At 67.1% G+C, this 57,671-nt stretch carries 46 protein-coding genes and 1 riboswitch (1 of these 47 running past the window's edge); of the genes, 31 read left to right on the top strand and 15 right to left on the bottom strand.

Going from position 1 to position 57,671, the window contains the following annotated elements; genetic code table 11:
- On the bottom strand, positions 1-917 hold the 5' portion of the coding sequence (locus CIW53_RS11340; RefSeq protein ID WP_149364837.1) for a TraB/GumN family protein. 94 nt of this gene lie to the left of the window's left edge; the window shows 917 of its 1,011 coding nt (coding positions 1-917); its start codon is at positions 915-917; its stop codon lies off the left edge, out of view.
- A 129-nt stretch (positions 918-1,046) separates the two neighbouring features.
- Positions 1,047-1,128: riboswitch (ZMP/ZTP riboswitch) on the top strand.
- A gap of 20 nt (positions 1,129-1,148) precedes the next feature.
- Between CIW53_RS11340 and CIW53_RS11335 the strand changes: the two genes are divergently transcribed.
- Positions 1,149-1,781 (top strand): LysE family translocator, encoded by a 633-nt coding sequence (locus tag CIW53_RS11335; protein ID WP_149364836.1) that lies wholly within the window; start codon positions 1,149-1,151, stop codon positions 1,779-1,781.
- 75 nt (positions 1,782-1,856) lie between these two features.
- Here the strand turns inward: CIW53_RS11335 and CIW53_RS11330 are convergent, their stop codons facing one another.
- Complete coding sequence (locus tag CIW53_RS11330; RefSeq protein ID WP_149364835.1) at positions 1,857-4,085, bottom strand: NADP-dependent isocitrate dehydrogenase; 2,229 nt, start codon at positions 4,083-4,085, stop codon at positions 1,857-1,859.
- Positions 4,086-4,379: 294 nt separating this feature from the next.
- Here CIW53_RS11330 and CIW53_RS11325 point away from each other — a divergent pair, with 294 nt between their 5' ends.
- The gene (locus CIW53_RS11325) at positions 4,380-4,745 is read left to right on the top strand and encodes a hypothetical protein (RefSeq protein WP_149364834.1); all 366 of its coding nucleotides are present in this window, start codon (positions 4,380-4,382) and stop codon (positions 4,743-4,745) included.
- A gap of 90 nt (positions 4,746-4,835) precedes the next feature.
- On the opposite strand, the gene CIW53_RS11320 is transcribed toward CIW53_RS11325, so the two are convergent.
- The 5 genes from CIW53_RS11320 to CIW53_RS11300 form a co-directional block, all read right to left on the bottom strand.
- Positions 4,836-5,354 carry a hypothetical protein gene (locus CIW53_RS11320; RefSeq protein WP_149364833.1) on the bottom strand — a complete coding sequence of 173 codons (519 nt, stop codon included), beginning with the start codon at positions 5,352-5,354 and terminating at the stop codon, positions 4,836-4,838.
- 16 nt (positions 5,355-5,370) lie between these two features.
- Complete coding sequence (locus CIW53_RS11315; RefSeq protein WP_149365037.1) at positions 5,371-5,673, bottom strand: LysM peptidoglycan-binding domain-containing protein; 303 nt, start codon at positions 5,671-5,673, stop codon at positions 5,371-5,373.
- 232 nt (positions 5,674-5,905) lie between these two features.
- The gene (locus tag CIW53_RS11310; protein ID WP_149364832.1) at positions 5,906-9,052 is read right to left on the bottom strand and encodes an efflux RND transporter permease subunit; all 3,147 of its coding nucleotides are present in this window, start codon (positions 9,050-9,052) and stop codon (positions 5,906-5,908) included.
- A 217-nt stretch (positions 9,053-9,269) separates the two neighbouring features.
- Positions 9,270-12,506 carry an efflux RND transporter permease subunit gene (locus CIW53_RS11305; protein WP_149364831.1) on the bottom strand — a complete coding sequence of 1,079 codons (3,237 nt, stop codon included), beginning with the start codon at positions 12,504-12,506 and terminating at the stop codon, positions 9,270-9,272.
- A gap of 110 nt (positions 12,507-12,616) precedes the next feature.
- Positions 12,617-13,855: an efflux RND transporter periplasmic adaptor subunit gene (locus CIW53_RS11300; protein ID WP_149364830.1), complete on the bottom strand. Its 1,239-nt coding sequence runs from the start codon at positions 13,853-13,855 to the stop codon at positions 12,617-12,619.
- Positions 13,856-14,308: 453 nt separating this feature from the next.
- On the opposite strand from CIW53_RS11300, the gene CIW53_RS11295 reads away from it, so the two are divergent.
- The 22 genes from CIW53_RS11295 (at position 14,309) to ilvA (ending at position 38,973) form a co-directional block, all read left to right on the top strand.
- Positions 14,309-14,830 (top strand): c-type cytochrome, encoded by a 522-nt coding sequence (locus CIW53_RS11295; RefSeq protein ID WP_149365036.1) that lies wholly within the window; start codon positions 14,309-14,311, stop codon positions 14,828-14,830.
- Between the two features lie 293 nt (positions 14,831-15,123).
- On the top strand, positions 15,124-17,124 hold the full coding sequence (locus tag CIW53_RS11290; protein ID WP_149364829.1) for a bifunctional 2',3'-cyclic-nucleotide 2'-phosphodiesterase/3'-nucleotidase: 2,001 nt from the start codon (positions 15,124-15,126) through the stop codon (positions 17,122-17,124).
- A gap of 195 nt (positions 17,125-17,319) precedes the next feature.
- Positions 17,320-17,601: a BrnT family toxin gene (locus CIW53_RS11285; RefSeq protein WP_149364828.1), complete on the top strand. Its 282-nt coding sequence runs from the start codon at positions 17,320-17,322 to the stop codon at positions 17,599-17,601.
- A 5-nt stretch (positions 17,602-17,606) separates the two neighbouring features.
- Positions 17,607-17,834 carry a BrnA antitoxin family protein gene (locus CIW53_RS11280; protein ID WP_149364827.1) on the top strand — a complete coding sequence of 76 codons (228 nt, stop codon included), beginning with the start codon at positions 17,607-17,609 and terminating at the stop codon, positions 17,832-17,834.
- 249 nt (positions 17,835-18,083) lie between these two features.
- Positions 18,084-18,251, top strand: coding sequence for a hypothetical protein (locus tag CIW53_RS17680; RefSeq protein WP_172969646.1), 168 nt, complete (start codon positions 18,084-18,086; stop codon positions 18,249-18,251).
- 635 nt (positions 18,252-18,886) lie between these two features.
- Entirely contained in the window at positions 18,887-19,987 is a 1,101-nt protein-coding gene (locus CIW53_RS11275) for a homoserine dehydrogenase (protein WP_242451886.1), read from the top strand.
- Positions 19,988-20,010: 23 nt separating this feature from the next.
- The gene (locus CIW53_RS11270) at positions 20,011-20,979 is read left to right on the top strand and encodes a homoserine kinase (RefSeq protein WP_242451885.1); all 969 of its coding nucleotides are present in this window, start codon (positions 20,011-20,013) and stop codon (positions 20,977-20,979) included.
- A gap of 95 nt (positions 20,980-21,074) precedes the next feature.
- The gene (gene thrC, locus CIW53_RS11265; RefSeq protein ID WP_277949636.1) at positions 21,075-22,376 is read left to right on the top strand and encodes a threonine synthase; all 1,302 of its coding nucleotides are present in this window, start codon (positions 21,075-21,077) and stop codon (positions 22,374-22,376) included.
- 231 nt (positions 22,377-22,607) lie between these two features.
- Positions 22,608-22,961, top strand: coding sequence for a hypothetical protein (locus CIW53_RS11260; RefSeq protein WP_149364823.1), 354 nt, complete (start codon positions 22,608-22,610; stop codon positions 22,959-22,961).
- On the top strand, positions 22,954-24,846 hold the full coding sequence (locus tag CIW53_RS11255) for a hypothetical protein (protein WP_149364822.1): 1,893 nt from the start codon (positions 22,954-22,956) through the stop codon (positions 24,844-24,846). Before CIW53_RS11260 ends, CIW53_RS11255 begins: the two co-directional genes overlap by 8 nt.
- Before the next feature lie 10 nt (positions 24,847-24,856).
- A complete protein-coding gene (locus CIW53_RS11250; RefSeq protein ID WP_149364821.1) occupies positions 24,857-25,420 on the top strand; it encodes a hypothetical protein in 564 nt (187 codons plus the stop codon).
- Between the two features lie 440 nt (positions 25,421-25,860).
- Complete coding sequence (locus tag CIW53_RS11245; RefSeq protein ID WP_149364820.1) at positions 25,861-27,483, top strand: 2-isopropylmalate synthase; 1,623 nt, start codon at positions 25,861-25,863, stop codon at positions 27,481-27,483.
- Positions 27,480-28,475 (top strand): branched-chain amino acid transaminase, encoded by a 996-nt coding sequence (locus CIW53_RS11240; RefSeq protein ID WP_242451870.1) that lies wholly within the window; start codon positions 27,480-27,482, stop codon positions 28,473-28,475. Before CIW53_RS11245 ends, CIW53_RS11240 begins: the two co-directional genes overlap by 4 nt.
- Positions 28,472-29,881 carry a 3-isopropylmalate dehydratase large subunit gene (gene leuC, locus CIW53_RS11235; RefSeq protein ID WP_149364819.1) on the top strand — a complete coding sequence of 470 codons (1,410 nt, stop codon included), beginning with the start codon at positions 28,472-28,474 and terminating at the stop codon, positions 29,879-29,881. Before CIW53_RS11240 ends, leuC begins: the two co-directional genes overlap by 4 nt.
- Before the next feature lie 160 nt (positions 29,882-30,041).
- A complete protein-coding gene (leuD, locus tag CIW53_RS11230; RefSeq protein WP_149364818.1) occupies positions 30,042-30,623 on the top strand; it encodes a 3-isopropylmalate dehydratase small subunit in 582 nt (193 codons plus the stop codon).
- Positions 30,620-31,717 (top strand): 3-isopropylmalate dehydrogenase, encoded by a 1,098-nt coding sequence (leuB, locus tag CIW53_RS11225; RefSeq protein ID WP_149364817.1) that lies wholly within the window; start codon positions 30,620-30,622, stop codon positions 31,715-31,717. The genes leuD and leuB overlap by 4 nt, the downstream gene beginning before the upstream one ends.
- 265 nt (positions 31,718-31,982) lie before the next feature.
- Positions 31,983-33,704, top strand: a complete 1,722-nt coding sequence (locus tag CIW53_RS11220) for a dihydroxy-acid dehydratase (protein WP_149364816.1) — start codon at positions 31,983-31,985, stop codon at positions 33,702-33,704.
- Positions 33,701-34,711, top strand: coding sequence for a ketol-acid reductoisomerase (gene ilvC / locus CIW53_RS11215; protein WP_149364815.1), 1,011 nt, complete (start codon positions 33,701-33,703; stop codon positions 34,709-34,711). Before CIW53_RS11220 ends, ilvC begins: the two co-directional genes overlap by 4 nt.
- Positions 34,712-34,780: 69 nt before the next feature.
- Positions 34,781-35,122 (top strand): hypothetical protein, encoded by a 342-nt coding sequence (locus CIW53_RS11210; RefSeq protein ID WP_149364814.1) that lies wholly within the window; start codon positions 34,781-34,783, stop codon positions 35,120-35,122.
- 104 nt (positions 35,123-35,226) lie between these two features.
- Positions 35,227-37,020 carry a biosynthetic-type acetolactate synthase large subunit gene (gene ilvB, locus CIW53_RS11205; protein WP_149365035.1) on the top strand — a complete coding sequence of 598 codons (1,794 nt, stop codon included), beginning with the start codon at positions 35,227-35,229 and terminating at the stop codon, positions 37,018-37,020.
- A 154-nt stretch (positions 37,021-37,174) separates the two neighbouring features.
- Positions 37,175-37,423 carry an acetolactate synthase small subunit gene (gene ilvN, locus CIW53_RS11200; protein ID WP_149364813.1) on the top strand — a complete coding sequence of 83 codons (249 nt, stop codon included), beginning with the start codon at positions 37,175-37,177 and terminating at the stop codon, positions 37,421-37,423.
- On the top strand, positions 37,420-38,973 hold the full coding sequence (gene ilvA, locus CIW53_RS11195) for a threonine ammonia-lyase, biosynthetic (protein WP_149364812.1): 1,554 nt from the start codon (positions 37,420-37,422) through the stop codon (positions 38,971-38,973). The genes ilvN and ilvA overlap by 4 nt, the downstream gene beginning before the upstream one ends.
- 21 nt (positions 38,974-38,994) lie before the next feature.
- On the opposite strand, the gene CIW53_RS11190 is transcribed toward ilvA, so the two are convergent.
- A complete protein-coding gene (locus tag CIW53_RS11190) occupies positions 38,995-40,074 on the bottom strand; it encodes a GGDEF domain-containing protein (RefSeq protein ID WP_242451869.1) in 1,080 nt (359 codons plus the stop codon).
- Between the two features lie 314 nt (positions 40,075-40,388).
- Between CIW53_RS11190 and ubiA the strand changes: the two genes are divergently transcribed.
- On the top strand, positions 40,389-41,414 hold the full coding sequence (gene ubiA / locus CIW53_RS11185; RefSeq protein ID WP_242451868.1) for a 4-hydroxybenzoate octaprenyltransferase: 1,026 nt from the start codon (positions 40,389-40,391) through the stop codon (positions 41,412-41,414).
- Between the two features lie 90 nt (positions 41,415-41,504).
- Here ubiA and CIW53_RS11180 read toward each other — a convergent pair whose 3' ends face one another.
- Entirely contained in the window at positions 41,505-42,227 is a 723-nt protein-coding gene (locus CIW53_RS11180; protein WP_149364811.1) for a ComF family protein, read from the bottom strand.
- 4 nt (positions 42,228-42,231) lie between these two features.
- Positions 42,232-42,438 (bottom strand): hypothetical protein, encoded by a 207-nt coding sequence (locus CIW53_RS11175; RefSeq protein ID WP_149364810.1) that lies wholly within the window; start codon positions 42,436-42,438, stop codon positions 42,232-42,234.
- Positions 42,439-42,585: 147 nt separating this feature from the next.
- Between CIW53_RS11175 and bioB the strand changes: the two genes are divergently transcribed.
- The 6 genes from bioB (at position 42,586) to treF (ending at position 49,031) form a co-directional block, all read left to right on the top strand.
- On the top strand, positions 42,586-43,629 hold the full coding sequence (bioB, locus tag CIW53_RS11170; protein WP_149364809.1) for a biotin synthase BioB: 1,044 nt from the start codon (positions 42,586-42,588) through the stop codon (positions 43,627-43,629).
- Complete coding sequence (bioF, locus tag CIW53_RS11165) at positions 43,616-44,800, top strand: 8-amino-7-oxononanoate synthase (protein WP_149364808.1); 1,185 nt, start codon at positions 43,616-43,618, stop codon at positions 44,798-44,800. Before bioB ends, bioF begins: the two co-directional genes overlap by 14 nt.
- A 48-nt stretch (positions 44,801-44,848) precedes the next feature.
- Positions 44,849-45,625: a sulfurtransferase gene (locus tag CIW53_RS11160; RefSeq protein ID WP_149364807.1), complete on the top strand. Its 777-nt coding sequence runs from the start codon at positions 44,849-44,851 to the stop codon at positions 45,623-45,625.
- Complete coding sequence (bioH, locus tag CIW53_RS11155) at positions 45,622-46,401, top strand: pimeloyl-ACP methyl ester esterase BioH (RefSeq protein ID WP_149364806.1); 780 nt, start codon at positions 45,622-45,624, stop codon at positions 46,399-46,401. The genes CIW53_RS11160 and bioH overlap by 4 nt, the downstream gene beginning before the upstream one ends.
- A 3-nt stretch (positions 46,402-46,404) precedes the next feature.
- Entirely contained in the window at positions 46,405-47,292 is an 888-nt protein-coding gene (gene bioC, locus CIW53_RS11150; RefSeq protein WP_149364805.1) for a malonyl-ACP O-methyltransferase BioC, read from the top strand.
- A 173-nt stretch (positions 47,293-47,465) separates the two neighbouring features.
- On the top strand, positions 47,466-49,031 hold the full coding sequence (gene treF, locus CIW53_RS11145; protein ID WP_149364804.1) for an alpha,alpha-trehalase TreF: 1,566 nt from the start codon (positions 47,466-47,468) through the stop codon (positions 49,029-49,031).
- 36 nt (positions 49,032-49,067) lie between these two features.
- On the opposite strand, the gene CIW53_RS11140 is transcribed toward treF, so the two are convergent.
- From CIW53_RS11140 to CIW53_RS17795, 5 genes are all read right to left on the bottom strand, one after another.
- Positions 49,068-51,209 carry an HlyD family efflux transporter periplasmic adaptor subunit gene (locus CIW53_RS11140; protein ID WP_197736648.1) on the bottom strand — a complete coding sequence of 714 codons (2,142 nt, stop codon included), beginning with the start codon at positions 51,207-51,209 and terminating at the stop codon, positions 49,068-49,070.
- A 4-nt stretch (positions 51,210-51,213) separates the two neighbouring features.
- On the bottom strand, positions 51,214-52,545 hold the full coding sequence (locus tag CIW53_RS11135; RefSeq protein WP_149364803.1) for an HlyD family efflux transporter periplasmic adaptor subunit: 1,332 nt from the start codon (positions 52,543-52,545) through the stop codon (positions 51,214-51,216).
- Complete coding sequence (locus tag CIW53_RS11130) at positions 52,542-53,345, bottom strand: efflux RND transporter periplasmic adaptor subunit (protein ID WP_197736647.1); 804 nt, start codon at positions 53,343-53,345, stop codon at positions 52,542-52,544. The genes CIW53_RS11135 and CIW53_RS11130 overlap by 4 nt, the downstream gene beginning before the upstream one ends.
- Before the next feature lie 35 nt (positions 53,346-53,380).
- A complete protein-coding gene (locus CIW53_RS11125; protein ID WP_197736646.1) occupies positions 53,381-54,895 on the bottom strand; it encodes a TolC family protein in 1,515 nt (504 codons plus the stop codon).
- 56 nt (positions 54,896-54,951) lie between these two features.
- Positions 54,952-57,671 (bottom strand): Ig-like domain-containing protein (locus tag CIW53_RS17795; protein WP_197736645.1); only part of this gene is annotated, 2,720 nt, incomplete at its 5' end.

The raw sequence follows: 57,671 nt of genomic DNA, 5'->3' as shown, positions 1-57,671 counted from the left end.
TGCGCGTTCGCGGCCAGCGCCTTGCGCGCGGCGGCCAGCCACACGGCGCGCTGCTTCGCCGGCACGTCGTCGAGGCCCAGCGTCTGTGCGAAACCGGCCCCGGTGAGCGCCGCCACGCAGGCATCGCGGCGGTCGCTGTCGGGCAGCTCGCGCAGTGCCGGCAAGTCTCCGGTGGCCCAGGCGTTCGCGCGCGCGGTCATCGCCGGCAGATCGTGCTCGACGCTGTCCAGCGTGCGGATGAAGCAGGTGATGTCGTGCGGCGCGGCCTGCCTGAAAGCCTTGATCGCCGCTCGCGGATGCTCGATCAGCACGGGATAGTCGGCCGACACCTCCGGCACACCGTAGCGCTTGGCCAGCGCCTCGACCTTCGACCCGACGCCGCCGGAACGACTGAGTCCGTTCGCCTTCAGGGCTTTCCTGTACAGCTCCTGCGCCGCGAACAGCGGCCGCCAGCGCTCGATGCCGCGATCGTCGCCGATGTATTTCTGCTTCAGCACCTGCCAGCGCGCGTATACCGGCGGCGGCAACACCTGCTGCAGGGTTTGGCCGTCCTCGTTCTTGCGCGCACCGTAGGCCGAGGGCAACAGGAACAGCTTGCCGAAGAAGCCGACATCGGCTTTCAGCTTGACCGATGGCGCCAGCAGCACCTGCTGCGATGCGCCGATCACCTGTTCCACCTCCTGCGATCGCCACTGCATGCCGCGCGGCAACGGCGACAGCGTGCCGAGCACCCACATCACGTGTTCGCCCTTCGAGACCTTCCACAACCCAGGCCCTGGCTGCACGCCGCTGACCACCACGGCGGGCAGATCAGCCGCATGCACCGGCGACGGCGCCGTGCCGTCCGCCACCGACTGCGCGGCAACCGGCGCAAGGCCGCACAGTGCAAACAGAACGATCGCGTACGGCAGGCGCATTCGCCTTGCTCCACTTCAAAACGACCATTGTCGCAGAGCTTCCCCGAACCGGAGATTTCCGAACCGACGGCGCCTGAAGACTTCCGCGCCGCGACGGCAGCGACCGGCCAGGCGGCCGTGGCATACTCGCGCCGTTCGCGCTACTGGCGCTTCGGGTGGATCACCATCGGGGAACGCGGACGTCAGCGAGCCGCGCGCCTGGGCACCCTCCGATCCTGCCAGGTCCGTGCCATGCCCGAATCATCCAAGCTGCTTGCGTTCGCCCTCATCGCGTTGGGTCTGGTACTGACCCCGGGGCCGAACATGATCTACCTGATCTCCCGCTCCATCTGCCAGGGCCGCGTGGCGGGACTGATCTCGCTCGGTGGCATCGCACTGGCGTTCATCCTCTACATGTTGTGCGCCGCACTGGGCATCACCGCGTTGCTGCTCACCGTGCCGCTGGCCTACGACGCCCTGCGCTTCGCCGGCATGGCCTACCTGCTCTATCTCGCCTGGCAGGCGGTGCGGCCCGGCGGGCGTTCGCCGTTTCATCTGCGCCAGCTCGACCGCGACAGTCCGCGCAAGTTGTTCGCGATGGGTTTCCTGACCAACCTGCTGAACCCGAAGGCCGCCGTGCTGTACCTGTCGCTGCTGCCTCAGTTCATCGTTCCCGGCCACGGCAGCGTGCTGCTGCAATCGGTAGCTTTGGGCACCACCCAGATGACGATCAGCCTTACCGTGAATGCGCTGATCGTGTTGATGGCCGGCTCCATGGCCCGTTTTCTCGCCGGCCGCCCGTTGTGGCTCGCGGTACAGCGCTGGCTGATGGGTACGGTACTTGCGGGCCTGGCGATGCACATGGCGGTACAGTCGAAACGTTGATTCCCGGAAAGGAAACGGGGTGCCGAGGCACCCCGTTTCGCGCAGCCGTCCGGACGGCCATTCGCAGGCTCGCCGTCAGTGCGCCGCGAGTTCCGCCAGTGCGGCGTTGAGGGTCGCGCTGGGGCGCATCGCCCGGCTGACCTTCGTCAGATCCGGGTGGTAATAGCCGCCGATGTCGACCGGCTTGCCTTGCGCACGGTTGAGTTCGTCGACGATTTTCGCCTCGTTCTGTTCGAGCGCACGGGCCAGCGGGGCGAACCTCGCCTTCAGCGCCGCGTCCTCCTCCTGCGCGGCCAGCGCTTGCGCCCAGTACAGCGCGAGATAGAAATGGCTGCCGCGGTTGTCCAGTTCGCCGACCTTGCGCGAGGGCGACTTGTCGGTGTCCAGGAACTTGCCGTTGGCCTGGTCCAGCGTCTTCGCCAGCACGTCGACCGCGGCGTTGTCGTAGCGGCTGGCGAGATGCTCCAGCGAGGCGGCCAGCGCGAGGAACTCGCCCAGCGAATCCCAGCGCAGATGATCCTCTTCCAGGAACTGCTGCACGTGCTTGGGTGCCGAACCGCCGGCGCCGGTCTCGAACAGGCCGCCGCCGGCCATCAGCGGTACGATCGACAGCATCTTCGCGCTGGTGCCCAGCTCCATGATCGGGAACAGGTCGGTGAGATAGTCGCGCAGCACGTTGCCGGTGACCGAGATGGTATCCAGGCCCTGGCGGATGCGCTCCAGCGAGAACCTGGTGGCAGCCACCGGATCCATGATGCGGATGTCCAGGCCGCTGGTGTCGTGGTCCTTCAGGTAGCGCTCGACCTTCTTGATCACCTGCGCGTCGTGCGCGCGCTGCGGATCCAGCCAGAACACGGCCGGCGTGTGGCGCGCACGGCTCACCGCCAGCTTCACCCAGTCCTGGATCGGCGCATCTTTCGTCTGGCACATGCGCCAGATGTCGCCCTCTTCCACGTCGTGCTGCAACAGCACGGTGCCGGCTTCGTCGAGCACTTTCACCACGCCGTCGCCGGCAATCTGGAAGGTCTTGTCGTGCGAGCCGTATTCCTCGGCCGCCTGCGCCATCAGGCCCACGTTCGGCACGCTGCCCATGGTGGCCGGATCGAACGCGCCGTGCGCCTTGCAGTCCTCGATGGTGGCCTGATACACGCCGGCGTAACTGCGGTCGGGGATCACCGCGACGATGTCCTGCAGCTCGCCCTTCGCATTCCACATCTTGCCGGAGTCGCGGATCATCGCCGGCATCGACGCGTCGATGATCACGTCGCTGGGCACGTGCAGGTTGGTGATGCCCTTGTCCGAATTGACCATCGCCACGCCCGGACGCTGCGCGTACTCGGCGTCGAGGTCGGCCTTGATCGCCGCCTGCTGCGCTTCCGGCAACGCGCCGATGCGCGCGTACAGGTCGCCGATGCCGTTGTTCGGGTTGAAGCCGATCTGCTTCAGCGCATCGGCGTGCTTCGCCAGCACATCTTTGTAGAACTCGCCCACCGCCACGCCGAACATGATCGGGTCGGAGACCTTCATCATGGTGGCCTTCAGGTGCAGCGAGAACAGCACGCCCTGCCGTTTGGCCGCCTCGATCTGCGCGTCGATGAAGGCGGCCAGCGCCTTGCGGCTCATTACCGCGCCGTCGATGATCTCGCCGGCGAGCAGCGCGGTCTTCGGCTTCAGCACGCTGTGGCTGCCGTCCTTGCCGAACCACTCGATGCTGACGTTGCCGGCCTTGTCGATCAGCGCGGACTTCTCGGTCCCGTAAAAGTCACCGCCCTCCATGTGCGCCACGTGGGTTTTCGAGTCCGCGCTCCACGCACCCATCCGGTGCGGATGCTTGCGCGCGTAATGCTTCACCGACACCGGCGCGCGGCGATCGGAGTTGCCCTCGCGCAGCACCGGGTTCACTGCGCTGCCCTTGACCCGGTCGTAGCGCGCCTTGATGTCCTTCTCGCTGTCGCTGGCCGGCGTATCCGGGTAATCCGGCAGCGCGTAACCCTGCCCCTGCAGCTCCTTGATCGCCGCCTTCAGCTGCGGCATCGAGGCGCTGATGTTCGGCAGCTTGATGATGTTCGCCTCGGGCGTGGTCGCCAGCTTGCCCAGCTCGGCCAGGTCGTCGGCGATGCGCTGGTCGTCCTTCAGCATTTCGGGGAACAGCGCGATGATGCGGCCGGCCAGCGAGATGTCGCGCGTTTCCACACGGATGCCGACCGAACTGGTGAACGCGGCGACGATCGGCAGCAGCGACTGCGTGGCCAGGAACGGGGCTTCATCGGTCAGCGTGTAGATGATCTTGGGCGTGGTGGACATTGTCGGTATGGACCTCTCTGCTGGCGCATTTCAGGAATGGGGCACTGCCACCCGGCCGTCGCGCAACGGTAACCGGATCGCTCAAGACCGCCGCGGGCAAGCGGAATTCGGCCTCGACGAAAGCCGTCCATTGTCGCGTTTTCGCCGCAGCGGCGAAAGCAGGCAGCCGCCATGGCGCGGCGCCGTCACTGGCGCCGATCGTCACGACGACATACAGTGCCGCACTGCGCCGGGGCGCAGGCATCCATCCGCGATGCCGGGGGAACACCAATCCAGCAGGACAAGGAAAGAGGAATGAGCCAGCTCAGTCAGTCCATCGTCGATTTCATCGCGCAGCTGCACCCGCTTTACACCACCCAATTCGCCGACGGCCACGAATGCGCGCTGTCGCTGCTCGACGGCACGCTGATCCTGCCGGTGGACGAATCGTCCTGCGAAAAGGAAGAGGGCTGGGTCGCGGTTTTCTGGCAGGGCGACAGCCGCCGCTGCTCCGAAGTGCCCGGTGCACAACTGGCCAGCGTCGCGATCTGGCGTCACCTGCAGTCGACCGGCTACGGCCGCTCCGCCGAGGAGACCCTGATGCAGCGCGAACAGATGATGGAGCAGTTCCATCGCCGCACCGGCTGCCCGCTGCAGCGCGAAGCCATCGCACTGCAGTAATCGCACCAAAATGCGGCGCGCACTTTGCGCGCAGTCCAACGACAAAGGGCGCAGTCGAGCCGCGCCCTTTGTCGTGCGATGGCCGGCCGCCTACTTGACCGAGAAATCCTTGCTGGCGACCTGGCTGCCGTTCAACGAAACCTCGACCTTGTAATTGCCTGCCGGGAAACCACTCGGCTTGCTGATCATGAAGGCCGTCGTCTGCGGACCGGCAGCATCGAGCGTCTTGCTGTCCTCGTGCACGACCTGGCCATCCTGGTAGGTCCACTTCGCCGACAGCGTGGCATTGCCGCTGCCACTGGTATCGACCGACGCGTAGATCGTGTCCTTCGGCGCAAAGCTGGTGGCGCTGGCGACGACCTTGTTGCTGGCGTCGACCGTCGAGCCCAGCTCCATCGAACTGAAAGTCACCATGGCGGACGCGTCGCCGCCGGGCATGCCCGGTCCGGCCGTGCTGGCCGGAGCAGGCGCCATCGTCGGCGCCGTAGCCGCAGGCGGCGGCGTGGCCGGCACTTCAGAGGCCGATTCGTCCTTCTTGCCGCAAGCGCTCAACGCCAGCGCAGCAGCCAGCGAAACCGCGAGGATCATGGGTTTGCGAGTCATTTTCATGGGGGCATCTCCTGCTTCAGGACTTGGCGGGAATCTTCAACATCTGGCCGGGCTTGATCCGGTCCGGGTCCGTGAGCTGGTCGCGATTGGCATCGAAAATCCGGCTCCACGCATTGGCGTCACCGTAGAAGTGCTTCGCGATCTTCGACAAGTTGTCCCCTGCCGCCACGTTGTAGATCGTGTCCGAGTCGGCAATCGAACTGACGTGCGACCGCACGTCGCTGAAATCCGCTTTTGCCGCAGGCGGCATGTCCGCTGCCTGGCTTCGCACCTCGCCACGCACATCGGAAAAATCCGGTTTCTTCGCATCGCTGACCATCGCACGCATCTCCATCTCGGATAGGACGGGTCAGTGATAACCAGCAGCGGGTTAACGGCCTGTGAGTGCCTTGTCCATGCGTTCAGCCAGCGACGATGGCGCACTGCGTGTCGTAGCCATGATTCGGCAAACCGCCCCCGTAACCTCGCCATACCGCCGCCCATCAGGCACCCGTCGACAACGACCGCCCGGACGAACTACTCGCCCTGCCGAGATCCGCAGCGAATACCATTCAAATATTCGCCAACTGCCCCCTGCGCCGCCCCGCCTTGCGCTCACTTCGTCGCGCGCTCCAGCTTTTCCGCCGCGCCGCAAGGCACGAGAAGATCACGTAGAGCGCCGGGGTGCTGAGCAGGGTGAGGCTTTGCGAGATCAGCAGGCCGCCGATCAGGGCGATGCCGAGGGGGCGGCGCAGTTCGCTGCCTTCGCCGAGGCCGATCGCTATCGGCAGGGCGGCGAGAATCGCCACCATCGTCGTCATCATGATCGGGCGGAAGCGGACGATGCAGGCTTCGCGGGCGGCTTCGAGCGGGCTCTTGCCGTGTTCGCGTTCGGCGACGAGGGCGAAGTCGATCATCATGATCGCGTTTTTCTTGACGATGCCTATCAACAGCACGAGCGCGATCTGCGCCACTACCGACAGCTCGGTGCCGGTCAGCCACAGCGCCAGCAGCGCGCCGGCGCCGGCGGCCGGCAGGGTGGACAGGATGGTGATCGGATGGATCAGGTTTTCGTAAAGCATGCCGAGCACGATGTAGACCGTCAGCACCGCCGCCAGCACCAGCCACAGCATGCCGCTCTGCGACTGCTGGAAGCGGCGGAAGTCGCTGCCCATCCGCACCTTGATGTCACCGGGCATGCGCATGCCCTGCACGGTGGCCTGGATGATCGCCATCGCCTCGCCCATGCTCACGCCGGGCGCGAGGTTGAAGCTGAGGTCCATCGTGGTGTACTGGTTTTCGTGGGTGATCTGCGACGGCGCCAGTCCCGGCACTTGCCGGGTGAACGCGGTGATCGGCACCATCGCACCGTTGCTGGAGCGCACGTAGATGCGGTTGAGCGCATCGGGCGTGGCGGTCTGCTCGGGCAAGGCGTTGACCACCACCTTGTACTGGTTGATGTCCGAGTAGATGGTGGAGACCTGGCGCTGGCCGAAGGCGTCGTACAGCGCACCGTCGATGGCGCCGATCGAGACACCCAGGCGCGCGGCCTTGTCGCGGTCGATCACGATGTTCTGGCGCAGGCCGGCTTCGTCGACGTCGGTGCCGACGTCCCTCAGTTTGGGATTTTTCTTCAATTGGGCCTGCAGTTTCGGCAGCCATTCCTGCAGGCTCGCCAGGTCATTGCCCTGCAGCGAAACCTCGTATTGCGCTCCCTGGCTGGTGCCGCCACCGCCGCCGCTGGGCAGGTCCTGCACCGGGCGCAGGCGCAGATTGAGGTCGGGATAATTGGCGGCTTTCGCGCTCAGTCGCGCCAGCACGGTGAAGGTGTCGTCCTTGCGTCCCTCGGCGCGTGTTTTCAGGTCGATGTTGAACGAACCGCTGGTGCCGTGCCGGCTGCTGCCCAGGCGCGAGCCGATGGTGGCCACGTCGGGATCGGCCATCAGCATCGCGGTCATCCGTTGCAGGCGCTGCTTGCTTTCGGCAAACGACACGGTCGCGCTGGAGCTGGCGCGGCCCCAGATCAGGCCGGTGTCCTGCTGTGGGAACAGGCCGGTCTTGACCGCGCCGAGCAGGAAGAAGGTGGCGACGATCAACGCCAGCGGCGTCAGCGAAAAAAGCAGCGCGTGGCGCAGCGAGAAGTTCAGCGCGCGTGTGTAGACGCGCAACATGCCGGCATGGAAGCGGTCCAGCGCCATGCCGAGTCTGGATGGCGGCTTCGCGCTGGCGGCCGGCTCGCGATGGCCGCTGAGGAAATGTCCGCACAGCGCCGGCGTGAGCGTCAGCGAAACCGTTGCCGAGACCACGATGGCCGCCACCAGGGTCACCGCAAACTCATGCATGAACATGCCGGTGACGCCGCCGGCAAACAGCAACGGAATGAACACGGCGACCAGCGAGGCGGTGATCGAGACGATGGTGAAACCGATCTCGCGGGCGCCGGCCAGGGTGGCCTGCATCCGCGTCATGCCGCCGTCGATGTGGCGGATGATGTTTTCGATCACCACGATTGCATCGTCGACCACGAACCCGATCGCGATCACCAGCGCCAGCAGGGTGAGGTTGTTGAGCGTGTAGCCGAGGATGTACATCATCGTGAATGCGCCGGCCAGCGACAGCGGCACGGCCACGGCGGCGATCAGGGTCGGTGCCAGCCGGCGCAGGAACAGCGCCATCGTCAGGATCACCATCGCCAGCGAAATCAGCAAGGTGGCCTGCACCTCGTGCAGCGAGGCGCGGATGGTCGGTGTGCCGTCGAAGAACGGCGTCAGCGCGGTGCCCGGTTGCAGGTATTCGCGCAGCAGCGGGAGCTGATCCTTGACCAGGTCGACGGTGGCGATGACGTTGGCGTCGGCCTTCTTGTAGACGTACATCAACACGGCCGGTTTGCCGTGGAACCAGGCCGCCTGGTACGCATCCTGCTGACCGGCGTAGACATGGGCCACGTCGGACAGCCGCACCGGCGTGCCGTCGTGGCTGGCGATCACCAGCCTGGCGAAATCGTCCGCGCTGTGCAGCTGGGTGGTGGCGCTGATCGCCATGGTGGTCTTGCCGTCGGACAGGAAGCCCTCAGGCGAGGTCACGTTGGCGGCACTCAGGGCATTGCGCAACTGGTCCGGCGACAGGCCCATCGCGTTCAATGCGCGCAGGTTCACGTCGACCCGGATCGCCGGCGTGGCGGCACCGGCGATCTCCACCGACGACACCCCCGGCAACTGGCGCAGGCGCTGCGCCAGCAAGGTGTCGGAGACGTTGTACAGATCGGCCGCGGACTGGGTGTCCGAGGTCAGCGCCAGCGCGATGATCGGGTCGTCGTTCGGGTTGGCCTTCTCATAACTCGGCGCGCCGTTGAGTCCGCTGGGCAGGTCCGGCGCCGCGGCGTTGATCGCCGCCTGCACGTCGCGCGCGGCGGCATCCAGGTCGGTGCCGCTCTGGAACATCATGAAGACGAAGGCGCTGCCTTCGGAACTGGACGAGCGCATGGTCTCGATGCCGGGTACCTGGCCCAGGTGCCGCTCCAGTGGCGAGGCTACGGTCGAAGCCATCGTGCTGGCGTCCGCGCCGGCCTGGCTGGCCTGCACGAAGATCGCCGGAAACTGCATGTTCGGCAATGCCGCCACGCCGAGCAGCAGGTAGCTGATCATGCCGACCACGAACAACCCGATCGCGAGCAACGACGTGCCGATCGGACGGCGGATGAAGGTCCCGGAGATATTCATGGAAGCAGCGTGGCCGGAGATGGAGGGCGGTGACAGACGGCGCGTGAAGACTTCATCCCGACATCAACGCACGAACTGCGGAAAGGTTGATCCGCTGCATATCCCTGTGGGAGCGGCTTCAGCCTCGATGCTTTTGCATTGCGTGGCGAACGGCATCGCGACTGAAGTCGCTCCCACCATCAACCCGGCACGCGCAGTGCAGTCAGACCGGCATGCATTACGCGAGGCCCTGGCTCGCAAGCTTCAACGCGCGCTGCTCGCGGCGCACCGCGAGCCAGTCGGAGAAGCGCTCCATGTACAGGTAGATCACCGGCGTGGTGTACAGCGTGACCAGCTGCGACAGCAGCAGGCCGCCGACGATCGACACGCCCAGCGGCCGGCGCAGCTCGGCGCCGATGCCGTTGCCCAGCGCCAGCGGCAGCGCGCCGAGCATGGCCGCGGCGGTGGTCATCATGATCGGGCGGAAACGCAGCAGGCAGGCGCGGCGGATCGCGTCGCGCGCATTCATGCCGGTGCGCCGGGCCTCGATCGCGAAGTCGATCATCATGATCGCGTTTTTCTTGACGATGCCTATCAACAGCACGATGCCGACGATGCCGTCCACCGACAGGCTCATGCCGCACAGGATCAGCGCCAGCAGCGCACCGACGCCCGCCGGCGGCAGCGTGGAGATGATCGTCAGCGGATGGATGTAGCTCTCGTACAGCACGCCCAGCACGATGTAGATCACCACGATCGCGGCCAGCAGCAGAAGCACTTCGTCGCCCAGCGAAGAGGCGAACTCGGCGGCCTTGCCGACGAACTCGCCGCGTACCTGCGGCGGGAATTTCAGCTGCGCTTCCACCTCGTGGATCGCCGCCACCGCATCGGACAGCGAGTAGCCCGGCGCCACGTTGAACGCCAGCGTTACCGCCGGCAACTGCTGCTGGTGGCTGACCACCAGCGGCGCGCTGGTAACCTTCGCGGTGACCAGCGAGGACAACGGGATGGTGCCGCCACCCCCGATCTGGAAGCCGACGTTGCCGGCATTGCCGATGCCCGACGGGGTCGCCGAATTGCTCGACTTCAACTGGCCGAAGCTGGTCGCGTTGCTGCCGGTGAGCGCACCGTTGCCGTTGCCGCGCACGGTCAGCTTGTTCATCAGGTCGTCGCTGTTGCGGAACTCGGGCGCCACTTCCAGCACCACGCGATACTGGTTGAGCTGGGTGAAGATGGTCGAGATCTGGCGCTGGCCGAACGCGTCGTACAGGGTGTCGTCGATGCTCTGCACGGGCACGCCGAGGCGGCTGGCCTTTTCGCGATCGATGTCGAGTTTCAGCGCGTTGCCGTTGTTGGCCAGGTTGTTGCCGACATCGGCCAGCTCCGGCCGCTGGCGCAGCGCCTGGGTCATCTGGTTCGCGTAGCCGGCCAGCTCGGCCGAGTTCACGTCGGACAGCGAATACTGGTATTCGGTGGCGGCGACGCGGCTGTCCAGGGTCACGTCCTGCACCGGCTTCAGGTACAGCGCGACGCCGGGAATGTTCGCCACCGCATGCTGCAGCCGCGGCAGCAATGCGTCGAGGCTGTCGCGGTCGCCGCGTTCCTTCAGGACGATGCTGAGCTGGCCCTGGTTGAGCGTGGGGTTGATCGTGCCGGCGCCGATGAAGGCCGCCACGCCGGCCACGGCGGGGTCCTTGCGCAGAGCCTCGGCGACCGCCTTGGTGCGCAGTTCCATCTGCGGGAACGCGACATTGTCGTCGGCCTGCACCACGCCGGTGATCAGGCCGGTGTCCTGCTCGGGCAACAGGCCCTTGGGGATCACGACGTACAGGAACACGGTCAGCACTACCGCCGCGGCCGCCACCATCATGGTGAGCCGGCGGTGATCGAGCACCCAGTCCAGCGTGTTGGCGTAGAGGTCGACCGTGCGTGTCCACAGGTCGCGCTTGCCGGCGGCGGCCTGTCGCTCGTGGGTGTCGTCGCCCGGCGGCAGCGCGTCGGGCTTGAGCAGGTAGGCGCACATCATCGGGGTCAGCGTCAGCGAGACCAGCATCGAGATGGTCACCGCGATGGTCAGCACCCAGGCGAACTCGTGGAACAACCGGCCAGTGACGCCGGGCATCAGCAGCAGGGGCAGGAACACCGCGACCAGCGAGACGGTCAGCGACAGCACGGTGAAGCCGATCTCCTTCGCGCCGATCTCGGCCGCCTCCTTGCCGCTCTTGCCCTGCTCGATGTAGCGCACGATGTTCTCGATCATCACGATCGCATCGTCGACCACGAAACCGGTGGCCACGGTGAGCGCCATCAGCGACAGGTTGTCCAGCGACATGCCGGTGAACGACATCACCCCGAACGTGCCCAGCAGCGACAGCGGCACCGCGACCGACGGGATCACCGTCGCCCACAGCCGGCGCAGGAACACGAAGATCACGCCTACCACCAGGAAGATGGTCAGCAGCAGGGTGAACTCCACATCGTGCACCGACGCGCGGATGGTCACCGTGCGGTCGGCGAATACGTCCAGGTGCACGTCGGCCGGCAGCGCGCTGCGCAGTTCCGGCAGCACCTGGCGGATCTGCTCGACCGTCTGCACGATGTTCGCGCCAGGCTGGCGGCGCACGTCCAGCAGCACCGCCGGCTTGCCGTTCGCCCACGCGGCGAGCTGGTCGTTCTCGACGCCGTCGACCACCTTGGCCACGTCGGAAAGACGCACCGGCGCGGTGTCCTTGTAGCTGATGATGCTGTCCTTGTATTCCGCCGCGGTGGACAGTTGGTCGTTGGTGCCGATCGAGTAGCTCTGCGTCTTGCCGTTGAGCGTGCCCTTGGGCGCATTGACGTTGGCTTGGGTCAGCGCGCTGCGCACGTCCTCCATGGTCAGGCCGAGGTTGGACAGCTGCGCCGGATTGACCTGCACGCGCACGGCCGGGCGCACGTTGCCGGCGATCGAGACCAGCCCGACGCCCTGCACCTGCGACAGTTTCTGCGCCAGGATCGAATCGGCCAGGTCGTTCACCTCGCGCAGCTGGCGGCTGTCGGAGGTGAGCATCAGGGTGAGGATCGGCGCATCGGCCGGATTGACCCGGTTGTACACCGGCGGATACGGCAGGTTGCCCGGCAGCGTGCCCTTGGCCTGGTTGATCGCGGCCTGCACGTCCTGCGCGGCGATGTCGATATCGCGGTCCATCGAGAACTGCAGGATGATCGTGGACAGCCCGGCGGAGGAGTCCGAGCTCATCATGGTGAGCCCGGAGATCTGCCCCAGGTTGCGCTCCAGCGGCGTGGTGATCAGCGACGCCATGGTGCTGGCGCTGGCCCCGGGATACTGCGTGCTGACCACCAGGCTGGGCGCCTCGATCTCCGGCAGGGCCGACACCGGCAGTGCGCGGTAACCGAGGATGCCGAGCAGCAGCACCGCCACCATCAGCAGCGAGGTGGCGATCGGTCGGCGAATGAAGAGGGTCGAGAATCCCATGGCTATCCGTAACGTGCAGGTGCGGTTTCAGTCGCGGTCATGGCCGGATCGCACGGCCGGTTGCATCGCGATCACGATGCCGCGGCGCCAGTCGGCGCCACGGCGCGTCATCAATGACGGCGACCGCCACCCTTGGTGTTCTTCTTGGCCTTGTCCAGTTCGGCCGCGGTCGGTGCCGCCGGCACTTCGCCCGGCTTGAGCGCATTGACCTTGCTGCCCGGCTTCAGCCGGAACTGGCCTTCGGTGACCACGCGGTCGCCGACCTTGAGACCGCTGCCGATCATCACCTGGCTGTCGCCCACCTCGCCGGCGACCATCACCGGCTGCATCTTGACCGTGCTGTCGGCCTGCACCTGATAGACGTAGTCGCCGTCCGGCCCGCGCTGCACCGCCTGCGCCGGAATCACCAGCCCACCGGACACCGTGTTCACCAGCAGCCGCACGTTGACGAACTGGCCGGGCCACAATTCGTTCTTGGTATTCGGAAATTCGGACTTCAGCCGGAACGTGCCGGTGCTGGCGTCGATCTGGTTGTCGATCACCTTGAGCACGCCGCCGGCCGCGATCGGATGCGCATCGGTCTTGTCCAGCGCGGCCACTTCCAGTCCGGCGCCACCCTGCGCGGCGGCGCGCACGAGGTCGAGGTTCTGCTCCGGCAGGGTGAACATCACGTTGATCGGATGCAGCTGGGTCAGCGTGACGATCGCGGTGGAGGTGGTGATCACGTTGCCCGGATCGACCCCGCGGATGCCGGCCAGCCCGTCGATCGGGGAGATGACCCTGGTGTAGTTCAGCTGCACCTGGCTGTCGCGAATGCTGGCCGCGTCGGCGGCCACCGCGGCCTGGTACTGGGCGGCGGTATTGCGCAGCGTGTCCAGATCCTGCTTGGAGATGTAGCCCTTGGCCGCCAGATCCTGGCTGCGCGTCAGGTTGCTCTTCGCGGTGGCCAGCAGCGCCTGATCCTGGCGCTGTTTCGCCACGGCCTGGTCGTATGCGGCCTGGTAGGTGCGCGGATCGATCTGCGCCAGCACCTGGCCCTTCTTGACCGGCTGGCCTTCGATGAAGTCCAGGCTGAGCAACTGGCCCGGCACCTGCGGGTTCACGGTCACCGTGTTGAGCGCCTGCACCGTGCCCAGCGCGGTCAGATAGACCGGCACATTCTGCTTGGCCACCGGAACCACGGTCACCGGCACCGGCGGCGTGGCATCCTTGCCGTCCTTGCCGTCCTTGCCCTTCGCAGCTGCCTGCGTCGAGGCGGCGCCTGCCGGCTTGTGGAGCAGGCGAAAGCCAACCCCGGCCACCACGATCACGGCAACGACGATCAACGCGATCTTCCAAAAACGCGACATGTAAAACTCCTGGAATGAACAGTGCAGCTACCCAATGCGACAATGCCGCGCGCGACCGTGAATTGTAGCCGGCCCCCGGCTTTGATCCGCCCGCGCGGCAAAACCGGCCGGCCTCGAACGAAAGCATAGGGGCAGTTGAACGAAGTTGGACAATGCCGGTTGACATGGATCGGCCATGACCGATGGCAGGGCTGCAGGCCCCATGCAGGCTGCCGGACGGCAGCGACGGTTGTCAGAATGCCTGAAACTTGCCGCGCGCTTCGTTTATAATCCGCGACTGACCGCCCGCCCGGCCACAATCCGGGCGGGCGGCGACATCACGCCGTGGTTCCGTCTGCGGCAAACATGCCGGTAGCGCCAGCCCGGTGAACCAGTAGAGCATTCAGGCAGGCCGGCGCAGCCATCGTGGCGTTCCGACTGCCCATTGACAGGAGTACGTGCGTGAGCGGTCCCATGAGCAAATCCGATCGGAGCGTCCTGCGCCAGTTTTCCATCATGATCGGCGGCCTGGCCGTGCTGACGGTGGTGCTGATCTTCACCGCGCTGGCGATCCACGATCACGAGCCGCAGGAAACCAACCCGAACCAGCCGGCCCAGGTCGCCGAGCGGATCGCGCCGGCCGGTGCCGTCTACGCCGGCAACACCGGACGCGCCGCGATGCAGGCCGCCGCCGATGCCGCCGCCAAGGCTGCCGCCTCGCAAGTCGCCTACGGCGGCACCACCGACGGCAAGGCGATCTACGACCACCTGTGCACCAGTTGCCACACCGCCGGTGTGGCCGGCGCGCCGAAACTGGGCAACAAGAGCATGTGGGGTCCGCGCATCGCCCAGGGCATCGACGTGCTGGTCAAGCACGCCACCGAGGGCTACCACGGCCCCGACGGCAACTTCATGCCGCCCAAGGGCGGCAACCCGGCCCTCACCGACGAACAGGTGAAGAACGCCGTGCAATGGATCGTCGACCAGGCGAAGTAGTTCGTCCGATCCGACAAGCTTTCGCCAGACGCCGCCCGCAGGGGCGGCGTTTTCGTTTGCCTCTTCACCCTGCCCGCAGGGACCGACCGGCAGGACTGCCGATCTGCACGGCGTCAGCCGCCCGGAGGGCGAAGGCCACGGGTAGGCCGAGTGCAGGTTTGGATCGGGTAAGTCACTCAGGCGAAAAGCCTCACCTGTGGTTATTCCCGCGAGGCCTGGGCAGCGTCATTCCGCATCCCCACAATCTGCTAGCGTTCACCCTCGTCAACACCGCGCGACTCCGGATCTTCCCCATGTCCCCACGCCCACTCATCCTCGCCCTCCTCGCCACCACCCTGCTCGGCGGCTGCACCAGCCTGTTGCATCGCCCCGCCCAGTTGCAGGATGGCGCCCGCGCAAAAGTGGCGATCCTGGAAACCACCGACGTGCACTCCAACGTGTTGAGCTACGACTACTACAAGCTCAAGCCCGATGACTCGCTCGGCTACGAACGCACGGCCACGCTGATCCGCCGTGCCCGCGCGGAATTCCCCAACAGCTTCCTGTTCGACAGCGGCGACACCATCCAGGGCAGCGTGCTGGCCGACTACCAGGCACTGGTGAAGCCGGTCGGGTGCGACCAGGAGCTGGCGATCTACAAGGCGATGGACGCGATGGGCTACGACGGCGGCACCGCCGGCAACCACGAGTTCAACTATGGCCTGGGCTTCCTGTCGCAGGTCACCGGCACGCCGATGAACGTCGACGGCGGCCACAGCAACCGCTGCGCCGGCCCGCACTTCCCGCTGGTGCTGGCCAACGTCTACAGCGCGCGCGACGGCCAGCCGATCTTCAAGCCGTGGACCGTGGTGACCAGACAGATCGAGGCATACACCGCCGACGGCAGCAAGGTCAGCGTGCCGCTGAAGGTCGGCATCATCGGCTTCACCCCGCCGCCGATCATGCAATGGGACAAGCAGAACCTGGCCGGCAAGGTCACCGTCAGCGGCGTCGTGGAAGCGGCGAAGAAGTACCTGCCCGAACTGCAGGCGCAGCATCCGGACCTTGTCGTCGCGATCCTGCACGGCGGCCTCGACACCGCGCCGTACACCCCGCAGATGGAAAACGCCGGCTGGTACCTGGCCGGCGTGCCCGGCATCAATGTGTTGCTGCTCGGTCACTCGCACACCGAATTCCCCGGCCCGCACTACGCCGGCATGAAGGACGTCGACGCGCGACTTGGTTTCGTCCGTAACGTGCCGGCGGTGATGGGCGGCTTCTTCGGCAAGGACCTGGGCGTGATCCAGCTGGTGCTGAACCGGAAGGACGACCGCTGGGTGGTCGACCTCGACAACACGCATAGTGAAGTGCGGCCGATCTGCCCGATCACCGTGGGCACGAAGAAGGGCCCGTGCGTGCCGGCCGATCCCGCCATCGCACCGCTGGTGCAACAGGCACACGAGGCCGCGATTGCCTACGTCAACACGCCGATCGGCGAAAGCACGCTGCGCCTGAGCAGCTACTTCGCCGACGAAGGCAACATGACCGCACTGGCCCCGGTCAATGCCGCCCAGGCCGACTATGTGCGCAGCGAACTGCCGCGCGTGCATCCCGAGCTGGCCAGCGTGCCCGTATTGTCCGCCGCTGCAGCGTTCCGCACCGGTTTCGGCGGCCCGGACGACTACACCGACGTCGCCGCCGGCCCACTCACCCTGCGCAGCGCCGCCGACCTGTATTTCTATCCGAACACGCTGGCGGCGGTGAAAACCGACGGAGCCGGCCTCAAGGCCTGGCTGGAAAAATCCGCCCAGCGCTTCAACCGCATCGACCCCGCAAGGATCGGCGAGCAGGCGCTGATCAATTCGCATTACGTCGGCTACAACTTCGACCAGATCCAGGGCGGCATCCATTACGTCATCGACGTGTCGAAGCCGGTCGGCCAGCGCATCACCCGACTGACCTTCCACGGCAAGCCGGTCGCGCCGGACCAGCCCTTCGTCATCGCCACCAACAACTACCGCGCCAGCGGCGGCGGCCACTTCCCCGGCCTCGACGGCAACAACGTCGTGCTCGCCGCCCCCGACGGCAACCGCGAAATCCTGGCCAAATGGCTGCAACGGCAGAAACAGATCAGCGCAAAAAACCTCGAAGCCTCCTCATGGAGATTCGCCCCACTCAAGACCCATGGCCTGGTCACCTTCACCGCCGCCGCCAACAAGCTCGGTGTCGCGAAGGCCGCCGGATTGGACAACATCCGTCAGCTGAAGGATCACGGCGACGGCACCGCGACTTACGCGATCGACCTGTCGCCTTGATGGATGGAGCCTTCGGATAGCGGTGAGCGCTCACCGCCGGTCGACGGACGCAACGCCGTAGCGCAGCAGCACTCGATGACGGGATTGGGCCGCAGCAGCATGATCAGTTGGTCGATTTCCGCGGGGTCGGCCGCCTCCAGAAATCCACGTGGCGTCGGGCCTTGCAAAGGCGCCGATCATCCATACAATGTATAGATGATCAAGTTTGACTGGGATCCGGTCAAGGCCGCCTCAAACCTCAGGAAACATGGCGTTTCCTTCGAGGAGGGCCAGTCTGTCTTCTACGACGAGTTTGCGGTCCAGTTCTTCGATGAACCTCACTCCTCTGGTGAAGAAGAACGCTTTCTCATGCTGGGCATGAGTAGCGGCGCTCATCTTCTCCTCGTTTGCCACTGTGAGCGCGATAGTGGCGACGTCATTCGCATCATTTCAGCGCGCAAAGCCACGAAACAAGAAAGCTCCTTCTACAAGCAGTGATCGCCATGAAAGCCGAATACGATCTCTCCAAAATGAAGTCCCGCAGGAATCCTTATGCGGCCAAGCTCAAGAAGCCTGTTTCCATGCGCCTCTCCGAGGACGTCGTGGATTACTTCAAGAGCATGGCCAGTGAGGCGGGCGTTCCCTATCAGAGCTTGATCAATTTGTATCTGCGAGACTGCGTCATGAAGCATCGCAAAGTGCAGATCGCCTGGCCCAGCAGCAAGGCCTGACCACTCCGCAAGAGACTTTCCGTCAATACCGCCCGTTTGATGTTCTTGACGTGAGCTTCCAGGCTTTCATTGGGCAGGGTCTTGTCCTCTTTCCACTTGCATGATCAACCTGTCGCATTGGTGAGTGGATCAATCAAACGATGATCGCTCTCACCACTCGGCAACGGACGGACAGTCGCTACGCTGAAGAAGAAAGGTATCCCTTGGCAGAGCCAGCGTCGGGCTTCACTTCAACATCAGGGACGTCGCGTGAAACATCTGAAAACCGTCACGTCGCTGCAACTTGTCATCGCTGCAAGCGGCGCGTTGCTCGTCGGCAGCGCCATGCTTTCGCATGGCAACAACCTTGGCCTCTTGCCTCTCGCACTGGCTGCTGCCTGTGGCGTTGGTGCTTTCGCAAAGTCCAGAAATCGTTGAACCACTGAATGTCTGTTGCATCAGCTCGTTCTGGTTCCGCACGACGGCAGGTATCCGGTCGACCATGTGATGATTTTTATAGTTCGTACCATCCCGATGATGTTGGCCGGAGTGTTGTTTCGTTCATGGTTTTTCGCGGCCCGACAGTCCGTTCAAGGGTGAGGGTTCTCGCCGCCCCTCCACTACGTGTCAACACCCGGGGGGAGGCCACGGCAGATGGAAGCCGGCGTCGGTGATCTTCGCCCCGCAGGCGGCCGCCTGAACCGCACACCTCGCGCATATAGCGAAAAGTTGCAAATGATCCTGTTGACGGCGGCAAGAGCTTGCTTCTAAGGTCGATGCCATGTCGCCGCATTCCACGCCAGCACGCATGTTCGACGCACCGGTTCGCACCGGGCGTGGCTCGGCGCGCGTTGGTGCCATTGCTGCGACGACCACCACCACGATTACCACCGGTACCACGGGTTCCGGGCGGAGTGTCGTGCGTAGGTAGGTTCCACACGCAACGGCCCGCCCTCGACGAGGCGGGCCGGCCCATACCGACACGCCAGCGAGAACGGGCCTCCACCGGAGAGGCCGTCGTGATCACCTGTGCACCCGAGCAAGTCCAGCATGTTCCCTCGCCGCCGCTGTCGATGGGCCGGATCGGCGCGACTACCCTGCGACGCGTGCTGGCGGTCGGCGTGATCGGCCCCGGCCGTGTCGGCAGCGCCTTGCTGGAACAACTGCGCGCCGCGCAACCGCGACTGGCCCACGACATCGGACTGGATCTGAAACTCTGCGGCGTGGTGGCCAGCAAGCGCATGTGGCTGGACTGCGACGACGCCGAACTCAACGGCCGCCATGGCGGCGCGCAGATCTGGCGGCCGAACGACCTGGACGCCTTCGCCGAACACGTGCGCGGCAGCGACGGCCGACATGCGCTGCTGATCGACTGCAGCGCGAACGACGAGGTGGCCGCGCACTATCCGCGCTGGCTCGCCGCCGGCCTGCACGTGGTGACGCCGAACAAGCTCGCCGGCAGCGGGCCGCTGCCGCGCTGGCAGGCGATCCGCGCAGCCTGCGCCAGCGGCGCGCGCTTCCGCTACGAGGCCACCGTGTGCGCCGGCCTGCCGGTGGTGCAGACGCTGCGCGATCTGCTCGACACTGGCGACGAACTGCTCACGGTCGACGGCATGTTCTCCGGCACGCTGGCCTGGCTGTGCAACCGCCACGACGGCCAGCAGCCGTTCTCCGCACTGGTGCGCGAGGCGCATGCGCTGGGCTATACCGAACCGGACCCGCGCGACGACCTGTCCGGCCTCGACGTGGCGCGCAAGCTGGTGATCCTGGCGCGCGAGGCTGGCTGGCCGCTGTCGCTGGAAGATGTCGACCTGCAAGGCCTGGTGCCGCCGGCGCTGGCCGCGCTGCCGCTGGAAACTTTCATGCAGCGGCTGGATGAACTGGATGCGCCGATGGCCGCGAAGCTGGCCGAGGCGCATGCCGCAGGCGGCGTGCTGCGCCACGTGGCGCAACTGGACCGGCATGGCCGCGCCAGCGTGCGGCTGATGGTGCTGCCGGCCAGCCACGCATTCGCGCATACCCGACTCACCGACAACATCGTGCAGTTCACCACCCGCCGCTACTGCGATAATCCGCTGTCGGTGCAAGGCCCCGGCGCCGGCCCCGAAGTGACCGCCGCCGGCGTGTTCGCCGACCTGCTGCGCATCGCCGAGTCGCTGGAGGCGCGCGCATGAACACGCCACTACTGGAACCCGTCATGGCTTCATCGCGTCGTCCTCTAGCACCGCAAGTCGCCCGCGCCTTCGCGCCCGCCAGCGTCGGCAACGTCGGCGTCGGCTTCGACCTGCTCGGCCACAGCGTGGCCGGTGCCGGCGACCGCGCCGAGGTGCGGCGCATCGACGAGCCGTTGGTGCGCATCGCGGCAATCCATGGCTGCGTTACCGGCCTGCCCACCGATCCGCGCCAGAACACCGCCGGCACTGCGCTGCTCTCGCTGCGCAAGGCGCTGGGCCTTTCGCACGGCTTCGAACTGGTGCTGCACAAGGGCATCGCGCTCGGCTCGGGCATGGGCGGCTCGGCCGCCTCATGCGTGGCCGCCCTGGTCGCCGCCAACGCGTTGCTGGCACAACCGCTGCCACGCGAAGCGTTGTACGACTTCGCGCTGGACGGCGAGGCCGTGGCCAGCGGCAGCCGCCACGGCGACAACCTCGGCTCGATGCTGCTCGGCGGCCTGGTGCTGGCCACCCACGACCGGCTGTTGCGCATCGACGTGCCGGCCGCCTGGCACTGCGCGCTGGTGCATCCGCACGTGGTGCTGGAGACGCGCAAGGCTCGCGCCGCGCTGGCCGGTCACTACGCACTCGGTGAATTCGTGGCGCAAAGTTCGAACCTCGCGCTGGTGCTGGCCGGCTGCTATCGCAGCGATGCTGCACTGGTGCGCGAAGGCCTGAAGGACGTACTGGTGGAGCCCCGCCGTGCCCCGCTGATCCCGAATTTCGCGAAAGTGAAGCAGGCCGCGCTCGACCACAATGCGCTGGGCGCCAGCATCTCCGGCGCCGGCCCCAGCGTGTTCGGCTGGTACGACAACCGAGCCGATGCCGAGGCGGCCAGCCTGGCAATGCAGACCGCCTTCGCCGAGGCCGGACTGGACAGCGATGCGTGGGTCTCGCCGATCGCCGGCCCGGCCGCCGCGTTGATCGATTCGATCGACGGGACGCAATCATGAACCCGCCAAACCCACGTAGGAGCCCGCTCGCGGGCGATGCCGTTGCCCCGACGCCCAGTAAAGATCAAGAGCATCGCCCGCCAGCGGGCTCCTACATCAGCACGCGCGCGAGCAGTCCCGCCGTGTCGATCAGCCAGGCGATCGCCGCCGGACTGGCCCCGGACGGTGGACTGTACGTACCTGAAAAACTGCCCACGCTCGACCCGGCCGCATTCGACCCGCACGGCTCGCTGGCCCACACCGCCGCCACCTTGCTGGCACCGTTCTTCGCCGGCGATGCGCTGGCCTACGAACTGCCCGCGATCTGCGCCGAGGCCTTCACCTTCGACGCACCGTTGCGCCCGCTTCCCGCCCACCCGGGCACGCTGATGCTGGAGTTGTTTCACGGCCCCACCTCGGCGTTCAAGGATTTCGGCGCACGCTTCCTCGCCGCCTGCCTGCGCCGACTGCCGCGCGCCGACGCGCGACCGCTGACGATCCTGGTCGCCACCTCGGGCGATACCGGTGCCGCGGTGGCGGCGGCGTTCCACCGTCAGCCGAATGTGCGAGTGGTGATCCTGTATCCGGACGGACTGGTTTCTCCGCGCCAGGCACACCAACTCGGCTGTTTCGGCGACAACATCACCGCGCTGCGAGTGGCCGGTCGCTTCGACGATTGCCAGCGCATGGTCAAGGTCGCGCTCAACGACGCGGCACTGCAGGCAGAAGTACCGATGTCCTCGGCCAACAGCATCAGCCTCGGCCGCCTGCTGCCGCAAATGAGCTATTACGCACACGCTGCGCTGGGTTGGTGGCGCGAACACGGCACGCTGCTGAACTTCATCGTGCCCACCGGCAACCTCGGCAACGCCATGGCCTGCCTGTGGGCACGCGAAATGGGCCTGCCGATCGGAGAAGTGCGCCTGGCCTGCAACGCCAACGCCACCTTGCCCGACTACTTTTCCGGCCACGACTACCAGCCACGCGAAGCCGTCGCCACCCTCGCCAACGCGATGGACGTGGGTGCGCCCAGCAACTTCGAGCGGCTGCGCTGGACCTTCCCTGACGAGACAAAACTCCGTCACCTGCTGCACGCGCACTGCGTCGACGACGACAGCATCCGGCAGACCATCACCAGCCACGCCCACGAACATGGCGAGGTGTTCTGCCCGCATACCGCCACCGCGATGCACGAACTGGATCGGCTGCGTGCGGCTGGCGACGCGTCTGCATGGGCGGTCGTGGCCACCGCGCACGCCGCGAAATTCGAAAGCGTGGTCGAACCCTTGACCGGTCGCCCGGTTGCGATCCCCACCGCGCTCTCCGCCATGCTCGGACGCCCGGCCGAAGCCGAGTCCATCGCGGCAAGCGACAAGGCATTGCGGGCAAGACTGCTACTCGATCGGGTCGAACGCTGATTGACGCTGCGAGACGCTGCGTGATCAGCTTGCCAGACGTTCTATCCGCCGACCTGAAGCAATCATCACGGATCCGCCGTCGATACGAAATTCGCGACGCCGAACCGGGCGATCCCCTTTCAACTGCGATCAAATGGATTTGACCGCGCGTCGAGAACCGAAGGCCGCCATAGTCAATCGCGCCGGTCCTGGAGCTTCAAACCCCAACCTCATCACGCAGGAAGCCAACGCATGACCCAGACCATCGACCCCATCAAGCTCAAGGCCGCCGCCGAACATCTGGAGTGGGTACTGAAGCAGTATCCGGACAGCGAGGATGTGCAGAGTCTGCTGCGTGCACTGACTCCGCTGATCGAAGATGCCAAAGCGAACCAAGTGTTGGAGCCAATAGAGAGACGTGACATTCCCGGAGCGTGGAATTTTGGGGATGGACGATATATCTCCTACGCGAATCCTAGCGTTGACAATGCCTACGCTGAATTTTCTATTGAACTCAGAGGGGGACTAACTGAGCAAGACAGGCAGCGCATTGCCCGTATGGATGCCATGCGTAAAGCCATGATGGGGGCTTCCGGCCATGAATGATGATGGCCTAACTCCCGACGCTCTAAAGCAGGAATATGCTGATGCCGTTCCAGGGAGCGGAACATTCAGACCTCAAGGCATAGACGAACAGGCGGCACGGAATTTCCTAAATACGGACGAAGGCGCTTTGTATTGGTGGAGAGTCGCTGAAGCTGCCGCTCCCAATACGTCATCGTCAGCGATCGATGACCGTGCCATCAACCAGCTCATGTCCGGCCGCGAACTTCCACGTATGGAGGCCATGGGGACCGATGAGTCCCTCATCAAGCTCGTCGCCGAAGGCTCGACCCCAACAAGTTACTCATCCTTCTGGATGCGTGAATCTCAGGCCAAGGCGGCGATCGCAGAAGGCCGGAACCTTTCCGATTACTTCGCCCTGCCGATCGGAAGCGAAGCACCCCGATACGGCATGTATCGGATTACGCCGAGGATTCCGACTCAGGTTTTCATCAACACGGTAGCGCCCACCTCAGAACTGGGCGGCCTGGTCACCAAGAGCGGCGGTGCGGAACAGGTCCTGGTGCCCAACCGCAAGTTGTTCCACGATCCGGTATACGTCAAAAGCGTCGACAACATCCCCAGCATTGCTGTCGAAATCGAACGTAGCGTCCTTTCGCCCGCCATGGTTCGTGGCGCTGCCACGCTCGGCGTCGCCGCTGTTGCCCATGACGCCACCACCACCGTCGCGCACGCGTCCGACTTGCTTCAGCAGAACAACATCGCCGGGGCTCAATCCACATTGCTGCACTTCGGCGGGCGCAATCTCGGTGCGCTGGGTGGCGCGGCGCTGGGTGCGGAGGTGTTTGGCGCAGCGGGTGCCGAGACCGGGCCGTTCGATCTGCTGATCGGTGGTGCGGGTGCCATCGGCGGTGCCATCGCTGGCGACAAGTTGGCCGACACCTACGATAGCCATCGCATCTACAACCAGCCCGACGCACAGGGGCAGACATGGCATTACGACCCCGGCCAGCCGCAGCAAGGGTGGACACGCGACGTGCCGCCATTACCCGAAACGCCCCACGGCCAGCACTTCACCGCACACCCCGCGCTGGCCGACCAACTCAATTATCAGGCCTCCAGCGTGGCGGTGGAGCTGTCGCTGGCGCACGCGCCCCGTCCGGAGGATGCGTACTCGCTTCCGGCCGGCAGCGACGATACGCCCAGCATCCGTGATAGCCCATGGACTCGCGACGCGCAAGCTCATGAATGGTCGCGCATGGTGGTGACGCGAGTGATGGAACACGGGGTGGTCGACGCGTACGAAGAGCGCGCCGATCCGCAGCGTAAGGCCGAGCTCGACAAGGAATCCGAGGCCGTGCTGGTGCACAACGCGACACGGACACCGCACGCCATCGCGACGCGTTACCAATCGGCCTACGAACAATTCGGCTGGGATCGATTCGGGCCTTTGCCTGGTCCTGTTGCACGCGCCCTGTGCGATTCTCCCGCCAGACAACAGGCACCGAATGGCGATACCTACACCCGCGATGCGCAAGGCCAGTGGTCCACACCGAAGTGGTTCGGACTCGAAGACCAACCTGCCCAGGGCAATCTCAGGGACGAACTGAACGATGCCTGGCGACGCCAGTCCGGTCACGAGCCAACCATCCCGCCGGCGCAGGCCAGCGATCCGTACCAATGCGTCGCTGCACACGTCACCCGTCACAGCTCCACTCGCGACATGTTCGACGCACTGAGCCATGCCGCCATGAACAAGGATGTCGACGCGATGCGCGTGGCGGGCCAGGCCTACCTGCTATCGGATCGGGGACAAGCCTGGCTCGAGCAAGGGCACCAGCTCAACCGGCAGCAAGCTCAACAAGCAGCGCTAAACGCACAACAACAGCAGGCGCCAATGCAGCAAGGCCCGGTCATGCAACGATGAGGAAGGAACCTTGAATCCGGAACAGAACAACCTTCAGCCCGATGACCTTCGCGCACTGGCGCTGCAACTGGCCGCCTTCACCGATCTGCTTGAGCAGCGCGGCGACCACGTGATTCAACAAACCCGTGAAGCGGCACTGCACATCGGCCAGACGGCAAAGAGTGCTGCCGCTTCATCGGAGCGCATGACTGCCGGAGCCATCGAGCAATTCAGGCAGGCGGCCGCAAGTGTCGTGAGCGACGGCATGCGTCAGCCGATGGAAGATGCGGCCCGCACGATGCAGGGCAGCACGCAGAACATCCTGAAGGCGACGAACGAACTGGAGACGCGCGTGCGCACTGCCGGCAGGGGTTTGACGGCAACGGCCTGGAAGGCCTTCGTGGCCAGTGCGCTGGCTTCGGTGACGGTGATCGGCGTGGCGGTCTACATGGGCATGCACACCCGTCAGGACATCGCACGAGCCGAGTGGACGGGGCTGATCAATGCAGCCATCGCCAACGGCAAGCTGACGCAGTGCAGTGACGGCGGCCTGTGCGCCCGCGCCGGCAGGAAATGGGTGCGCATCGATCAATAGACTTCCTCTGAGATCAGGCAGGGGATGGTCCGCGGAGCGTCGCGTGACTGCCACTTCGCGGCCACCGCCCGATCGAAGCTCGATCGTATGGACGGCTGGCCGTCCATACCCTGTCGATCTGCTGCCGACAAATGATTTCAAATAAAACTGTTGACGCGGGGTTTTGAACTCGCGTATGGTCGATCGCATGTCGCAGCGCAACAGCCACCGCAGCATCGCCGAGGGAAACCGTCTCATGACGGTTGCCGGCCTGCTGCAGGCTCGCGGCACGCTCCTTATTACCCTCGTACTCGTACTCCTTATTACCAACGGAGGTGCGGGCTGAGGGCATGTGTCCAGGTAAATAAGAAAACCTGAAAATACACCCAAAGAACCCCGCACCCGGTAACGGATGCGGGGTTTTTTTGTGCCTTCGGCGACGCCCACACAGCGGAGCCATGATGAAAAATCCCGACCAGCACAACGACCCGATCAGCGGCGACGACATAGTCGCCGAACGTGTGCGCATCTTCGACACCACCCTGCGCGACGGCGAGCAGACACCCGGCTTCTCGATGAACCGGCGCGCCAAGCTGCGCATGGCGCAGATGCTCGAGACGCTGGGCGTGGACGTGCTCGAAGCGGGCTTTCCGCAGGCTTCGCCGGACGATTTCGCGGCGGTGGCGGAGATCGCCGGCACGCTGAAGAACACCACCGTGTGCGCGCTGGCACGTTGCCAGAGCGGCGATATCGACAGCGCCGGCCGTGCGCTGGAACAGGCACAGCGCTCGCGCATCCACGTGTTCATCTCCACCAGTCCGCTGCATCGCGAGCACAAGCTGGGCATGAGCATGGCGCAGGTGCTGGACGCCGCGGTGGCCGCGGTGGAGCGCGCAGGCGCGCTGTGCCACGAGGTGGAGTTCTCGGCCGAGGACGCGATGCGGACCGAGCCGGACTTTCTCGCCGAAGTGTTCAGCGCCGCCGTGGCCGCCGGCGCCACCACGCTGAACGCGCCGGACACGGTGGGCTACATGACGCCGACCGAGATCGCCGAACGCTTCGCCTTCCTGCGCGCGAACGTGCAGGGCGCCGAACGCGTGGTGTTCTCCAGCCACTGCCACAACGACCTGGGGCTGGCGGTGGCCAACAGCCTGGCCGCGGTGGGTGCGGGCGCGCGCCAGGTGGAGTGCACCATCAACGGCATCGGGGAGCGCGCCGGCAACGCCGCGCTGGAGGAGATCGTGATGGCGCTGAAGGTCCGCCCCGCGTACTTCGGCGTCGACACCCGCATCGACACCCGCAAGCTGCACCCGGCCTCGCGGCTGCTGAGCCAACTCACCGGCCAACGCGTGCAGCGCAACAAGGCGATCGTGGGCGAGAACGCGTTCGCGCACGAGTCGGGCATCCACCAGCACGGCATGCTCAAGCATCGCGGCACCTACGAAATCATGCGTCCGCAGGACGTGGGCCTGGCCGAGACCAAGCTGGTGCTGGGCAAGCACTCCGGCCGCGCCGCGTTACGCCAGCGCCTGCAGGTGTTGGGTCACTCACCGGACGAGGCAGCGCTGGATGCCATCTTCGTGTGCTTCAAGACGCTGGCCGACAAGAAGCGCGAGGTGCACGACGAGGATCTGGAAGCGCTCGCGTTGGGCCAGGATCCCGACGCGCTGGGCCCGTGGCGATTGCTGCGACTGGACACCAATACCCACCTGGGCGCCGGCGCCTCGGCCGCGGTGAAGTTGCGCCACGACGACGGCCGCGAAGCCGCCGAAGCAGCCATCGGCGACGGCCCGGTCGACGCGGTGCTGCGCGCCATCGAACGCGCCACCGACAGCGACCTGCGGCTGACGGATTTCCAGGTGCGTGCGGTCAGCGAGGGCGGCGATGCCCAGGGCCAGGCTCGGCTGGTCGCCCGCCACGCCGGCCGCGACTGGAACGGCGACGGCGTCAGCACCGACATCGTCGAAGCCACCGCGCAGGCCGCGCTGGCCATCGTCAATCGCATCGAACGACACGCGCCGGTCACGCCAGCGAACGTGTCCCCATCCGCACGCAACACCAAAGCCCTGGGAGCCACCGCATGAGTACGCCCTTCGCCTGGCACAACGGCCGGATCAAGCCGTGGGCCGACGCCAACGTCCACGTCAGCACGCACGCGCTGCATTACGGCTCGTCGGTGTTCGAGGGCGAGCGCGTGTACGCCACGCCACGCGGCCCGGCCTACTTCCGCCTGGCCGAGCACACCCGCCGGCTGTTCGAGTCGGCGCGCGTGTACGAGATCGAGGTCGGCTACAGCGAGGACGAGATCAACGCCGCCTGCCTCGAGCTGATCCGCGCAAACCGGATGCCTTCGGCCTACGTGCGGCCGATCGTGTTCCGCGGCGCCGGCGGGTTGGGTGTGCTGGCAAGGGATGGCGCGCCGGTGGAGGTGGCGATCATCGCGCTGAACTGGGGCGCGTACCTGGGCGAGGCGGCCGAGCGCGGTGCCGACGTGTGCGTGTCGTCGTGGAACCGTCCCGCGCCGAACACCCTGCCGAGCTGGGCCAAGGCCGGCGGCAACTACCTGTCCAGCCAGCTGATCGGGCTGGAGGCACGCCGCAACGGCTACGACGAGGGCATCGCGCTGGGCCACAACGGCCTGCTCAGCGAAGGCGCCGGCGAGAATCTGTTCCTGGTGAAGCGCGGCAAGCTGCTCACCCCGCCGTCCAGCGCCGGCATCCTGGCCGGCATCACGCGCGATGCAGTGATCACGCTGGCCACCGATCTCGGCATCGCGGTGGAAGAGCGCGAGCTGCCGCGCGAGGCGTTGTATTCGGCCGACGAAGTGTTCATGACCGGCACCGCCGCCGAGATCACCCCGGTGCGCTCGGTCGACCGCAAGGCCATCGGCGCGGGCGCGCCGGGGCCGATCACGAAGGCGTTGCAGCAGGCGTTCTTCGGCCTGTTCGACGGCCGCACCGAGGATCGCTACGGCTGGTTGAGTGTGGTCAATGCAGTCGTCCCTGATTGTGGCTCAGCACCAGCTGGTGATCGCGCTCAGGGACGAGCGCACGAAGTGACGGAGGTCGCGGCATGACCTCACGGACCCTGTTCGAAAAAGTCTGGGACGCCCACGTCGTCGTCGCCGAAACTGCCGACACGCCCGCGGTGATCTACGTCGACCTGCACCTGGTGCACGAGGTCACCTCGCCGCAGGCGTTCAGCGAACTGCGCGAGCGTGGGCTGAAACTGCGCCGGCCCGACCGCATGCTGGCCACGCTGGATCATTCCACCCCGACCCTGCCGACGAATGCTGACGGCAGCCGCCCGTATGCGAACGCCGAGGCGCAGGCGCAGGTCGCGCAGCTGGAAGCGAACTGCCGCGAGTTCGGCGTCGAACTGCACGGCTGGGACAGCGCCGACCGCGGCATCGTGCACGTGATCGGCCCCGAGCTGGGCGCGACCCAGCCGGGCATGACCATCGTCTGCGGCGACAGCCACACCTCGACCCACGGCGCGTTCGGCGCGCTGGCGTTCGGCATCGGCACCACCGAGGTCGGCCACGTGATGGCCACGCAGTGCCTGCTGCAACGCAGGCCGAAGACCATGGCTATCCACGTGGACGGCCAGTTGCCGCCGGGCGTGGGCGCGAAGGATCTGATCCTGCACATCATCGGCACGATCGGTGTCGATGGCGGCACCGGTTACGTGCTGGAGTATCGCGGCGCGGCGATCGAGGCGCTGTCGATGGACGAGCGCATGACCGTCTGCAACATGTCGATCGAGGCCGGCGCGCGCGCCGGGCTGATCGCGCCGGACGAGACCACGTTCGCCTGGCTGAAGGGTCGCCCGCGCGTGCCCCAGGGCGCAGCGTGGGACGCGGCGGTGACGAGGTGGCGCGCATTGCGCAGCGACGACGGCGCGCGCTACGACCGCGAGGTGCGCATCGACGCCGGCGCGGTGAAACCCACCGTCACCTACGGCACCCATCCGGGCATGGCGATCGCGATGGACGCGCCGGTACCGGCGGCGACGAATGCGCAGGAACGCCGCGCGCTCGACTACATGCAGAGCACGCCCGGCCAGCCGATGCAGGGCACGCCGGTCGACGTCGTGTTCGTCGGCAGCTGCACCAACTCGCGCCTGTCCGACCTGCGCGAAGCGGCGCGCGTGCTGCACGGCCGACGCATCGCGCAAGGTGTACGCATGCTGGTGGTGCCGGGCTCCGAGGCGGTGCGCCGCGACGCCGAGCGCGAAGGCCTGCACCACGTGTTCACCGCCGCCGGTGCCGAGTGGCGCGTGCCCGGCTGTTCGATGTGCATCGCGATGAACGGCGACCTGGCGCAGCCGGGCCAGCTGGTGGTGAGTACCTCCAACCGCAACTTCGAAGGCCGCCAGGGCAAGGGCGCACGCACCGTGCTGGCCAGCCCGGCCACCGCCGCCGCATCGGCGATCGCCGGGCGCATCGCCGATCCGCGCGAGTACTTGGTGGAAGCGGCATGAAAAGCAGAAGTGAGTGGAGAGGAGTGAGGAGTGAGAGAGATCAACCGCCGTACGTCGGCCGTTCTTCTCCGCGTGCTTCTGCCCTTCGCTCCTCTCTCACTCCTCGCTCCTCTCCCCTCACTCCTCGCTCGTCCCCTCTCATTTCTGCCAAGAGGCAATCATGAAGCCTGTAATCCGCCTCCACTCCCGCACCGCCGTGCTGGCCGACGAGAACATCGACACCGACCGCATCATCCCGGCGCGCTTCCTCACCACCACCACGCGCGAGGGGCTGGGCCAGCTGTGCTTCCACGACTGGCGCTACCAAACCGACGGCAGCGACAACCCGGCGTTCCCGCTGAACCGGCCGGAAGCGCGCGGCTGCTCGATCCTCATCGCCGGACGCAACTTCGGCTGCGGCTCCTCGCGCGAGCATGCGCCGTGGGCCTTGCTGGATTACGGCATCCGCGCGGTGCTGTGCAGCGAGATCGCGGACATCTTCCGCGGCAACGCGCTGAAGAACGGCCTGCTCGCCATCGTCATCGATGAGCTGGAGCACCGCTGGCTGCTCAGGCACCCCGGCATCGAGCTGGCGATCGACGTGCGCGAGCAGTACATCGCGCTGCCCGACGGCGGCCGCATCCCGTTCCGTCTGGAACCGTTCGCGCGGCACTGCCTGCTCAACGGCGTCGACCAGCTCGGCTACCTGCTGCAACACGCCGACGCGATCACTCATTACGAACACCAGGAGCAAGCGGCATGAAGGCACGCATCGTTACCCTGCCCGGCGATGGCGTCGGCCCCGAAGTCACGGCCGCCGCGGTGGCCGTGTTGAAGACCGTGGCCGCACGCTACGAACACGTGTTCGCGTTCGAGGAACAGCTGATCGGCGGCATCGCGATCGATGCCACCGGCGAACCGCTGCCGGCCGCTTCGCTGGCGGCGTGCCGGTCCGCCGATGCGGTGCTGCTGGGTGCCGTCGGCGGCCCGAAGTGGTCCGATCCAAACGCTAGGGTGCGGCCCGAGCAGGGCCTGCTGGCGCTGCGCGCCGCGCTCGGCGTGTACGCGAACCTGCGCCCGCTGCAGGTGCATCCGGCGCTGGCAAATCTGTCGCCGCTGAAGAACGAGAAGCTGGAAAACGTCGACGTGCTGTTCGTGCGCGAGCTCACCGGCGGCGCCTATTTCGGCGTGAAGACGCGCACGGCCGACACCGCCACCGACGAATGCAAATACACCGTGGCCGAAATCGAGCGCGTGGTGCGCCGCGCGTTCGAGCTGGCGCGCGGCCGCCGCCGCCATGTCACCTCGGTCGACAAGGCGAACGTGCTGGAGACCTCGCGGCTGTGGCGCAGCACGGTGCAGCGCATCGCCGCCGACTACCCCGACGTGAAGCTCGAGCACCAGCTGGTCGACTCGATGGCGATGCTGCTGCTGACCCAGCCGAACCGCTACGACGTGGTGGTCACCGAGAACCTGTTCGGCGACATCCTCACCGACGAGGCCGCCGCGCTGGCCGGATCGCTCGGCCTGCTGCCGTCGGCGTCGCTGGGCGATGGCAAGGCTGGCCTGTACGAACCGATCCACGGTTCGGCGCCGGACATCGCAGGACAAGGCGTGGCCAATCCGGTCGGCGCGATCCTTTCCGCCGCGCTGCTGCTGCGCCACTCGCTGGGCCTGGAAGCCGAAGCGGCGGCGATCGAATCGGCGGTCGAGCAGGTGCTGCGCCACGGCCCGCACAGTCGCGACATCGGCGGCAGCGCCGGCACCAATGAGGTGCGCGATGCCGTGCTCGCGGCGATCGAGGACCACGCCGACCACGCCGGTGCGTTCTTCGGCGGAGCGCGCGCATGCGGCTGATCCAGCCAGGTTTTCCCAGCGGGTACATGGACGTGTCCGCGCCTTTTGTCGCCCCCTACGTGCTTCCGGCACCGGACGGTTCGTGCACGCCGCGATGGCGTCGACCCCCGTTCCGTCCTGCCACCTCCCTCGCACGCAGGGGGTGCTTTTCTTTCATTCGGGCCATCCATGGCCCTCGCCCTTCGGGCGGCTGGCGCCGTGCAAATCGGCATTCCTGCCGATTTGTCTCCCCCCAAGAGGGATTCTGTCCTTCGGAGCTTTCTTCATGCGCAGTGACCTGATCAAGAGCGGCCCCGACCGCGCTCCCGCCCGCGCCATGCTGCGCGCCACCGGCCTCGACGACGAGGCGATCGCACGGCCGCTGGTCGCGGTGGTGCACACCTGGTCGAACGTGAGCCCGTGCAACCTCAACCTGCGCGAGCTCGCGGTCGAGGCCGCGGCCGGCATCCGCGCCGCCGGCGGCACGCCGGTGGAGTTCAACACCATCGCGGTCACCGACGGCATCGCGATGGGCACGCCGGGCATGCGCTCGTCGCTGATCAGCCGCGAGGTGATCACCGATTCGATCGAGCTGGCGGTGGACGGCCACTGCCTCGACGCGATGGTGGTGCTGTGCGGCTGCGACAAGACCATCCCCGCCGCGGCGATGGCGCTGGCGCGGCTGGACATCCCCGGCGTGGCGCTGTACGGCGGCAGCATCGCGCACGGCACCCACGACAACCATCCGATCACCATCCAGCAGGTGTTCGAGGCGGTCGGCGCGCACGGCGCGGGCAGGATCAGCGACGAGGAACTGACTGCGGTCGAACGCGACGCCTGCCCCGGCGCCGGCGCCTGCGGCGGCCAGTTCACCGCCAACACGATGGCGATGGTGCTCTCCACGCTGGGGTTGTCGCCGCTGGGCTACAACGACATTCCCGCCACCCATCCGGCCAAGGGTGCGGCCGCGTTCCGCTGCGGCGAGCTGGTGATGGAATGCCTGCGCGAGAACCGCACGCCGCGTGCGCTGATCACGCGCACGTCGATGCGCAACGCCGCGCGCATGGTCGCCGCCACCGCCGGCTCCACCAATGCGGTGCTGCACCTGCTGGCGATCGCGCGCGAAGCCGGCGTCGAATGGTCGCTGGAGGATTTCGAGCCAGCCTCGGCGCACACCCCGGTGATCGCCGACCTGCTGCCCGGCGGCCGCTACACCGCGATGGAATTGTTCGGCGCCGGCGGCAGCGCGCGGGTGGCGCAGGAGCTGATCGCCGCCGGCATGCTGGAGGACACGCCCACCGTCACCGGCCGCTCGCTGTTCGCCGAAGCCGACGCCGCACCACGTGCCGAAACGCAGGACGTGGTGCATCCGGTCAGCGCACCACTGAAGCCGCGCGGCGGCTACTCGATCCTGTACGGCAACCTCGCGCCGGAAGGCTGCATTTTGAAACTCGCCGGCAAGGGCGCCAGCCACTTCGAAGGCCGCGCCCGCGTGTACGAGGGCGAGGAGCAGGCGTTCGCCGCGGTGCAGGCCGGCGACATCGCCAGGGGCGACGTCATCGTGATTCGCAACGAAGGCCCCGCCGGCGGCCCCGGCATGCGCGAGATGCTCGGCGTCACCGCCGCGCTGATCGGCCGCGGCCTCGGCGACGACGTGGCACTGATCACCGATGGCCGCTTCAGCGGCGCCACCCACGGCTTCATGGTCGGCCACATCGCGCCGGAAGCCGCGCGCGGCGGGCCGATCGCGCTGCTGCACGAGGGCGACCGCATCGTGATCGACGCCGCCCGCCGCGAGATCGCCACCGACGCCGACCTCGCCGCACGCCGCGCCGGCTGGCAACCGCCCGCACCGAAGGTCAGCCGCGGCGCGCTGGCCAAGTACGCGCTGCTGGTCGGCTCCGCTTCCGACGGCGCCACCACCCATCCCGGCTCCAATCAGATTCATTCAGCCGTCTCCACACCCAAGCACCTCCATACCGAATCCAACCAGGGAGTCACCGCATGAGCAGCAACAACACCCTCGCCAAATCCCGCATCGCCGTGCTCGGCTACGGCAGCCAGGGCCGCGCGCACGCGCTGAACCTGCGCGACTCCGGCCTCGACGTGGTGGTCGGCCTGCGCCCGAACGGGCCGACCTGGCACAAGGCGAAAGCCGATGGCTTCGAGGTCGCCGAGCCGGCCGAGGCGGTGAAGGGCGCCGACCTGGTCGCCGTGCTGACACCGGACATGGTGCAGCCAACGCTGTACCGGGAGTCGATCGAGCCGAACATCAAGCCCGGCGCGGCGCTGCTGTTCGCGCACGGCTTCAACGTGCACTTCAAGCAGATCGAGCCGCGCGCCGACATCGACGTGATCCTGGTCGCACCGAAGGGCCCCGGCGCGCTGGTGCGCAGCGAGTACGAGCGCGGCCGCGGCGTGCCGTGCATCTGGGCGGTGCACCAGGACGTCAGCGGCCAGGCCGAGGCGAAGACGAAAGGCTACGCCGACGGCATCGGTGGCGGCCGCGCCATGATCATCCAGACCGACTTCAAGGAAGAGACCGAGACCGACCTGTTCGGCGAGCAGGCAGTGCTGTGCGGCGGCGCCAGCGAGCTGGTGCTCAAGGGTTTCGAGACCCTGGTGGAAGCCGGCTACCAGCCGGAGATCGCCTACTACGAGGTGATGCACGAACTGAAGCTGATCGTCGACCTGTTCTACGAGGGCGGCCTGGCCAAGATGCTGCAGTTCGTCTCCGAGACCGCGCAATACGGCGACTACGTCAGCGGCCCGCGCATCGTCGACGCCGGCACCAAGGCGCGCATGAAGGAGGTGCTCACCGATATCCAGGACGGCACCTTCGCGCGCAACTGGATCGCCGAGTACAAGGCCGGCCTGCCGAACTACAAGCGCCTGAAGCAGGCGGACCTCGAGCATCCGATCGAGGTGGTCGGCGCGAAGTTGCGCGCGCGGATGCCGTGGCTGCAGCCGAGCGCCGCCAAGCCCGTCGTCGAACCGCTGAAGAAAGTCGGCTGACCGATGCCCGACTGCCTGCCGACCGCGGGCGGTCCTTCCCATCATCCACAGAAGAACACGAGGTTTGCCATGAAACGCTTTCATATCGCCCTGGCCGTTGCCGACCTGGACGCCTCCATCGCCGATTACAGCGCCCGCCTGGGCCAGCCGCCGCAGGCGGTCGTCACCGGCGCCTACGCGATGTGGCGCACCGACCAGCTCAACTTCTCGATCAACCAGCAGCCCGACCGCGCCGGCCAGTTGCGCCACGTGGGCTTCGAGGATGACGACACCCATGGCTTCAGCTGCGACGCCGACGTCAACGGCATCCCGTGGGAGCGCTTCTCCGCCGTGGCGCAGGACTTGCGGATCATCTCGACCTACGGCGTCCCCGCCCGCGAGCCTGTCGCGGACGAGCTGATCCGCAACTAGACCGCCGCCGGCATGCCCAGGAACCCCACGTGACGACATCATCGACGGCAGCCAGCGCTGCCCACTCCTTCGCCGCCGACCCGCGAGCGCTCGCCGGCCGGCCGATGAGCGGCGCCGAGGTGATCGTGCAGGTCATCGCCCACGAAGGTGTCGAGGTGATGTTCGGCTATTCCGGTGGCGCGATCCTGCCGGTGTACGACGCAGTGTTTCGTTACAACGCCGAACACGCACGCGCCGACGGCAGCGAACCGATACCGCTGGTGGTGCCGGCCAACGAACAGGGCGCCGGCTTCATGGCCGCCGGCTACGCGCGCGCGTCGGGCAAGGTCGGCGTAGCCATCGTCACCTCCGGCCCCGGCGCCACCAACATGGTCACGCCGGTGCGCGACTCGATGGCCGACTCGATTCCGCTGGTGGTGATCTGCGGCCAGGTCGGCACCGCCGCGATCGGCAGCGACGCGTTCCAGGAAGCGCCGATCAGCAACATCATGGGCGCCTGCGCCAAGCACGTGTTCCTGGTTACCGACGCGACGCAGCTGGAGGCGACCGTGCGCACTGCGTTCACCCTCGCCCGCAGTGGCCGGCCCGGGCCGGTGGTGGTGGACGTGCCGAAGGACGTGCAGAACGCTGCGCTGTCGTTTCGCGGTGCCGGCGAGCTGGCACTGAACGGGTATCGCGCCAGGCTGCGCGCGGTGGAACAGGCGACGCTGAGCGACGCCGACTGTGTTGCACTGTTCGCCGCGCTGATGCAGGCCGAGCGTCCGCTGATCTATGCCGGCGGTGGCGTGATCGCGGCGGACGCGGCACAAGCGCTGCGCGCATTCGTCGACGCGTTCGGACTGCCGGTGACCACCACCCTGATGGGCCTGGGCGGTTTCGACAGTACCGACCCGCTGGCCCTGCACCTGCTCGGCATGCACGGCACCGCGTACGCGAACTACGCGGTGGAGGATTGCGACTTCGTGCTGGCGCTGGGCGCGCGTTTCGACGATCGCGTGGCCGGCGTGCCGGGCAAATTCGCGCCGCGGGCGAAGTTCATCGCCCAGGTCGACATCGACCCGGCCGAGATCGGCAAGGTGAAGTCGGTCGACTGGCACCACGTCGGTCCGCTGAAACGCGCGCTGGAGCGGCTCACCGCGTATGGCCGCGCGCACGAACTGCGACCGCAGCTCGGCGCCTGGCACGCACATGTCGCCGAACTCAAACGCGTGCATGCGATGAACTACGACCGCGCCAGTGCGCTGATCCAGCCGTACGCGGTGATCGAGGCGATCAACCGCCATGCGCAGGGCCGCGCCATCGTGAGCACCGGCGTCGGCCAGCACCAGATGTGGGCGGCGCAGTATTTCGACTTCCGCGCGCCGCGGCATTGGCTCACTTCCGGCTCGATGGGCACGATGGGCTTCGGCCTGCCGGCAGCGATCGGCGCACAATTCGCGCAGCGCGACAAGCTGGTGATCGACATCGACGGCGACGCCAGCATCCGCATGAACATCGGCGAGCTGGAAACCGTCACCACCTACGGCCTGCCGTTGAAGATCGTGGTGCTCAACAACGTCGGCGACGGCATGGTGCGGCAATGGCAAAAGCTGTATTTCAAGGGCCGCTTCGCCGCCTCCGACAAGAGCCTGCACAAAAAGGATTTCGTGCTTGCCGCGCGGGCCGACGGCTTTGACTGGGCGCGGCGACTGGAGCGCAACGACGCGCTGGAATCCACCATCGCCGACTTCCTCGCCTTCGACGGCCCGGCGTTCCTGGAAGTGATGATCGATCCGGACGCCGGCGTGTATCCGATGGTCGGCCCCGGTGCCAGCTACGCGCAGATGATCACCGGCGATTTCATCGCTTCGCGCGCCATGCCAGTCGCGCCCGAAGCCACCACGACTCACATGTTTTGAGCTTTTGACCTTTTCCTTCTCCCCTTGGGAGAAGGTGGCCCGAAGGGTCGGATGAGGGTACGGGCGAGCCTCAGCGCCCCGCTCCGCCCGCACCCTCACCCGCCTGTCGGCACCCTCTCCCAAAGGGAGAGGGACTCATCATCGGAGTTCCGCCATGAACCACACCTTGTCCATCCTGTTGCAGAACGAAGCCGGCGCGCTGGTTCGCGTGGCCGGGCTGTTCGCCGCCCGCGGCTACAACATCGACACGCTGACCGTGGCGGCCACGCACGATCCGGCGGTGTCGCGGCTGACGCTGAGCCTGCAGTGCGACGATGACGCGCTCGGGCAGATCCTGCAGCAGACGCGCAAGCTGGTCGACGTGCTGCAGGTGGCGCATCCGGCCAACGCGCTCGCCGCATGAATGTCGTCGCGCCGCTGGCCGTCGATGCCGATGGCGACCTGCTGGCGCGGATTCGCGCCGCGCGTGTCTACGACGTGGCGCACGAGTCCGCGCTCGAACCGGCGCCGTTGCTCACCACGCGGCTCGGGCAACCGGTACTGCTGAAACGCGAGGACCGGCAACCGGTGTTCTCGTTCAAGCTGCGCGGCGCGTACAACCGCATGGTGCAACTCGATGCCGCCCAGCGCGCGCGCGGTGTGGTCGCCGCCTCCGCCGGCAACCATGCGCAAGGCGTGGCGCTGGCCGCGGCGAAGCTGGGCATCCGCGCCACCATCGTGATGCCGGTGACCGCGCCGCAGGTGAAGATCGACGCGGTGCGCCGCTTCGGCGGCGCGCTGGTGGGAGTGCGGCTGTGCGGCGATTCGTACAGCGAGGCGCAGGCCGCCGCCGCGCAATTGCAGGCCGAACGCGGCGCGGTGTTCGTGCATCCGTTCGACGACCCGGCGGTGATCGCCGGCCAGGGCACCATCGCGCTGGAAATCCTGCGCCAGCATCCCGGTCCGATCGAGGCAGTGTTCGTGCCGGTCGGCGGCGGCGGCCTGCTCGCCGGCGTGGCCGCCGGCATCAAGGCACTGCGGCCCGGGGTGAAGGTGATCGGCGTGCAGGCGGCGGATTCGGATGCGATGGCGCGTTCGCTGGAAGCGGGCGCGCGCGTTGTCTTGAATGAAGTCGGCCTGTTCGCCGACGGTACCGCGGTGAAGCAGGTCGGCGCACTGACTTTCGCGTTATGCCGCCAGCACGTGGATGCGATGCTGCGGGTCGATGCCGACGCGATCTGCGCGGCGATCGGCGACATCCACCAGGAAACCCGCAGCGTGGCCGAGCCGTCCGGCGCGCTGGCGCTGGCTGGGCTGAAGCAGTACGTGGCCGCGCACGGCGCCGGCGATGGTGCGCTGGTGGCGATCGTCTCCGGCGCGAACATGAACTTCGACCGCCTGCGCTTCGTCGCCGAACGCGCCGAGGTGGGCGAGCAGCGCGAAGCCGTGTTCGCGGTGACCATTCCGGAGGAACGCGGCAGCTTCCGCCGCTTCTGCGCCGCCCTGGGCCGGCATGACATCACCGAATTCAACTACCGCATCGGCGACACGCACGCCGCGCACATCTTCGTCGGCATTCGCATCGCCAGCCGCGACGAACGCGAAGCGCTGGTGCAGGCGTTCCACGGCGAAGGTTTCGATGTGCTCGACCTCACCGACGACGAACTGGCCAAGCTGCACCTGCGCCACATGATCGGCGGCCGCTCGCCGTTGGCGCGCGACGAGCGGCTGTACCGCTTCGAGTTTCCGGAGCGCCCCGGCGCACTCACCCATTTCCTCGACCAACTGCATCCGGACTGGAACGTCAGCCTGTTCCACTACCGTAACCACGGCGCCGACCACGGCCGCATCCTGGTCGGCATCCAGGTGCCCGCGACCGAGCTGCCGCTGTTGCAATGCTTCCTTGCCACGCTCGGCTACCCGCATGTCGACGAAAGCGCGCACGCCGCCTATCGCCTGCTGTTGCGCCAGTGATCGATGCGACGGCGGTGGGCGTCAGAACAGGTCGATGCTGCCTGGCGTCGTCGCCCGTCCCAGCAGCCCCTGGGCTGCCAGGCTCTCGTAGCCATGGGTGCGGTTGCGGCCGTTTTCCTTGGCGAAATAAAGCGCCTTGTCGGCGCGGTCCAGGATCGTTGCCGGATAGTCGTGGTCGCCGATGCGCGCATAGCCGATGCTGACGGTGACGTGGCCGACCTGCGGAAGAACCTGTTTTTCGAGCCGCTGGCGGAATCGCTCCAGTGCGGCGTACACGGTCGACTCTTCGTTGGCGCCGAGCAGGATGACGAACTCCTCGCCGCCAAAGCGGAACAACACATCGTCCTGTCGAAAGCTGGCCCGCATCTGTTGCGCGAGCAGCAGGATCACTTCGTCGCCGTAGAGATGCCCGTAGTTGTCGTTGATGCGCTTGAAGTGGTCGATGTCGAGGATCGCCAGCCAGACTTGCGACGCCGGCGACCGCGGAGCACCGTCCGGCGACGTCCGGGCGTGGGCGGTCAGCCCGCCCGGTTGCAGCAGTCGCTGCAGGTGCCGCTCGAAGGTGCGGCGGTTGTACAGGCCGGTCAGCTTGTCGCGTTCGCTCTCGTGGAGCAGTGCGGTGTAGTTGGCGTAGATCCGGGTGAAGCCGTCGAGCAGCGGACGACTCGCGCTGGATGGCACGGCGCTCTCCAGTTGCAACGCGCCGATCGCCCGTCCCTCGCACAGGATCGGCACGACCAGCCGATGGGCATCGCCGTCGCCGAGCTCCGTCTGCACCTCCAGCCGCTCGATGCAGCGACGCAGCGCGAGCCACGCCGTATCGTCGGCTGCCGGAACGAGTACCTGCAGCTGGTAGCTGCCGTGCTCGTCGGGCACGCAATGAACGATGCTCTCCAGCTGGTGGCTGCTGTCTGCGGCACGCTTGCCGAGCGAGACGCTGCGCGCCGACGCCAGCTCGGCCAGTGACAGCACGAGGCTGTGGTCGAGTGCGTCGATGTCGCGGTGATGGGTGAAAGCGGCCACCGAATCGAGCAGGCGCGAATGCGCCAGCATGCCGGCAGCACTCGCCGGCGTCGGCGCGCCCGTCGCAGGTTCGGCCACGGCAGTCACCGGGACGTCAGCGGCTCCCGGCATGATGTCGGGTCGCTGCCGGGGTGTTTCGGGTTCCACCATCAATGCTCCGGCGTACGACGAAAACCCGCCGATGCGCAATATGTGGCGCAATCCGGACGCGCCTGTCGGGCTATCGGCCGGCCGGCGCCATTCTTTAGTCGTCGGACGAACTGCGGCGGCTCCCGGCCGAGCATGGCACGGCAGGCGTGGCTGGCCGGTTCAGCCCGGACCGCTGCCTGCGCATGCCGTAACGCGATCCGGCCCGCACTGGCTGCGTGTCGGCTCGGGCTAAACTGCGCCTCATGGCTCCTCCTCGCAAACGCCAGCAATCCCGCCCCGCTGCCACGCCGGCGCCCCGCGCGCGCCCTGGCGCAGCGCGCCCCGTCGGCAAGAAGCCGCCGCAACCGGCCGACAGTTCGACCCGTGCCACTCGGGTGCTGAACTGGCTGTTGCAGAAGCTGTCGACGCGTCATCGCGAAAAGGCACTGGACTACCTGGTGCTGACCCGCATGGATCGCCCGATCGGCGCTCTGCTGCTGCTGTGGCCGACCTGGTGGGCGCTGTGGCTGGCGGCAGGCGATTTTCCGCCGTGGAAGCCGCTGATCATCTTTACCCTGGGCGTGTTCGCCATGCGCGCGGCGGGTTGCGCCATCAACGACTACGCCGACCGCAAGCTCGACCCGCAAGTGGCGCGCACCGCCGGGCGGCCGATCGCCAGCGGACGGGTGACGCCGCGCGAGGCGCTGATCGTGTTCGCCGCGTTGCTGGCGTTCGCGTTCGTGCTGGTGCTGTTCACCAACCGGTTGACGATCGAACTGTCGTTCGCCGGCGCCGCGCTGGCGGCGATCTATCCGTTCACGAAGCGCTACACGTACATGCCGCAGGTGGTGCTCGGCGCCGCGTTCGGCTGGTCGATCCCGATGGCGTTCGCAGCCGTGACAAACACTGTACCGCCGGTGGGTTGGCTGCTGTTCATCGGCAACATCCTGTGGTCGGTGATCTACGACACCGAGTACGCCATGGTCGATCGCGAGGACGACATCAAGGCCGGCGCAAAATCCACTGCGGTACTGTTCGGCGATGCCGACCTGCCGATCCTCGGCGTGCTGATGGGTACGTTCCTGCTGGCGATGGTGTTTGTCGGCCAGCGCGCCGCCCTGGGCTGGCCGTACTGGTTGGGCCTGCTGGTCGCTGCCGGTCTGTTCGGCTACCAGCACTGGCTGATCCGCGACCGTTTGCGCGACGCCTGCCTCGCCGCGTTCCGCCACAACAACTGGCTGGGGCTGAGCGTGTGGATCGGCATCGTGCTGGCGCTGGCGGTGCGCTAGAGCAGAGGAGTGAGTGAAGAGGGGTGAGAAGTGAAAAAACCGCAGTGCGGCACGCCTTGGTTTTTTCTCTCACTTCTCACTCCTCTCCACTCACTTCTGCTTCAAAGGTGCGCGCGCCAGCGCCCACACGTCCACCTGTTGCACGCCGGCACGCCTGAGCACCCGCGCGCACTCGGCCAGGGTGGCGCCGGTGGTCATCACGTCATCCAGGATCGCCACGTGCGGCGGCAGCGCGATGCCCGCACGCAGCGCGAATGCGCCGCGCACGTTGCGACGGCGACCGATGGCATCGAGTTCGGTCTGCGCCTCGGTGTGGCGCACGCGTTGCAACACGTCATGACGCAGCGGTACGCCAAGCCCGTGCGCCAGCGGGCGGGCCAGCTCCAGCGCCTGGTTGTAGCCGCGCCGACGCAGCCGGCCTCGATGCAACGGCACCGCCAGCAGCAACTGCGGCAACGTGACCGGGCACGGTTCGCGTCGCCACAGCGTCGCCAGCACGCGGCCGGCGGCCAGGTCCGCGCCGAACTTGTAGCACGATTCCAGCCGATCCAGCGGCCAGCCATAACGGAACGGTGCCCACGCCGCATCCCACGGCGGCGCGCGACGCTGGCACTGCCCGCACAGTTCCGCCAGCGTGGCCAGCGGCAACGCGCAGCGGCTGCAACAGCTGCGGTTGCGCGGCAGTTCGGCGGCGCAGTCGACGCACAGGTCAATGCCGGCGGCACCGGCGGCGCCGCACAGCAGGCAGCGCAGCGGCAGCACGAAGCGCCGCAGTCGCCGCCATGTCGTCAGCGCTTCCGTGCGCTCATCCATCGGTTCAGCGTCCCGGCTTGTACAGCGCCGCGTCGAGAATCGACCACAGGTGGATCAACCAGCCGAGCAGCACGATCCACAGCACGGCGGCCAACACGAACATCACGATCGCCATCAGCAATCGTCCCTGTACCAACTGGCCGAGCCCGGGAATGAAGAAACTGCAGATGGCTGCAAGCACGTTGCCGCTGCTGCCTTGCCCTTCGCTCATGCCGATCCACTCCACGCCTGGTTGCGCACGATGGTAGCGGGAGCGGGGGCGCTCCGTCTCGTCAACCATTCGCGTCTTTATCGAGTTGACAGGCTCCGGAGCGGCTCCCACACTCTCGCGATTTGCAAGTAAGGGAGTTGCCGTTCCATGACCGACATCGCCACCCGCCACGACTGGACCCGCGCCGAGGTATCCGCGCTGTTCGCGCTGCCGTTCAATGAATTGCTGTATCGCGCGCACACGGTGCACCGCGAACATCACGATCCGAACGCGGTGCAGGTGTCGACCCTGCTGTCGATCAAGACCGGTGGTTGCCCCGAGGACTGCGCCTATTGCCCGCAGGCGGCGCGCTACGACACCGGCGTGCAGGCGCAGAAGTTGATGACCGTGGCGGCCGTGCTGGAACGCGCGCAGGCGGCGAAGGATGCCGGCGCCAGCCGCTTTTGCATGGGCGCGGCTTGGCGCGGGCCGAAGGATCGCGACATCCCCAAGGTCGCGGAAATCGTCCGCGCGGTGAAAGGGCTCGGCCTGGAAACCTGCGCCACGCTGGGCCTGCTCGGCGACGGCCACGCGCAGGCGCTGAAGGATGCCGGACTCGACTACTACAACCACAACATCGACACCGCGCCGGAGTTCTACGGCGAGATCATCCACACCCGCGAATACCAGGACCGGCTCGGCACCTTGAACCAGGTGCGCGATGCCGGCCTGAAAACCTGCTGCGGCGGCATCGTCGGCATGGGCGAAACGCGCGAGCAGCGCGCCGGCCTGCTGCAGGCATTGGCGAATCTGCCGGAACATCCGCAGTCGGTACCGATCAACCAGCTGGTGCCGGTGGCGGGCACGCCGCTGGGCGATACCGAGCCGCTCGACCCGTTCGAGTTCGTGCGCGCGATCGCGGTGGCGCGCATCCTGATGCCGCAGTCGATCGTGCGCTTGTCTGCCGGCCGCCAGCAGATGGACGACGCGGTGCAGGCGCTGTGCTTCTTTGCCGGCGCCGGCTCGATCTTCCACGGCGAAAAATTGCTGACCACCGGCAACCCGGACGTGGAAGCCGACCGCGCGCTGTTCCGCCGGCTCGACCTGCATCCGATGGAGATGGATGCGCACCCCGGCACCGTCCACGCCGACATCATCCAGCCTGAGGCCGGCGGCTGCGGACAAGGCTGTGGCTGCAGTGTCGCGGCCTGACCTGATCGGAAGACTGGCCGTCCAGACGGCCGAACGCGCGCAAGGAAAGCTCCTGCGAAGCGTGCGCACGATCGAGCACGCCGACGGTCCGTGGCTGGAAAGCGGCGGCCGGCGCCTGTTGTCGTTCTGCAGCAACGACTATCTCGGTCTCGCGCAGCACCCGCAGCTGATCGCCGCCTTCAAGCGCGTGGCCGACGACGAAGGAGTCGGCAGCACTTCGGCGCATCTGATCTGCGGCCATCGCGCCGAACATGCCGCGCTGGAGCAGGCGCTGGCCGAGTGGACCGGGCGTGAGCGGGCGCTGTTGTTCTCGACCGGCTACATGGCCAACCTCGGCGCACTGCAGGGGCTGCTGACGCGCGACGACGTGTGCGTGCAGGACAAGCTCAACCACGCCTGCCTGCTGGATGGCGCGAAGTTGAGCGGCGCCGAGCTGAAGCGTTACCCGCACGGCGACGTGGCGGCCGCGGCGCGGCAACTGGCGACGCACCCGCATGCGGCCGCCCTGCTGGCCACCGATGGCGTGTTCAGCATGGATGGCGATGTCGCGCCGCTGCGCGAACTGGCGGCACTGTGCCGGCGCGAAAGTGCGACCCTGATGGTCGACGACGCGCACGGCCTGGGCGTGTTCGGCGCCGATGGTGCCGGCAGCGTCAACGCCGCCGGGCTGGGCCAGCGCGAGGTGCCGCTGCTGATGGCCACGCTGGGCAAGGCGCTGGGTTGCGCCGGCGCGTTCGTGGCCGGCCCGGCCGCGCTGATCGAGGGCCTGATCCAGACCGCGCGCCCGTACATCTACACCACCGCGATGCCGCCGGCACTGGCTGCCGCCGCGCTGGCCGCGGTGCGGCTGGCGCAAACCGAATCCTGGCGGCGCGAAAAACTCGCGGCCCTGGTCGAACGTTTCCGCGCCGGCGCGAAACAACTTGGCCTGCCGCTGCTGCCCTCGTCCAGCGCCATCCAGCCGCTGCTGCTCGGCTCCGCCGAGATGGCGCTGACGGCGGCGCAGGCGCTCGAACAGCATGGCCTGCTGATCAGCGCGATCCGCCCGCCCACCGTGCCCATCGGCAAGGCGCGACTGCGCATCACCTTGTCGGCAGCGCATGACGAGAGCCAGGTCGACCAGTTGCTGGCGGCGCTGGAATCGCTGCATCTGCCGGCCGTCCGCGGCTGAAAACCGGCGCCACGTATAATTGCCCGCCTGCTCCATCGATTCCCCTGCATGTCGATCGTCAACATCTCCGCCTACAAATTCATCAGCCTGGACGACCTGCCCGCGCTGCGCGAGCGGCTGTTCGCGCGCTGCGAAGCGCTGGCGCTGAAAGGCACGATCCTGCTGGCGCCGGAGGGCATCAATCTGTTCCTGGCCGGCAGCCGTACGTCGATCGACGGCTTCGTGGCCACGCTGCACGACGATCCACGCTTCGCCGACATCGCCCCGAAGGAGTCGTTGTCCACCGAGGTGCCGTTCGGCCGCCTGCGCGTGCGGCTGAAGCGCGAGATCATCACCATGCGGCTGCCGACGATCCGCCCCGAAGGCGGCCGTGCGCCGGCGGTGGATGCGCCGACGCTGCAACGCTGGCTGGACCAGGGACACGATGACGACGGCCGCGAGGTGGTGCTGCTGGATACCCGCAACGACTACGAAACCGACGTCGGCAAATTTCCACGGGCGGTCGATTACCGCATCGCCAGCTTCACCGATTTCCCTGCCGCAATCGCCGCCGACCGCGCACGCTACGACGGCAAGACCGTGGTGTCGTACTGCACCGGCGGCATCCGCTGCGAAAAGGCGGCGCTGCACATGCGCGATCTGGGCATGGACAACGTCTACCAGCTCGACGGCGGCATCCTGAAATACCTGGAACAGACCGACGGCACGCATTGGCGGGGCGCTTGTTTCGTGTTCGACGGACGCGTTGCGGTCGACAACGCCCTGGCTCCAGCCGGCATCCCGATGCCTGCACCGCGCAGTGGCGACAAGGATCAGGACGCATGAGCCTGTACATCGACAAACGCGGCCATGGCCCGGTCCCGCTGGTGCTGCTGCACGGCTGGGCGATGCATGGCGGCGTGCTGGCACCGCTGGTCGAGGCGTTGGAAGAACAGTGCACGATGTACGTGGTCGACCTGCCCGGCCATGGCCATTCGCGTGACTGCGGACTGCCGCTGGAACCGCACGCTTGCGCCGCCGCGATCGCCGCCGTGACCCCATCGGCGATCTGGCTCGGCTGGTCGCTGGGTGGGACCATCGCACTGACCGCCGCGCTGGAACACCCGCAACAGGTGCGCGGCCTGGCGATGCTGTGCACCACCCCGAAATTCGTGCGCGATGCGGGCTGGCCATACGGCGCCGACGGCCAACTGGTACACCAGTTGGCCAGTGACCTGGAAACCGATTACCACGCCACCATCGAGCGCTTCCTGACGCTGGAGGCGATGGGCAGCGCCGACCCGCGTGCCGAACTCCGCCACCTGCGCAGCCTGGTGTTCGCGCGTGGCGAACCCGACCTGCGTGTATTGCAGGAGGGCATCCGCATCCTGGAAACCAGCGATCGCCGCGCCGCCCTGCCGGACTTGCGCGTACCCAGCGCCTGGGTCAGCGGTCGCCGCGACCGGCTGGTGCCGCCGCAGGCGATGGCATGGTCGGCCAGCCATTGCGCCGGCAGCTACGACGACATCCCGCAGGCCGGGCACGCGCCGTTCTTCGGCCATGTCGACGCCGTGGCGCAGGCGCTGCAACCACTGCTGTCATCCACCGCACAACGAGCCTGACTGATGACTACGTTCGAACTCGACCAACAGCTGGTGCGTCGCCACTTCGGCCACGCGGCCGGCAGCTACGAGCGGCACGATGTGCTGCAACGCGAAGTGCAGGCCGCCCTGCTCGAGCGCCTGGACTTCTATACGGCCATGCCGCAACGCGTGGTCGATGTCGGTGCCGGCACCGGCCGCGGTACCGCGCTGCTCAAGCAGCGTTATCCAAAGGCCGAGGTGATCGCGCTGGATCTGGCCGTGCCGATGCTGCGCGCCGCGAAACAGCACAGCAGCTGGCGCAAGCCATTCATGCGGGTATGCGGCGAAGCGGCGGCGCTGCCGCTGGCCGATCGCAGCGTCGACGTGCTGCATTCCAACCTGTGTTTCCAGTGGATCGACGACCTGACGGCGCTGTTCGGCGAATGCGTGCGGGTGTTGAAACCGGGCGGCCTGCTGGTGTTCTCCAGCTTCGGCCCGGACACCTTGAAGGAGCTGCGTGCCGCCTGGGCCGAAGCCGACCAGTCGCCGCACGTCAGCCGCTTCCTCGACATGCATGACGTCGGCGATGCGATGCTCAACGCCGGCCTGCGCGACCCGGTGCTGGACGTGTTCCGCTACACGCTCACCTACAGCGAACCACGCAAGCTGCTGGAAGAGCTGCAAGGCCTCGGTGCCACCAACGCCGACCGCAGCCGCGAGCGCGGGCTCACCGGCAAGTCGCGTTATCGGCGGATGCTGGCCGCCTACGAAGCGATGCGCACGGAGGGCCGTATCCCCGCTACCTGGGAAGTGGTCGGCGCACACGCCTGGGGTCCGCCCGTCGGCCAGCCGCGCCGTGGCGCCGGCGGCGAAATCGCCAGCTTCTCGATCGACCAGTTGCGCGGGTCGCGGGCGCGCCAAGGGCAGTAGCCCGCTAAAGAGGACTGAACAACAAGCGATGCCTCATCGGAAAAATGGGCTCGCCGGGGTATCTGGCGTAATCCGCGGGTCCGTCTTTGGTTGAAGGCATCGCAGCGCATCTGCAGGCAGTGATCTGACGACGCTACACTGTGCCATCCACTCGCCGACCCAAGGGATCGCGGATGCGCTTGCAGGACGAGATGGCGACAGCCGATGTGCTCACGCCAGCGGATCGCTACCAGGAATTGTTCGTGGCGGTGCAGACGACCGGCGTGTTCGACGACAGCAAGACCTTCGTCGACTGCGCACCGCGCGGCGATCCCGCGCAGATCCTTGCCGCCTATCGCGCGCAGCGGGACGACGCCGGGTTCGACCTGGCCGACTTCGTGCACCGGCATTTCCTGCCGCCGGAAATCCACGCCAGCCACTATGTCTCGGTGCCGGGCCAGTCGCTGAAGGATCACATCGACGGCCTGTGGGATGTGCTGACCAGGCATCCGCACCAGCACCCGCCGAACGCCTCGCTGTTGCCATTGCCGCACCCATACGTGGTGCCGGGAGGACGCTTCGGCGAGCTGTACTACTGGGATTCCTGGTTCAGCATGCTCGGCCTGGCCGAGAGCGGTCGCCACGACCTGCTGCGCGCGATGGCGGCCAACTTCGCCTTCCTCATCGACCACTGGGGGCACGTGCCCAACGGCAATCGCACCTACTACCTGAGCCGCTCGCAGCCACCCGTGTTCGCCTTGATGGTCGAGCTGTTCGAACAGCACGGGGTAGCGCAGGCGCTGACGTTCCTGCCGCAACTGCGGCGTGAGCATGCATGGTGGATGGATGGCGCCGACACGCTTGAGCCGGGCCATGCACGCCGGCGCTGCGTGCGCCTGGCCGACGGCAGCCTGCTCAACCGTTACTGGGACGATCGCGACACCCCGCGCGAAGAATCCTACGTGGAGGATGTGACCACCGCGAAGCAATCGACCCGACCGCCGTGCGAGGTCTATCGGGAGCTCCGCGCCGGAGCCGAATCGGGCTGGGATTTCAGCTCGCGCTGGTGCGACGACGGCGAGTTGTCGAGCATCCGCACCAGCGCGATCCTGCCGGTCGACCTGAACAGTCTGCTGTACAAGCTGGAGCGGCAGATCAGCCTGCTCAGCCAGGCCAGCGGCGAAGCGGAACAGGCCGAAGCATTCCGCCTGCGCGCCGAAGCAAGGCAGGCCGCGATCGATCGCATGCTGTGGAACGGCGATGCCGGTGCCTACCTCGACTACGACTGGAAGCGCAACGCGCCACGCGACGCACTCAACGCGGCTACCGTCACCCCGCTGTACGTCGGCCTGGCCAGCCGCGAGCAGGCCCGGCAGGTGAGCCAGGCACTGCGTCTGCGCCTGCTGCGGGACGGCGGCATCGGCACCAGCGAGGTCGCCAGCGGCGAGCAATGGGATCAACCGAACGGATGGGCACCGCTGCAATGGCTGGCGATCGGCGGCCTGCGCAACTACGACGACCCACTGGCCAGGGAGATCGCACGGCGTTGGCTGCACACCGTCGGCAGCCTGTACGAGCGCGAGGGCAAGCTGGTGGAGAAATACACGCTGGTGCGCAAAGACGGCGGCGCGGTGGGCGGCGGTGGCGGCGAATACCCGCTGCAGGACGGTTTCGGCTGGACCAACGGGGTCACCCGCCAGCTGCTGCACGAGGACCCCGCCCATCCTGCGAACCGGACGCGAGCCGCGAAACGCGGCTGAACCCAGGCGCCCGCAAAGCGCACGATGGCGGCGCGGTCAGAAGCTGACGTCGCGTCGCAGCAACGCGGCCAGCCAGCGCGCGAAACGACCAAGCAGGCTGCGCGATTCACCGGCGATCGCCGCGCTGCCGGGCGCCTCGCGCGACAATGCCTCGTGCCGGTCGCAGTCGCCGAAGCGCACCCGGAAGGTGGATTCCAGCGGCGTCAGGGTGCCGTCGGGACGGTGCACGCTGGCCACCTGGCCGCCATAGACGCTGGCCACGTAGGGTTCGTCGAGTACGCCGAGATTGAGTCGGTCGATCCCGCTGACACGACAGTGCACGATCGGCAACTCCGGCAGCTCCGCAAGGAAACTGACCGGCTGTCCCGTCGCCAGTCGCGACAAGGCCGCCTCGTCGACAAACGCGTCGCCCTTGACGCCGCCGTCGCTGCCGACCACGCCCAGCAAGGCCTCGCCGCCCTTGATCCATTCGCCCGCGCGCAAGGTCGGATTGAGGTCGACCACGCGGCCGGCAAAGGGTGCGCGCAAGGTCAGCCGCGCCTGTTCCGCTTCATAGCCGGCCACCGTCTGGCGCGCCGTGTCCCAGCGCTTGCGCAGGGCCGGGCCGAGCGCGCGCAGTTCGTCGTCGAACGGCTGCTGCTCGACCTGCCACTGGTATTGCGCGGCCTGCTGGCGTGCGCTGGCCAGCTGGTAGTCGAGATCCGGCGAGGCGAGCTGCGCCAGCACGGCGCCAGCCTGTATCGCCTGGCCTTCGCGCACCGCCAGCGTGACCACCTGCGCCGCGCGCGGCGCATACACGACCTGCGCCTGTGTCTGGCCGAGCACCGCCGGCGCATGCACCTCGCGTTGCCACGGCAGCAGCAGCACCAGCGCAAGCAAGCCGGCCACGATCGTCGTGCGCACGGTATGCCGGTTCCAGCGCAGTTCGGCGCGACGCCGCCACCACACCTGTATCTCGCGCGCGATCGGCAGCGCGAGAAACCAGCCGATCTCCACGCACATCAGCACGATGCCCAGTGCGCGAAAGAAGAAGTTGAACACCAGCAGCGCGATCGACAGGAACAGCACGAAACGGTACAGCCAGGTGACCATCGCGAAGACCACCAGGAATCGGTGGTGCTTCGGCGGCAACGCTTCCGGTGGCGCGTCGCCGAAGCCGAACAGCCGCTCGCGCAGCCACCAGCGGCCCAGCGCGAACGTGCGCTCGTGCAGGTTCGGCACGTTGACCCAGTCCGACAGCAGGTAGTAACCGTCGAAACGGGTGAACGGACTGACGTTGATCGCCAGCGTCACCAGCCATGTACTGGTGGCCAGCATGAACACGCCGGCACGCAGCGGGCCATCGGGCAGGAAGTTCCACAGCAGCGTGGCGTAAGCGGCCAGCATCAACTCGGCCAGCACGCCGGCGCCGCCGATCTGCAGGCGGGCGCGGCGCGATTTCAGTTTCCACGCCTCGTTGGTGTCGGTGAACAGCACCGGCCACATCACCAGCAGCGCGATGCCCATGGTCGGCACGCGACAACCGTGGCGATATGCGGTGAACGCATGGCCGAGTTCGTGCAGCACCTTGGCGAAACTCAGCGCGATGCCCAACCCGAGCAGGCCCTGCCACGTGGTATAGGCGTGGAACGTGTGCACGAAGCTGTCCCACTGACGCGACACCAGATACAAGCCAAGCACGACCACGCCGAGGGTCAGCCACCAGAAGCCTGGCCGGTAGACGAAGCTGATCCATGGATACACCCGGCGCAAGAACGGCATCGGTTGCACCAGCGGCACGCGCAGGAACAGGTAGTTCTTCAGCAGCCACCGCGGTATCGACAACTTGTGCCGTGCGGCTGCCTGCGCCAGCAGCACACTGTCCTGCGGCGTCGCCGCCAGGAACAAGTGATGGCCGCCGAGGAACTGCGCCAGCGCGACCACGTCCTCGGCATCGACGCTGAGCGTGGTTTGCGCATTCACCGCCGCGACCACGGCGTCGACCGTGCCCAGTGACCAGCGCGAAAGGATCTCGAACGCGGGCCAGCCCAGTTCGTAGAAGCGGTTCGCGGCGGGATCGTGCAGGGTCCACGTCGGCGAGCCGTCCGGTGCCGCCGGCGCCGGGTTGAGGGTCAGCTCCTGGCGCAGCGGCGGCAGCGTTTGCGCTGGCGCCGGCGATGTCGATGGGTCGGTCTGCACGCGCTCAGCCCAGCCACTGGCGCAGCGTGGCCAGCGGACGGCGCAGCACGTAATAGACCAGCGGCACGCGCCCGGCGTACAGTCGCGCCGTTCCCATCAGGCCCAGTCGTGGCAGGTCGTCGCCCGCACTGAAGTGGGCCTTGACCCGATAGGCAAGGATGTTCTCGTCGGTCGGTGCCGCCTTGTACGCCACGCTGTCGACCGTGGCGTGGTACGCGGTGAACGGCGAAGCGCGCGGATAGAAGGTCACGTCGGCGCCGGCTTTCAGCGCGATCTGGTCGCCCACCGGCAGGTAGCCGGTCAGTTCCACCTTGCCCGGATCGGCCAGCACCAGCACCTTCTCGCCGACCACCACGGCCTTGCCGGTCCAGTCGTTGACGTCGGCGAACACCGCCACGCCGGCGCGTTCGGCCTTTACCTGCACGCGCGCGAGCTGATCGGCGGTGTAAGTCATGTCGACCTGCTTCTGCCGAAGGTCGCCCAGGCGCTCGGCCATCTGCAGCTTGCTCTTGTCGTCGGTGACCGCCTGCTGCGCGCTCTGCCGGTATTCCTCTTGCGCGGTTTCATAGGCCTTGCGCGCGCTGGCGTAGCGGCTGCGCAACGTGGTCGCATCCAGGTTGAACAGCAAGGCTCCGGCCTGGACTGGCTGGTTCGGCGTAACCTTGAGGCTGTCGATGACGCCATCCAGCGGCGCGCGCACCACGAACGGATCGACCGGGGTGACTTCGGCCGGTGCCAGCGCGGACAGCCGCACCGGGATCAGGCAGATCAGCAGCAGCGCCAGGCCCAGCCGCCACCACCATTGGCGTGTGCGCAAGCGGGTCAGCAGTTGACGCCACAGCCGTTCGCGCGGGCGCAGCGCGAACAGGCCGTGGCCGAGCAACGCACCCAGTTCGCCGGCCAGCGCCAGTTCCTCGTCGGTCCAGGGTTGGTCGCGCGCCAGCAGCAGCACGCCGCGCGGGCCGCCACCGGCATGCGGCAGCGGCAACGCCAGCGCGTGCATCGGCAACCAGCTGCCCCATTCCTCGACGAGCAACGCCGGCAGCGCCCCGACATCGATCACCCGCGGCGCGGGTACCGGCGCGATCTTGCGGAACAGCCGCACCAGCCATTGCACGTACGGCGCTTCCGGGTCGACCTGCGGCACGCCGGACAGTGCGGCGATGTGGCTGGCATCACCGTCCAGCCACAGCGCCGCCTGTCGATAGGCGAACACCGCGCGGGTCTCGTTGACGGCGACGAAGCCCAGCTCCTGCACGCTGGCGGCGGCGCGCACGCGCTGGCCTAGTTGCAGCAGGCCGATCAGCCCCTGCACCGACGCATTCACCGTACTCATGGGTGATTCGGAAAGCTGGCCCAGCCGCTCATGCCGGGCAGCAACTCGTCATGGCGGCCCTCGATGCGACCGCTGATCGACACCGTCTGGCTGATTGGATCGATGCGTGCCCCCAGGCGCACGACCTGCGCCGGATAGTCCTTGCCGAGATCATCGACGTGCACGGTGAAGCTCGCGCCGGGCTTGAGCGTGGCCAGCCAGCGCGACGGCACGATCAGCTTCACCTCCAGCGTGCCGGTATCGAGAATCTCCAGCAACGGCTTGCCGGGGGTGACGTATTCGAACGGCGCGGCCTCGCGCTTGGCCACGCGGCCGGCGAACGGCGCATGGATGCTGCACTTGCCGACAGTGGTACGCATGTAGGCAGCGTCGGCCGCCGCCTCCTTGGCGCGTGCCTCGGCCTGGCCCACTTCCAGCACACCGACCGAATGCAGGCTGGCCAGCTTGCGGGTCACCTCGGCCTCGCGCGAAGCGGCCGCCGAGGTCGCTTCGGCCTTGCGCTGCTGCGCCTGGTACAGGCCGCAGTCGAACGCGACCAGCAGGTCGCCCTTGGCGAATGCATCGCCTTCCTTCAACGGCAGCCGCGCGATCTTGGCCGCCACCTCACTGGAAACCTCCACGTCATTCTGTGCCGCCAGCTGGGTGCGGATGCGGCCGGCGGTATCCGCCTCACCGACGGCATTCTGTGCGATCGCGCTGCTGCCGAAACACAGCAACACCAGCGCCAGTGCGACCCCGCCCATGCCGGCGACCTGCGGGCGGGCGACGCTCCTGTCGATGGTGGGGCAAGGCAACGACATCGTCCGCGAACGGACTCCAGCGACAGGGCAAACAATCACTTCGAGGCATCTCCGGTGGCCGGGGCGGCCCACTGTTTTTCGGTATCGCGAATGGCCTGCTCCAGCGTCGGCAGGTCATGGCTGGCAACCGCCGCAGGCACCGGGTCGAGGCCGAGCGTGGCCACCATCTGGCCATACGCGCCCTGGTAGGCGGCGTAGCTCTGGTACAGCTTCAGCTCGGACATCAGCGCGCTGGTGGCGGCACGAATCTCGGCCAGTTTGCCTTGCGCGTTGGCCTGTGTCGCGTTGCGCGTGTGCTCGAGGATGCGCTGCTCCACGTCGCTCAGCTGGCGAGTCAGTTCGAACTGCTGCTTGCGGCTGGTGTAGTCGATATAGGCCACGTGCACCTGGGTCAGCACCGCCATGTTCAGCGCGAGGCGCTGCTCGCGCGCCAGCTCGTATTGCGCCTTGGCCGCGGCCTTGATGTGCCCGGCATTGAGCAGGTTGAGCAGGTTCCAGCTGATCTGGATGCCGGCGTCGCGCCACTCGTTGTTGACCAGGAAATCGTTGCTGTCGTAATGCGTGCCGACGTTCAGCTCGACGCCGGGCAACAGCTTGGCCATCGCCTTGTGCGTCTCGTCCAGGCCGATGCGTTCGTTGTAGCTGGCTTCGATCAGCTCGGGGCGATGCAGCAGGGCCACTTCTTCCATCTTTTCCGGCGCGATCGACAACTCGGGCGTGTCGAAACTGGCCGGCGGCGCCAACTGGTAGGGCTTGCCCGGCTCCAGGTTCATGATCGAGGCCAGCTTCGGCTTGGCCTGCGCCAACTCGTCGCGGATCGTTTCCAGCTGCAGCACCAGACCGAGCAGCTCGCGCTGGTAGCCGAGGGACTGCAGCGGATCCTTGAGGCCCTGCTGCTCGATCGCGCGCGAGTCGCCCAGCGCCTGTTGCGCCTGCGCCAGCAACGGTTCGATCTGCGCCTGCAGTTTCTGCGCGCCGGCAGCTTGCCAGTAGGCCTGCCGGGTCTGCTGCATCAGCAGCTGCACCACCTTGCGACGACGCTCCTGCGTGGCCAGCACGCGATCGGCCTGCTGCCGCGCACCGTAGTAGCTGACGCCGAAGTCGAGGATGTTCCAGGAAAAACCGAGGTCGGCACGCGTGGCCTGACGCTCGCTGGAAGTCGACGGCACCAGCGACTGCTGGCCGGTGACGATGTCCTGCGACGACGACGCCAACACGTTGTCGCGCGAGGTGTAGCCGGCGGCGGCGGTGAGCTTCGGCAACAGGTCGAAGTTGGATAGGTCGAGCTGCCGCTGGGCCAGCGCCTCCTCCATCATCTTCACGCGGTTGTCCAGGTTGTACTTCAGTGCACGCGCCATCGCCTCGTCCAGCGTGATCGGCCCGCTCACCGGCGTCTGCTCGGCGAACATCGCCTGCTGGTCGGCCTGCAGCGTGGCGCTGCGCTGCTCCAGCGTCAGCGGGCGGGGGTGGATGGCGCAGCCGCCGAGCACCAGGGTGGCGAGCGTGGCGGCGAGGAGCTTCTTGGGCATCAGGATGGTGGTGGTGTGCAAGGCGCTGCTCTCCGTAGCTGGATGGAAAGTGGAAAGGGATGCTGCGACCAGGCGATTCACGGGCGTGCCTGGGCGGAAGCCTGCTGCTGGCGGGCCACGGCGAGGTGGTGCAGCAAGCTGGCGTGGTCGACGTTGCCGTGCTGACGTTGCTGGCCGAACTGAATCTGCAACGCCGGTTTCGCGGTAGCCACCGGTTTGCTGTCGGTGTTGTTCGCCGGGCGGCTGGCATGCGCCGGTCTGCTCGGGGCGCGATCGGTGGTAGTGGACAATTCCAGCGGCACGTTGCGGACCTGGCCATGGCCATCGAGCACGGTCAACTGCAACGACAGCGTGCCGCTGAAGTCGGCCGGCGGCACGCCATCGAGCGTGTCCGCAACGGGATCGAAGTGCAGCCACGACGGCAACGGCCGGCCGTCGGCCAGGCTTACCTGCAATACGCCATGTTGACCGTCCAGCGCACCCGGCAGGCGTACGCTGAACGGACGATTGGGCGCGACCCAGGTCGACGGCGGCCAGGCGGAAGCGTCGCGCACCGCGTTGCCGAACGACGAAATGGACTCATGCGACAACGTGGCCAAGCTGTCCAGCACGCCGCCGAAGCGCTCGATCGGCAAGGTGAAGAGCGGTGTCGGGGCAGCCTCGCCGAAGAAGATCGTCGGCAGGTCGTCGGGTTGCAGCGCAGTCAGCAGCGACACGCTGTTGCCGTGCGTGATGCCCGATGCCATCGGCAACACCGTGGGTGGCGGCAGCACCACCGGCGTCACGCCACCCACCACGTAAACCTCGCCGTTGGCACCGGCGACCAGGGCGTTGCCGGCGGTGTCGGCGATGCCGCTGCCGGCGGCGGCCAGGTTCAGTTGCAGGCTGCCGCTGCCAACCACGTCCTGCAACTGCACGGTGAAGCTGTGCCCGTCGATGCGGGTGATCGCGCCGATCGTGGCGTGCGCATTGCCGGTGGCGACCAAGGCGAAGTCGGCGGCGTCGACGCCATCGACACTCTCGTCGAAAGTCACCGTATAGCTCAGACCCTGCTGGCCGCTGTTGGGACTGCCGTCGTCGCGGCTGATGGCCATGACCTGTGGCGCGGTGGTATCGACGATCACGCCGCTGCCGTCGGCGATGCCATGCAACGCCGGTGCAAATTGGTTGCCCGCCGCATCGTGGAGTTGCGCACCGTGCGGATCGATCGCACCGGTCAACGCGATGCCATCGGCGTCCTTGTCGCCCGGCCGGACTGTGTACTGGAACACCAGCGTGTCGCTGCCCGAACCCGAGACGTAGTCTGCGTACGCCGTGCTGCCGCCGATGTCCAGCTGCAGCCGCGGTGTGCCGCCGGCGCTGTCGACCAGCACGGCCTCGCTGGTCGTCACACTGAAACTCAGCACGTCGCCCGCGTTGTAATGACCATCGGCCGGCATGTCGACGCGCGCCACGCCAGGCTCGATCGCGTCGACCCGCACGCCGGTGGTGGCCGCCACGCCGTTAAGACCGGCCACAATGGCATTGCCCGCGGTGTCGCGGATGCTGCCGCCATGACTGTCGATGCTGCTGCCGAGGGTGATGCCATCGGCATCCATCTGCCCGCTGCTTGCGGTGAGGCGGAACAACAACGCCGTGCTGCCCGACCCGCTCAGGTAATCCGCATACGCCGTGCCGCCGCTCTCCAGGATCACCGCGATCCGCGGCGTGCCGCTGCCGGTGTCGACAATCACGACGTCGCTGAAGTCGACCGTGAAGTCCAGATTCTGGCCGGCGATATAGGTGCTGTCCGCTGGCACCGCCACGGAAACGACCACGGGAGGCTGGGTATCGATCGCGTAATTGTTGGAATCGGTGCTGCCGGTGCCGGCGTTGCCGGCCGCATCCTGCACGCCGGTGTTGTCCAGCGTGATCAGGTTGCTGGCGTCGGTGATGTCAGCCGTCGGCGTGAAGGTCGCGGTCCAGGTGATGCCGCTATCGCTGCTGGCCAGGCCGCTCAAGCTGCCATTCGCCACCGTCAGGTCGGCCGTGGTCAGGCCGCTGACCGCCTCGCTGAAGGTGATCGTGGCGGTGGAGGTTTCACCGGCCGCCAGCGCGGTGTCGGCCACCACGATGGTCGCGGTCGGGCGCAAGGTATCGATCGCGTAGTTGTTGGAATCGGTGCTGCCGACACCGGCGTTGCCCGTGGCATCCTGCACACCGGTGTTGTCCAGCGTGATCAGGTTGCTGGCGTCGGTGACGCCCGCCGTGGGGGTGAAGGTTGCGGTCCACGTCACGCCGCCATCGCTGGAGCTGACCGCACTCAGCGTGCCGTTGGCCACCGTCAGGTCGGCGTTGCTGAAGCCGCTGACCGCCTCGCTGAAGGTGATCGTCACCTGCGAGGTTTCGCCCACCTTCAAACTGTTCTCGGCGACCACGATGTCTGCCGTGGGAACGACTGCGTCGACCAGCACCGCGGCCGTACTGCCGACGCTGTTCAAGGTCAGCGTGGCATCGTTGCCGGCGGCATCCTTGAGCGTGCCGCCGTTGCCTCCGAGAGCGCCGACGGCAATGCCGTTGGTATCGAGATTGCCGCTGGCGACGGTGTAGCGGAAGGTCAGGGCACTCGTGCCGGAACCGCTGATGTAATCAGCATAGACCGTACCGCCGGTATCGAGCGTGATCGCGATGCGCGGCGTGCCGCCGCCGGTGTTGACCGTGACCGCCTCGCCGAAATTCACCGTGAAATCGAGATTGTCGCCGGCGATATAGGTGGCATTGGCCGGCACGCCGACCGAGGTCACCGCCGGGGCGGTGT

It is taken from the genome of Rhodanobacter sp. T12-5, assembly GCF_008329435.1.
GTDB lineage: Bacteria > Pseudomonadota > Gammaproteobacteria > Xanthomonadales > Rhodanobacteraceae > Rhodanobacter.
The sequence above is the reverse complement of the archived record's forward strand: the minus strand, read 5'-3'. Positions and strand labels throughout refer to the sequence as shown.

Coding starts and splice junctions, on each gene's coding strand:
- leuD (WP_149364818.1), top strand. CDS start 30,042: ATGAAGCCTGTAATCCGCCTCCACTCCCGCACCGCCGTGCTGGCCGAC.
- CIW53_RS11130 (WP_197736647.1), bottom strand. CDS start 53,345: ATGTCGTTGCCTTGCCCCACCATCGACAGGAGCGTCGCCCGCCCGCAG.
- CIW53_RS11220 (WP_149364816.1), top strand. CDS start 31,983: ATGCGCAGTGACCTGATCAAGAGCGGCCCCGACCGCGCTCCCGCCCGC.
- CIW53_RS11325 (WP_149364834.1), top strand. CDS start 4,380: ATGAGCCAGCTCAGTCAGTCCATCGTCGATTTCATCGCGCAGCTGCAC.
- CIW53_RS11260 (WP_149364823.1), top strand. CDS start 22,608: ATGACCCAGACCATCGACCCCATCAAGCTCAAGGCCGCCGCCGAACAT.
- ubiA (WP_242451868.1), top strand. CDS start 40,389: ATGGCTCCTCCTCGCAAACGCCAGCAATCCCGCCCCGCTGCCACGCCG.
- bioC (WP_149364805.1), top strand. CDS start 46,405: ATGACTACGTTCGAACTCGACCAACAGCTGGTGCGTCGCCACTTCGGC.
- CIW53_RS11320 (WP_149364833.1), bottom strand. CDS start 5,354: ATGAAAATGACTCGCAAACCCATGATCCTCGCGGTTTCGCTGGCTGCT.
- CIW53_RS11275 (WP_242451886.1), top strand. CDS start 18,887: ATGGGCCGGATCGGCGCGACTACCCTGCGACGCGTGCTGGCGGTCGGC.
- ilvA (WP_149364812.1), top strand. CDS start 37,420: ATGAATGTCGTCGCGCCGCTGGCCGTCGATGCCGATGGCGACCTGCTG.
- CIW53_RS11295 (WP_149365036.1), top strand. CDS start 14,309: ATGAGCAAATCCGATCGGAGCGTCCTGCGCCAGTTTTCCATCATGATC.
- CIW53_RS11310 (WP_149364832.1), bottom strand. CDS start 9,052: ATGAATATCTCCGGGACCTTCATCCGCCGTCCGATCGGCACGTCGTTG.
- CIW53_RS11240 (WP_242451870.1), top strand. CDS start 27,480: ATGAGTACGCCCTTCGCCTGGCACAACGGCCGGATCAAGCCGTGGGCC.
- CIW53_RS11210 (WP_149364814.1), top strand. CDS start 34,781: ATGAAACGCTTTCATATCGCCCTGGCCGTTGCCGACCTGGACGCCTCC.
- CIW53_RS11180 (WP_149364811.1), bottom strand. CDS start 42,227: ATGGATGAGCGCACGGAAGCGCTGACGACATGGCGGCGACTGCGGCGC.
- ilvB (WP_149365035.1), top strand. CDS start 35,227: ATGAGCGGCGCCGAGGTGATCGTGCAGGTCATCGCCCACGAAGGTGTC.
- CIW53_RS11135 (WP_149364803.1), bottom strand. CDS start 52,545: ATGAGTACGGTGAATGCGTCGGTGCAGGGGCTGATCGGCCTGCTGCAA.
- leuC (WP_149364819.1), top strand. CDS start 28,472: ATGACCTCACGGACCCTGTTCGAAAAAGTCTGGGACGCCCACGTCGTC.
- bioB (WP_149364809.1), top strand. CDS start 42,586: ATGACCGACATCGCCACCCGCCACGACTGGACCCGCGCCGAGGTATCC.
- ilvC (WP_149364815.1), top strand. CDS start 33,701: ATGAGCAGCAACAACACCCTCGCCAAATCCCGCATCGCCGTGCTCGGC.
- CIW53_RS11305 (WP_149364831.1), bottom strand. CDS start 12,506: ATGGGATTCTCGACCCTCTTCATTCGCCGACCGATCGCCACCTCGCTG.
- CIW53_RS11330 (WP_149364835.1), bottom strand. CDS start 4,085: ATGTCCACCACGCCCAAGATCATCTACACGCTGACCGATGAAGCCCCG.
- ilvN (WP_149364813.1), top strand. CDS start 37,175: ATGAACCACACCTTGTCCATCCTGTTGCAGAACGAAGCCGGCGCGCTG.
- treF (WP_149364804.1), top strand. CDS start 47,466: ATGCGCTTGCAGGACGAGATGGCGACAGCCGATGTGCTCACGCCAGCG.
- CIW53_RS11335 (WP_149364836.1), top strand. CDS start 1,149: ATGCCCGAATCATCCAAGCTGCTTGCGTTCGCCCTCATCGCGTTGGGT.
- leuB (WP_149364817.1), top strand. CDS start 30,620: ATGAAGGCACGCATCGTTACCCTGCCCGGCGATGGCGTCGGCCCCGAA.
- CIW53_RS11270 (WP_242451885.1), top strand. CDS start 20,011: ATGGCTTCATCGCGTCGTCCTCTAGCACCGCAAGTCGCCCGCGCCTTC.
- CIW53_RS11315 (WP_149365037.1), bottom strand. CDS start 5,673: ATGGTCAGCGATGCGAAGAAACCGGATTTTTCCGATGTGCGTGGCGAG.
- CIW53_RS11290 (WP_149364829.1), top strand. CDS start 15,124: ATGTCCCCACGCCCACTCATCCTCGCCCTCCTCGCCACCACCCTGCTC.
- CIW53_RS11245 (WP_149364820.1), top strand. CDS start 25,861: ATGAAAAATCCCGACCAGCACAACGACCCGATCAGCGGCGACGACATA.
- CIW53_RS11255 (WP_149364822.1), top strand. CDS start 22,954: ATGAATGATGATGGCCTAACTCCCGACGCTCTAAAGCAGGAATATGCT.
- CIW53_RS11300 (WP_149364830.1), bottom strand. CDS start 13,855: ATGTCGCGTTTTTGGAAGATCGCGTTGATCGTCGTTGCCGTGATCGTG.
- bioH (WP_149364806.1), top strand. CDS start 45,622: ATGAGCCTGTACATCGACAAACGCGGCCATGGCCCGGTCCCGCTGGTG.
- CIW53_RS11175 (WP_149364810.1), bottom strand. CDS start 42,438: ATGAGCGAAGGGCAAGGCAGCAGCGGCAACGTGCTTGCAGCCATCTGC.
- CIW53_RS11280 (WP_149364827.1), top strand. CDS start 17,607: ATGAAAGCCGAATACGATCTCTCCAAAATGAAGTCCCGCAGGAATCCT.
- CIW53_RS11160 (WP_149364807.1), top strand. CDS start 44,849: ATGTCGATCGTCAACATCTCCGCCTACAAATTCATCAGCCTGGACGAC.
- CIW53_RS11285 (WP_149364828.1), top strand. CDS start 17,320: ATGATCAAGTTTGACTGGGATCCGGTCAAGGCCGCCTCAAACCTCAGG.